Source organism: Mycobacterium sp. NPDC049093 (assembly GCF_040704635.1).
Taxonomy (GTDB): Bacteria; Actinomycetota; Actinomycetes; order Mycobacteriales; family Mycobacteriaceae; genus Mycobacterium.
Window position 1 is genome coordinate 1,077,933 of record NZ_JBEZJS010000001.1, and the last position, 49,085, is coordinate 1,127,017.

Sequence of the window (49,085 nt, forward strand, 5' to 3'; positions counted from 1 at the left end):
GTGCACGAGATACCGTGCGCCGTCGACGAGATCGAAGCCGTAGGCGCCGAAGACCGCTCCGTCGTTCACCAGGATCTGAGTCACATAAACCGTCGGGAGGGTCGGGATCCCGAGCCGGACCGCGTGTTCGCGCAGGACGCGTTGCACCTCGCCGGCGTCGGCCTTGCGCCGGTACGGGTGGGTCCCGGCGGCCCGGCCTGCGTCGGGTCGCTCGACGCGCATGCCGAAGCGCTCCAGGTCATGGATGCCTTGGGTGGCGCCCTGGGCGACCCGCTGCACGGTGCGAGGATCGGCCAGTAGGCGGCTTTCCAGCAGAGTGTCGGCCGCGTGTTGTTCCCAGCCGTCGGCGGTGTCCAGCGCCGCGTTGATCCCACTGAGGGTCAGACCGGTGTGATCGTCATCCGGTGTGTGCTTGCCCACTGCCGTGACCGCCACCCCGGCCTCGGCGAGTTCGATGGCCACTCGCAGCCCGGCGGCCCCGACCCCCACCACCAGGACAGATGTGGCGAGCTGATGTTCGCGGGGTGACATGGAATCTCCTGGGGCAGACGGCCGGTTATAAGTACCGACCGGGCGGCGTCACGGTTTGTGACAATCCCGGTAGATTTCTCGCCAGCCGTGCACACCCGTGCCGCCCAGCCCTGCCAGGAGCCGTACGCATGAGTGCCAGCCCGTTGCCCAACCTGGTTGGCAGGCAACGCGAGTGCACCCAGCTGACCGAGCTGCTCAGCGGTCTGCGCCGCGGTGAGTCCGGGGTAGCGGTGATCCGGGGCGAGGCCGGTATCGGGAAATCGGTGCTTTTGGAGTACGTGGCGGCCCAGGCCGCGGGGATGACCGTGACCACCGCCCGCGGGATCGAGGCGGACATGGAGCTGGCCTATGCCGGCCTGCACCAACTCTGCGCACCGTTTCTCAGCACGATCGATGCGCTGCCCGAGCCGCAGCGGGATGCGCTGCGGGTCGCCTTCGGATTGGCGGCGGGGGACCCGCCGGATCGATTCCTGGTCGGCTTGGCGGTGTTGACCCTGCTCACCCGGGCCTCGGAGGCCAAGCCCGTACTGGTCATCGTCGACGACGCCCAGTGGCTGGATCAGGTGTCGGTGCTGACGTTGGAGTTCGTGGCACGCCGGCTGCTGGCCGAGGCGGTCGCGATGGTGTACTCCGTGCGCGATCCGGAGGGCCACGCGGTGCTCAGGAATCTACCCGAGCTGCGGCTCGGCGGGCTGGATCCAGCGGCGGCGAGCGAGCTGTTGGAGGGCGCGGTGGAGGGGCGGCTGGAGGAGCGGGTACGGGATCGGCTGGTAGCCGAGACCTCCGGCAATCCGCTGGCACTGCTCGAGCTCTACCGCGGCCGCAGTGCCGCCGAGCTCGCCTACGGCGTCGAGACGGGGACCGCGACAATTCGTGAATCGGTGTCGAGCCGCGTCGAACAGGACTTCGCCGACCGCATCCAGATGCTGCCTGCGCGGACCCGAACGCTGCTGTTGATCGCGGCAGCAGAGCCGATCGGGGAGGCGCGGCTACTGGTGCGCGCGGCGGACGCGATGAACATCGCGCCCGATGCCGCGCCCGCGAAGGCGGCCGGTCTGATCGAATTCGGTGAGTCCGTCCGGTTCCGCCACCCGCTGGTGCGCTCGGCGGTGTACCGGCAGGCCGATCCCGAGCAGCGCCGGGCCGTGCACCGGGCGCTGGCGGCCGTCACCGACCCGGTACTCGATCCGGACCGGTGTGCCTGGCACGCGGCAGAGGCGGCCGACGGGCCCGACGAGGAGGTTGCGGCGGGTTTGGACCACGCGGCAGGCCGGGCGCGGCAGCGCGGTGGCATGGCGGCCGAGGCGGTTCTGCTGGAACGCGCCACCGAGTTGACCCCGGACCTCTGGCGGCGCGGGCGACGGGCGCTCGCCGCCGCCGAGGCCCATTTCTCGGCCGCCTCCCCGGATCGTGCCACCGAGTTGGCGACCATGGCTAGCTTGTGCCCACTCGACCCGCTGGACCAGGCCCGGCTGGCGTGTCTGCGGGCCCGAATCCTGTTCGGCCGCAGTCGTAGTGACGAAGCTGCGCCGTTGCTGCTCGACGCCGCCGCGCAATTCGCGGCCGCTGGCTCACCGCTGGCCCGCGAGACGTACCTGGAGGCGATCAGCGCAACGGTCTTCGCCGGCCGGGTCCACGGCGCGGCCGGTGCCAAGGCCGCGGCAGTCGCCGCCCGGGCTTCCGGCGCTCCGCCGTCGAACTCCGCGGCCGCGGACCTGTTGCTCGACGGTGTTGCCACCCTGTTGGCCGACGGTTATGAGACCGGCGTGCCTGCGTTGCGCCGGGCCTTCGAGCCCTTCGCGCAGGAGGAGCTGCACAGCCGCGAGGCGACGATGCGATGGCTGCTGCTGGTGCCGGTCGCGCTGGAATCGTTCATCCACTACGGGTGGGATCTGCCCGCGTGGGACTCCTTCGCCACCCGTGCCGTGCGGCTCGCGCGTGACATCGGTGCGCTCGGGGTGTTGCCGCCGGCTCTGATCTACCTGGGCGGCGTCTATATCCACCATGGCGACTTCGCCACGGCGGCCCGCATGATCGACGAGGCCGACGCGATCTCCGCGGCGACCGGACAAACCCCTCACGCCTATGCCTCGCTGGTGCTGGCCGCATGGCGCGGTGAGGAAGAGGGCGCCGCGGGCCCGATCGCCGAGGCCAAAGCCCGTGCTGCCCAACACGGCGAAGTCTCCCTGCTAGGGGTCGCCGGCTACATCCAGGGATTGCTCTACAACGGCCTGGCCCGATACGACGAGGCACTCGCGGTCGCCCAGGCGGGCATCGAGCACGACGGCTACAACTTCACCGGCTTGTCGTTGGTCGAGCATGTCGAAGCTGCGGTGCGGTGCGGTGAGCTCGAGGCGGCTCGGTCATCGCTGGACCGTCTGGTCGAACTGACCCGCGCGGCCGGTTCCGGCTGGGCCCGCGGCATCAGCGCGCGCAGCCGCGCCCTGCTCACCGACGGTGACGAGGCGGACGCGCTGTACAGCACGGCCATCGAGGAACTTGCCCGCGACCGCGTGGTGGTCGAGGTGGCACGCACCCACCTGCTGTACGGCGAATGGTTGCGCCGGAACCGTCGGCGGGCACTGGCGCGGGAGCACCTCCGCACCGCACACCAGATGTTCGATGGCATGGGAGCCACGGCGTTCGCCGAACGGGCGCGGCGCGAACTGCTGGCCACCGGTGAGCACGTGCGAAGCCGGGAAACCGGGCCGACGACCAGTCTGACCCCGCAGGAGGCACAGATCGCCGCGTTGGCCGCCGCTGGAATGACCAACCCGAAGATCGGCGCGGAACTCTTCCTCAGCCCACACACCGTGGAATGGCACCTGCGCAAGGTGTACGCGAAGCTCGGCATCAGCTCCCGCCGCGAGCTGCCGGGTGCCCTGGCGCCGTCGGCCTAGCCCCGGTACGTAGCGGGCCCGCGTAGTCCGTGGTGCACACCCCACGGACTCGACCACGCAGTTCCGTGGCGCGACGGAGGCCCCGTGGCATCCAGGGTGGAGGTATGTCGACACCGGATGAACTGGACCTGGCTCTCGACATCTTTCTCACACATCGCACGCGGCTGTTCGGTATCGCCTACCGAGTCACCGGCGAGGTGTGTGGTGCCGAAGACCTGGTCCAGGAGGCCTGGCTGCGGTGGCAGCGCACCGATCGCACGATTGTGGAAAACCCGGCCGCATTTCTGACCACCACCACGACCAACCTCGCGATCAACGTCATCCAGTCGGCCCGGTACCGCCACGAGGCACCGACCGCGTCGCCGTTGGACTACCTGATCGACACCGTCGACGACGAGCCCGTGTCGCGGACCGAACAAACCGCTCTGGTCGAGGAGCTGCTGGCCCTGCTGATGGTGAGGTTGACGTCGGCGGAGCTGGCCGCCTACGTGCTGCGCAAAGGCTTTGAATACGCCTACGTCGACATCGCAGCGCTCCTGCGGACGAGTGTGGCGAACACGCGGCAACTGGTCCGCCGGGCCCAGACCCGGCTCGTTACCGGTGAGCGTGCCTCAGCGGTCCTGATCGCCACGCACCGCCGGCTTGCCAACGCGTTCTTGCGGGCCGCGCGCACCGGCGACCGCCGGGATCTGGAGCGGCTCCTCACCGGCGAGTACGCCGGCTCACGGGCCGCATGAGGGCCGAAACCTCAGGCCGGTTGGCCTGGACCGTCGAGACACCTCGCGTCGAGGAGATGGAGCGGCTCGACGGAACCCGGGGACGGCTTGTCGGACGGCGATGGGAGCGCACCACTCTCGACGACATGGTCACGGCGGTAGCGTGCGGTCGCAGTGCAGCACTGGTGCTGCGGGGCGAGGCAGGTATCGGCAAAACCGCGTTGCTCGACTACGTGGGCGACCATGCGCCCGGTTGCCAGGTGGTGCGCATCGCGGGGATCGAGGCGGAGGCGGAGCTGGCTTTCGGCGGGCTGCACCGGCTGTGCGAGCCGTTTCGGGAACATTTCGACCGGCTGCCTGTCCCACAGCGGTCGGCGCTCGAAACGGCGTTCGGGCTCAGCGCGGGCACTCCCGCGGACCGGTTCCTCGTCGGCCTGGCAGTCCTGAGCCTGTTGGCGGAGGCGGCGGCGCGGCAACCCGTGGTGTGTCTGATCGACGATGCGCAATGGTTGGATCGGATTTCCGCTCAGATCTTGTCGTTCGTCGGTCGCCGGCTGCTGGCCGAGCGGGTGGTCCTGCTCTTCGCGGTACGTGAGCCCGTCGTGGGGGATGCCCTGACGGATCTACCCGCGCTGCGGATCGAGGGCCTGGGCGATCACGACGCCCGGACTCTGCTGGCACGGGGCTGCCCGGGCCGCGTCGACGACCGGGTGCTCGATCGTATTCTGGCCGAGTCCCAGGGGAATCCGCTTGCACTCCTGGAACTTCCACGTGAGGTGACTGCTGCGCAGCTGGCCGTGGCTGCCGACGGGCTCGACGACCATTCGCTGGCCGGCCAGATCGAGCAGGGCTTCCGGCGCCGCCTTGGTTCGTTGTCATCCGAGGCCCAGCTTCTGGTGTTGCTCGCCGCGGCTGATCCGGTGGGAGATGTGGCGCTGCTGCGGCGCGCGGCCACACAGTTGGATATCGACATCGTCGCCGCGGGCGCCGAAGCACAGGCCGGGGACCTGCTCACGGTCGGCACCATGGTCCGATTCCGGCATCCACTGGTCCGTTCGGCGGCCTACCGTTGGGCGACGACATCGCAGCGGCGGCATGTGCACCGGGCGTTGGCGGAGGCGACCGACCCCGAACACGATCCCGATCGACGCACGTGGCACTTGGCAAGTGCCGCAGGGCACCCGGATGAGGAGGTGGCCTCCGCACTCGAGCTGGCCGCCGCCCGCGCCCGCGCCCGCGGGGGTGCTGCCGCGGCGGCGGCATTCCTCGACCGGGCCGCAGAGCTGACCCCTGATCCGCATCGACGTGGCTCCCGCGCGTTGGCCGCTGCGCAGGCCAAGAGCGAAGCAGGTGAGTTCGGTGAGGCTCTCGAACTGCTCGACGACCTCGCGACGCTGCCGTTGAACAAGCGTGAGCATGCCCTGGCCGAACTGGTGCGCGGACGAAGTCTCTTCGCCTTCCGCAGTGCCAGCGCGGGCCTGCCCTCACTGCTCGCTGCTGCCAAACAACTTGAGCCAGTTGACCGCGGTCTCGCGACCGAGACCTACCGCGACGCGTTCTACGCCGCCCTCACCGCCGGCAGATTGCCTGACGAGGTCGGCGTGGAGCAGGTGGCGGCTGCGATCCTGGCGATGCGGCGGCCCACGGACCCGGCTTGCTCAGATCTGCTCCTGGAAGGCGTTTCCCGGATCACGGTTGCGGGTTACGCACAGGGGGCGCCGCTGGTTCATCGTGCCCTCGCGGCCTATCGAACGGGCGAGTTCTCCCCAGCGGACGGGCTGGGCTGGCTGCCCTTGGCGTGCCGATTGGCGCACAACACTTGGGAATTCGACGCCTGGTCCACGCTGTCGGCCAGGCTGGTCGAGCTTGCTGTGGACGCCGGCGCACTTGCCGTCCTGCCGTCGGCGCTGCTGCTGCGGCTGTCGAACCGCGTCTATGCAGGTGACCTGGCGGCCTCCGACGCGCTGGTCGCTCAGGCGGCAACGTTGGGCGAGGTCACCGGAAGCAGCTTTTTCGCGCACTACGGCGCCGTGGTCGTCGAACCCTGGCGCGGTGACGAGACACGCACGCGGCAGGCCATCGACCTGATCACCTCCGACCCGTTGCTGCGCGGCGAGGGAAAGGCGCTGACGGCGACGGAATGGGCGGCCGCGGTGCTGTACAACGGGCTCGGCCGGTATGACGAGGCCCTCGCTGCGGCCCGCCGCGGGTCCGCCTACCCGCAGGAGCTTGGACTCTCAACCTGGTCGATGGTCGAGTTGGTCGAGGCGGCAGCAAGATTGGGCGTTCCGGCCGAGGCGGCCGAAGCGGTGCGACACATCGAAGACATGGCTGCGGTGAGTGGTACCGATTGGGTGCGCGGCACAGCGGCCTATGTCAGCGCGCTGGTGGCAGACGGCCCGGTCGCCGAGCAACGTTATCGTGATGCGATCGAGCTTCTCGAGCGTACGGGCGTCCGAATGCTCACTGCACGGGCCTATTTGGTGTATGGCGAGTGGCTGCGGAGCGAACAGCGACGGGGCGAAGCGCGGGAACGCCTCCGCCAGGCATACACCCTGCTGAGCGACTTGGGCGCCGACGGGTTCGCCGAGCGGGCCCGCCGGGAACTCGCCGCCGCGGGGGCAGCGACTTCGGCCAGGGCAACGGGCCGGCGTGTGGTCGACGCCGCATCGCTCACCGCGCAGGAGATGCAGATCGCCCGGCTCGCCGCCGACGGACTGACCAATTCGGAGATCGGCGCGCAACTGTTCATCAGCGCTCACACCGTCGAGTGGCACCTGCGAAAAGTGTTCGGCAAGTTGGGTATCCGTTCCCGTCGGCACATCGCGGCGAAGCTGGGGAAGTAGAGGCTGTCACAAAATCGGCTGCTGTTCGGTCGATATGTGTATGTGGCGGAAACCTTTTCACGATGCGGGCGCGCGTGTCCTGATCGGACGCGATGCCGAATGCCGGGTTCTGGAGGATCTGGTCACGGGAATGCGGAGCGGAGGCAGGGTGCTGGTGCTGCGCGGACAGCGCGGCGTCGGGAAGACCGAACTGCTGAACCACCTTCTCGAGCGGGTCGGGCACTACCGATCGGTACGGGTGACCGGAGTGTCGTTGGATATGGACCTCGACTTCGCCGGTCTACAGCAGTTGTGCCGACCGCTGCTCGGCCACCTCGCCGGCCTGCCGGAAGACCAACGCGATGCACTGGTGGTGGTTCTGGGACTCGGATCCGGTGCGCCGCCGACCGAAAAATTGGTGCAGTCAGCGGTTTTGAATTTGCTGACCGCCGCCTGCCGCGATGAACCGCTGGTCTGGGTTCTCGACGACGCACATTGGCTGGACCCTGCGACGCTGGCCGTTCTGGCCGCTGTGGCGAGGCGGTTGACCACCGAACGGGCCGGGCTGGTGTTCGCGACCCGTGACCTCGGGGTAGACGTGCTGAGCGGATTGCCCGAGCACATGATCGGCCCGTTGTCGGATGAGCATGCGCGAGACCTGCTGGGCACGGTGATGATGACCCGACTCGACCCGCGCGTCAGCGATCGGATCATCGCCGAGACCCGGGGTAATCCGCTTGCGTTGGTTTCACTTCCGCATGATCGTGCCGCCGCAGAACTTGCCGGGGCGCTGCGCCGCGGTGACACCCCTTCGGGGGTCAAAAGAATCGAGCTCGACTATGTCGAGTTGATTCGCGCGCTGCCCGAAACGACTCGGCAGCTGCTCCTCGCCGCTGCGGCCGAGCCCGTCGGTGATGCCGCTGTGTTGGGTCGCGTCGCGGACCGGCTTGGGATCACTGCCGACATGCTGGCGCCCGCGGTGGTCGCCCGAGTGATCGAAATCGACTCCGATGTGCGGTTTCTGCACCCCCTGGCCCGGTCGGCCGCTTACCACGCTGCCGACCCGTCCGCACGCCGCGAGATGCACCGTGTACTGGCCGAAGTCACCGATGTCGAGATCGATCCGGACCGCCGGATCTGGCATATCGCCAACGCCGTGACGTGGCCCGACGATGAGGTGGCAGCGCAACTGGAAGTCGCTGCCGGTCATGCGCACGGGCAGATCGGTATGGCCGTTGCCGCAACATTTCTCGAGCGGGCCGCGGTCCTGACATCGGTTCCGGACCTTCGCTGTGACCGCGCGCTGACCGCAGCGCGGGCCAAGCTCGATGCCGGCGCCTTTTCCGATGCCGACACGTTGCTCGGCATGGCAGGCCTCGCACCGATGACCGGCCTGCAGCGGGCACGAGCCGCGCGGTTGTCCGCGCAGATGGAGTTCGCCAAGCGGCGCAGCGGCGACGGCGCGGCGGCTTCGTTGAGTGAGATCGCATCCCGGATGAGTGATGCTGCAGTCGAATTCGAGCACTTCGACGCTGAAGTGAGCCTTGAGACGCATCTCGAAGCTCTCGCTGCGGCGATGTACGCAGGCCGGCTCGGAGATATCCCGGCCGTGGCGCGGACGGCCGAGACCGCGCGGTGCGGTATCGAACGCCTATCCACCGGTTCTGGGCCGGTGGGCACCGTGTTGCGGGGCATGACGGCTCAGATCACCGGTGTTCCGTATGCCGGGGAGGGATTGCCGGCGGCGGTGGAGAGGCTGGGCGCGCATCGTCTCGATGCCGATTCCCCGGCGTCGCGGTGGATGGTGCCCGCGCTGCCTCCCATCCAGCAGTCCACGGCCTATGAACTATGGGATGACGGGTTGGTGCACCGGCTCTCCACGGCGGCGGTGCGACGAGTCCGGGCGTCCGACGCGTTGGCGCTGCTTCCGGAGACCCTGGCCTACCGGGCCGTCGTGCACATGTTGGCCGGCGAGCTCGTTGCCGCCGAAGCCCTTCTGACGGAGGCTGATTCGACCTTTCTGGCGACCCGCTACTACTCACTGCTGCGCTATCACTCCCTTGCGCTGGATGCGTGGAAGGGTGATCCGGAAGATCTCGATGCGCTCAAGGCTGGTGCCGAGGCGGCATCGGCCTCTGGGGAAGGCCGGGTGCTGGGCCTGGCCCGATATGCGACCGCCGTGCTCTGCAATGGTCTGGGCCGCTATGAGGAGGCGTTCGTCGCGGCCCAGCAGGCTGCCGAGTATGAGGACCTCGGACTGTACGGCTGGTATCTGGTCGAACTGATCGAGGCGGCGACCCGCATCGGCAACATCGACGCTGCGCAGGAGGCCTGCGGGCGCCTTACCGAGCGTTTATCGGTTCGCGACACGGATTGGGCTCTGGGGACTTTGGCGAGTGCACGGGCTCTGGTGGCCGACGATGGAGATGCCGAGGCTCACTACCGTGAAGCGATCGACCGGTTGGGGCGTACCCGCATCAGGGTCCACCTGGCCCGGGCCCATCTGCGCTACGGAGAATGGCTGCGCCGCCGGAAGCGCCGGTCGGCGGCCAAGGAACAGCTCACCATCGCGCATGACATGTTCCGCACCTTCGGTGCCCGGGCTTTCGCTGATCGTGCCGGGCGCGAGTTGATCGCGAAGGGCGAGCGCGCGGGCCGGCGGCCGGTCGCCGGCGGCGACGTCCTGACGGCTCAGGAGGCACAGATCGCGCGGCTCGCAGCAGCCGGACTGACCAACGCTGCGATCGGAGAGCAGCTGTTCATCAGCACCCACACGGTCGAGTGGCACCTGCGGAAAGTGTTCGCCAAGCTCTCGGTTACCTCTCGTCGGCAACTTCGGGGCTTGTCGGACAGCCTCGCTCACCAGCCTTCGGCGAGCACCCGGTCCAAGGCGTCGACGTAGAAATCGGCTGCCTCGGCATCGATGCACAACGGCGGCTTGGTTTTCAGGATGTTCTGGTGGTCGCCCGTCGGCTGGATGATCACCCCGAGTTCGAGCATCCGGTCACAGATCAGGGCCGTTTCTTCGGTGGCCGGCTCGAGAGTGTCGGGATCGCGGATCATCTCGACGCCCAGGTACAGGCCGACGCCATGGACGGTGCCGATGATCGGATGCCGCTCGGCCAGTTCCTCCAGTCGCGACTTCAGATGCGCGCCCACACGGGACGCGTTGCCTTGCAGGTCTTCGTCGTTCAGCACGTCGAGCACCGTCATTCCGATCGCGCATGACAGTGGACTGCCGCCGGTGGAGGAGAAGAAGTAGCCCTGGCTGCGGAAGGACTCGGCGATCGCACGGCTGGTGACCACCGCCCCCAGCGGATAACCGTTGCCGACCGATTTCGCCATCGACACGATGTCTGGGACCACACCCTGCTGGTGAAAACCCCAAAACCATTCGCCCAGACGGCCGTAGCCAACCTGCACTTCGTCCGCGACCGCGTAGCCGCCCGCTCCGCGCACGGCCGCGTAGACCTGCGGCAGGTATCCGTCGGGTAGGGCCATCCCGCCGGCGTTGCCGTAGACCGTCTCGCAGATGAACGCGGCCGGGGCGCGCCCCTCGGCGATCAACTGGTCGACCTGGGCCACCGCATCCACCGCGTATCGCCCGACCTCGCTGCCGCGGTACTTGCCGCGGAAGCTGTTGGGCGATTCGACGGTGTGCACCCAATCCGGCCGGGTGGTAAGCGCATTCGGGTTGTCCGCGGTGGAGGTCGAGACGGCGTCGGTGCCGTACGTCCAGCCGTGGTACGCCTCGCGCATGGCCACCACATCGGGGCGCCCGGCCGCCGCGGTCGCCAACCGTAGCGCCAGGTCGCTGGCCTCAGATCCGGAGTTGACCAGGAATACCGTGTCGAGCGGATCGGGCAAGAGCCCGGCAAGGCGTTCGCTGAATTCGACGACGGAGGCATAGTTGAACCGCGAGTTGGTGTTCAGCTTGCGCAGCTGCCGGGCGGCTGCCGCCGCGACCCGAGGGTGCGCGTGGCCTAGGACCGTGACGTTGTTGACCATGTCCAGATAGCAGCGTCCGCTGGTGGACATCAGGAAGTGTCGCCAGCCGCGTTCGATCCGCGGCGGCCGGCGGTAGTAGTGCTCCTGTACGGGTGCGAACGCCCGGTCGCGCCGGGTCATCAGATCGGGCTCGGCATCTTCGACGGGTAGGACCGGTAATCCGAGCAGCGGGCGCGGATCTCGGCACAGTGCCAGCCAGCCGGGAGCAAGTGCGGGTGTGGTCAGGCGCGGCGCCACCGGCGCGCCGACCGGCCGCAGGGCGAGTTCGACACGTCGGCCCGGTTCGGCCACGCCCAACCCGTCTCCCGAACCGGCGCTCACTCCGGTCAAAGTCAGCTCGAAGCCGGTGCCGCGCAACGTCACTGCAGAGGCTGAGCGATCGACGATCTCACCGCTGAAAGGCATTACCAGCGGGGTGGATTCAGCGGCCCATACGCTTATTCCGGTCGGCACCACGGCCGGTTCGTCCTGGCTCAACGCGGGGGCCTGCGAGATCCGCGGTTGTCCGTACCGGCTCACCACCAGGGCGGCGCCGTTGGCCAGTGCGGCCCTGGCCAATTCGTCTTCGGCGTCGGGTTTCACCCAGCCGCCGGCCCTGAAGGCGTCGTCCAGATCATCGGAGGTCGCGGACAGGTCCAGCGTCACCACCGGCCCCGGCACGGTGAGCATCGGCCGGTCAACGGGCACCGGCGCGGGCGGTGCGGCCAGGCCGAGATCGGCTTTGATCAGTGCCGTCATCACATCCATCGGCACCGAGGTGGCGGACTCGAACATCTGCCACTCGCCGTCGGATTGCTCGGTGAGGTAGTCGTTGTCCGGGTCGAAACCGGCCTGATGTGCTCCGCTGACGATCAGCACCGCGGTGCGCAGAACCAGCAACGGCCACAACGCTTCTGCCTCGGCAACACTCAAGGGCCGGATGGCATGGAAGGCCCGGATGCCGGGCAGCACGGCCATCGGGTCGGCGCCCGGATGTTGCAATACCGAGGACAGCGTGATGGCCAGTTCGCTCACGGCCCAACTGTCGGCCAGGTCGCCGAGATCGATGATGCCGTCGGGTTGCACGGCACCGCCCACACCGCGGGAGACCACGACATTGGCATCGGTCAGGTCCATGTGCACGGCCTGCCGGGGCAGCGCGTCGGCCAGCGGTGCGATGCGTGCCCAGGCCTCATCGGCCACGGTCTCCAGTCGGGAACGTGCGGCAGCGTCGTCGACGTGGGCCGCCAGGTGGGCCACCACGTCGGCGCCGTAACGCAGGTCCCACTGCAGGATCCGGTCGAGGCCGGGATGGCTGAAACCGGCCAATGCTCGGCTGACCCGCCCGGCCAGTGCACCCAGTTCGGCGACCGTGGCCGGCGGCAGGTAGCCGGACTCGATGAGGGTTCCGCCGGGCAGGTGTCGCAGCAGCCGCACGTAGGTCGTGTCGCCGGTCCGGTTCAGGCCCAGACCGGTTACCGCAGTGAGCTTTTCGCCACGTTGGTTGGGCAATGACTGCGCCACCCGCACGCCAGGTTCGGCTGCTGCGATCAGATCCGCGGCCAACTCCTGAGCGGTCAGCTCGATCTCGTTGAATGCGGGGTTCGCGATCTTCAGCACCGCGGTGACCGCGTCGCCGTCACCCACCAGGAAGTTCTTGTCCTGTTGGCTGCCCAGCGATTTCACGCTTGCCCGTAGGCCGAAGTGGGTGGCCAGGATGTCGCGCGCGGACGATTCACCGACGTGGGGTGCGGGCAGCTCAGGCTGGCGCAGAAAGTTGAAGCCGACGGTGTCGCGGTCGGCGCTCACCGCCCGACGAACTCCACGACGACCTCGGTGAATGCGTCGTTGTCGTCCCCGGCGGCGGTGTGCCCCGCATCGGACAACTCGACGAACTCTGCGGCAGGCACCTTCTCCAGAAAGTCCTGCACGCCTTCGGGGCTGACCACATCGGAGAGCTTGCCGCGGATCAGCAGGATCGGGATGGTCAGGTTCATCGCGGCTGATTCCAGCTTGTCCACCCGGGCGAACGGATCGTCTTCGGGTTTGGTGAGGAAGGCCGGATCCCAGTGCCAATACCAGCGCCCGTCGCGCTGCCGCAGGTTCTTCTTCAGCCCCTCCGGGCTGCGCGGCTTCGTGCGGTGGGGCAGGTAGGCGGAGACCGCTTCGGCAGCCTGTTCGAGGGAGTCGAAACCGTCCACGTTGGTGAACATGAAGTCGCGGATACGTGCGCTACCGCTCTTCTCGAACCGGGGCACCACATCGACCAGCACGAGTTTGGTCACGAGCTCCGGACCGGCCTCGTGGGACGCCAGGATGCTGGTGAGCCCGCCCATGCTGGCGCCGATCAGTACCACTGGGCGGCCGACTTGATACAGCACGTGCTGCACGTCTGAGCTCAGCGCTTCCACCGAATAGTTCGCGCTGGGGGAGCGGTCGCTGTCGCCGTGGCCACGCGCGTCGAGCGCGATCACGTGCAAGCCGTCGTCGGCCAGGATCTGCCCGGTGTTCTTCCAGGAGTACCGGTTCTGCCCGCCGCCGTGAAGTAGCAGAACCGTAGGTCGGCCAGCAGCGGACGCGGCGTCGCGGTTCCATTCGTCGCCGACCAGATTCAGGTCGTCGACGCCCCGGAACGTGACGATGCGTGACTCACTGTGCGCGGTTTTCCCGGTGCTCACGGACATTCCTCTCGGCAGGCCCCGGAAGTCACGTTACCCAGGGGCGTTTTCGTCGCATCTGCGACCCGTGCAAGCGGGCCGTTTCTAGAATCGTCAATCGTGCGGATTGATCCAGGTATCGGGCCGGATGACGCGGCGCGCGACGCCGCCGAGCGCCGCGCGATCATCAGGGCCGCCTTCACCTGCCTGGCCGAGCCCCACACCGGTGCTGTGCCGATCGCGGCGGTGCTGGCTCGCGCCGGGCTGTCCACCCGGGCTTTCTATCGCCACTTCGAATCCAAGGACGCGTTGTTCCTGGCGATGCAGCAGAGCGCGGGCAGGGCGTTGGGCCGCAGGCTCGACGAGATCGCCGACGACGCCGATGGTGCGCCCGCGGATCAGCTCGAGCAGTGGATCAGGGTGTCGTTCGACGTGATACACGAGGCGCGAACGCGCGGGCAGGCGTTGGTGCTGGATCTGGAGGAGGTTCGCTCGGCCAAGGGCTACCTCTCCGGGCAGGAACAGTGGCGGATCGACCGCGAACGGTCGCTGGCGGCTCTCCTGCGCCGCGGCCTGGACGACGCGTCGTTTCCGCTGACCAGGCCGGAGCGGGATGCCGCGGCCATCCGCGCAGTGGTCAGCCATGAGTTGTCCCGGCTGGGAGCCGACGGAGATTGGGACGGTGCGTGCGCCGCCGCGGTGGACTTTGCGCTGCGCGCAGTAGGGGCGCGCATCACGTGCAGAGAGCCCGGTAGCACGTAGGGGCGGCCGCCCGCGAGGCGTATCCCGGACTGCCGGTACCGCTGATGACGGTGTGACCGGTGCCACGTACGTTGGACCGCACGCGTGCTGTCGCACGCGCGATACCGCAGTGCCACCGAGGAGCAGATGTATGGCAGACGACAGCGCCGACGCCGAGTCGGTCGAGCCGACCGAGGCTGAGGAGCCGAGCCAATCCGCCCCACAACCCGACGCCGCGGCTGCCGAAGAAACTGAAGAAACCGAAGAGGCCGACGAGGACGCCGACGGCGAGGCCGCGGAGGAAGAGTCGGACGAGGTCGAGCACGCGGCCCCCGAACGACGCCGGTTCCTGCGCTCGCAGACTGCGGCGGTTCTCGGTGGGGTGCTCGTCGTCGCGCTCGTGGCGCTGACCGGTTGGCTCGGCTATGACTACTACCAGGTCCATCAGGAACAGCAGCGACGTGACATGTTCATGGAAACTGCCCGGCAAGGCGCGACGAACCTGACAAGCATCGACTGGGAGCACGCCGACGACGATGTCCAGCGAGTGCTCGACTCATCGACCGGCCGGTTCTACGACGACTTCGAGAAACGTTCGAAGTCCTTCCTGGACGTGGTCAAGCAGATCAAGTCGAAGTCGGTGGGCACTGTTACCGCATCGGCGCTGGACTCCTACTCGGAAGACAAGGCGGACGTGCTCATGTCCGTGACCATTCGGTCCACGAATGCGGGCGTGCCCGAGCAGGATCCCCAGGTGTGGCGAATGGTGTTGACAGTGCAGGATGTTGAGGGCAAGGCAAAGGTTTCCAACGTGGAGTTCATCCAGTGAGCGGCCGACACAAGATGCCGCCGGCGGGGCGTCGTAAGGCCGCAGCCGAATCCGCAGAGAGCGCCGAGCCCGTAGCTGCCGAGACCGTAGCCGCCGAGCCGGTCAGCCTTGAGAAGACGAGCCCCGGGTCGGACAGCGCCGAGGAGGCGGCAGTCGCGGAGACTCCAGTGGAAGCGGCAGTCGAGGAATCGGTCGAGCCTGCCGACGAAGTGGACAAAGCCGAAGAAGCCGACGAGGCGGTGGAGTCCGCCGAAGAGGCCGGATCATCCCGCGCCCGCGCCCGCGCTCAGGTCAGCCTGCCTGTCGTGCTGGCGGTCATCGCGTTGGTGTTGGCGACGGCCTCCGGGGTGCTGCGCTGGCTCACGGTGTCGCAGAACGAAAGTGACACGGCCCGGGTCGAATCGGTTCAGGCCGCCAAGGACATCACCGCCCAGATGCTGTCGTATGAGACCGAAACCGTCGACCAGCAGCTCACTGCGGCGCGCGACCGGATGACCGGTGAATTTCGCGGTACCTACACAGCGATGATCAACGAGGTGATCCCGGCCGCGCACGCGCAGCGGATCGCGGCGGTCGCCGACGTACTGGAGGCGGGGACGGTGACCGCGAAACCCGACCGCGTCGAGTTGGTGCTGTTCGTCAATCAGAGCGTCCAGGTCGGTGACGATATGCCGAAGAAGCACCCGTCGGTGGCACGGGTGACAATGGTCAAAGACGGTGGCCAATGGCTGATGTCCGAGTACGAGCCGGTGCCGCTGTGACCGAGCCGCGCTGGATTGATGTCGCCACCCCGGCAGTACAACTGCGGGCGTTGGTGTGGGGGCCCGATGACGGCCCGGTGGCGTTGTGCCTACACGGGTTTCCCGACACCGCCTATGGTTGGCGCAAAGTCGCCCCGATCTTGGCGGAGGCCGGCTGGAAAGTGGTGGCGCCGTTCATGCGCGGCTACGTGCCCTCGTCGATTCCCGCCGACGGCAGCTATCACGTCGCCGCGCTGATGGACGACGCGCTGAACCTCTTGCAGGCCGCCGGACCGACGGGGCGCGATGTGATCATCGGCCACGACTGGGGCGCCATGGCGGCAGCGGGAGTGGCCGCGCTGCCGGACAACCCGTTCACCCGAGCGGTGATCATGTCGGTACCGCCGATGGCCTCGTTCCAGCCACTGGGCCGGGTGCCCGACGCGGGCAAGCTGATGGCCCAGCTGCCGCGTCAGGCACTGCGCAGCTGGTACATGATGTACTTCCAATTGCCTTGGCTGCCTGAGCGGTCCGCGTCCTGGGTGGTGCCGCGGTTGTGGAAGGCGTGGTCGCCCGGATACGACGCGGCCGAGGACCTGCGCCACGTCGACGCCGCGATCGGGGCCCCGGACCGCTGGCGCGCCGCGCTGGGCTACTACCGGGCCACGATCCGGATGAGCAAACCGCCGGCGCGGTACGCCGAGCTGCACAAGCACTTGGCGTTGCCGCCGGTGCTGCCGTCGCTGTACCTGCACGGTACCGATGACGGCTGTGCCGCACCGGATTACATCCGGTGGGTGCGCGAGGTGCTGCCCGTCGGCAGCGACACCCATGTCGTCGAATCCGGTGGCCACTTCCTGCAACTCGATCAGCCCGACGCCACAGCCGCTCGCATCCTGGACTTCGTCGGACGTGCCGGTTAACCGACTCACTGCGGTCGATGCACAGATGTTCTGGATGTCGTCCAGGATGCCCAACGACACGTTCCTGCTGTACGGATTCGACGGTGTACCCGTCGATCTGTCCGGGGCACTCGCCGAATTGGCTGCCAATGCCCGTACCAGCCCGGACCTCTCACAGCGGATCGATGACAGCGCACGGCTGCACTACCCGGCCTGGGTACCAGCCCCGGTCGACGAATTCCGGTTCGTGGTACACGATCTCGATCAGCCGACCTGGCTGGGTTGTCTGGCCGCCGTGAGCGAACTGGTGGATGCTCAACTCGATGCGCTGCTGGCGCCGTGGCGGCTGCATGTCTTCCCGGGAGTCGAGGGGATACCCGGTGTCGTCGGTACCGGCACCGTTGCGGTCCTGCAGATCACGCATGCCCTCGGGGGTGGTGGACGAACCTGCGGTCCGGCGGCGCTGATGTTCGGTCGCCAGGGAGCGGTGGCACCGGTGGTGCCGGTGTACGGCCACCCGGCGATGCTCCCGTGGCGGAGCATCGAAGCGGCCCGGGCGCACCGGCAATTGGTGGCCGACACCGAGGCCGGGCGGGTGCCGCCGGCCGCGACACCGCGCCTTCCCCTCCGGACCAACGACCGCCCGACGGGTGTACGCAGTATGCGGACAGTGGTCCGCGGTCGCGCGCAGCTCTCGGGCGCCACCGTGACGGTCTGTGCTCTGGCCGGAATCTCCGAAGCCCTGGCCGGGCAGCTCCGTGAGCTCGGGACGGATCCGGCCACTCTCGGTGCCGAGGTGACCATGGCGAAATCCGGTCCACGCCAGGCCTACAACCATTTCGGCACGGTCGGCGTGGGCCTGCATCCGTCGTTGCCGCTGTCGCAGCGCCGCGCCGAGATCGCTGCTGAACTGGCGGCACGGCGCGAACGCGCCGCACACCCTGCGATGCGTGCCTCGGAACGTGCCTTCGCCGCCACCCCGGCCCCGCTTCTGCGGTGGGGGATCGGCCAGTTCAATCCCGACGCACGTTCGGCGACGGTCACCGGGAACACCGTGGTGTCCAGCGTGAACTGCGGCGCCGCGGATTTCGGTTTCGGCGGTAAGCCGGTACGGCTGGCTGCGGCGTTTCCCGGACTGTCGCCGATGGTGGGGCTCACTCACTGCGTCACGGGCGTGGGCGACACCATCTCGATCAGTGTGTTCGGGGCAGCGTCGGCGATCGGGGACGTCGACGGGTATATCGAGCGGCTCGAAGCGGCGTTGTGATCGGCCTAGCGACGCAGCATCGCGATGCCGACATCCAGCGCGGACTCGAGGTAGCTCAGGTCGCCGGAGGCCAGCATCACGCTGACCCCACCCTGGATCCCGGCCAGTAGTGCGGCGCCCACCTTTTCGGCATCCAGGTCGGCGGCCATCTTGCCCTGCGACTGCATGTGCCGGATGCCTGCTGAGATCTCGTCATGCCATTGCCGCAGCAAGGCTTTGGTGACCGCCTGGGCGCCGGGAGTGGTGCGGCCGATCTCCGACATCAGCAGACTCAGCGGGCAGCTCTGCCCTTGACGCCGGTACCGATCCACGACGGCGTCGCGCCAGCGTTGCCAGGCGGCCCATGAAGTGAGCTCGCCGAGGTAGGGTTGCTGATCCTCCAGCACCATCTGGGCTTCGCGTTCGGCCACCGCGAGCAGCAGTTGGTCCTTGCCGTCGGGAAAGTAGTGGAACAACTGGCTCTTGGACGTCTGGGTGTGGGCGCGGATATCGTCCAGCGTGGTGGCGGCCACCCCGTGGCTGCGGATCACCGACGCGGCGCCCTCGATGATGCGGCGTCGGGTGGCCTCGCCCTTGGCGGTCAGTTTCTGGACTTGCAGGTCCATTTTTAGCGGCCTATACCTGGACTCATGAGTCCAAACACTACGCGCCTGCAAGGCCGCATAGCACTTGTCACAGGATCCACCGGCGGCCTGGGTGTCGCCATCGCCAAGGCCCTCGCCGGGCAAGGCGCGTTCGTCATCGTCAGCGGCCGCAACAAGGAACGCGGCGACTCCGTCGTCGCCGAGATCCGTGCCTCCGGAGGGCGAGCCGAGTTCGTCGCCGCCGACCTCGGGGCCGGGGCGGGTGAGGTGCAGCGCCTCGCACAGCAGGCCGGCGAGGTCGCTGCGGCTGCCGGCGGGCAGCTCGACATCCTCGTCAACAACGCGGGGGTCTGGGGGATGCCGGAACCTACCGGTGAGGTCTCCGAGCAGGCCCTGCTGGAGTCGTATCAGACGAATGTCATCGCCCCCTTCCTGCTGACCGGGGCGCTGGCGCCGGCCATGGCCGAGCGTGGCCACGGCACGGTGGTGAACGTCGGCTCGATCACCGGGCTGATCGGTGGCGACCGCTCGGCGCTGTACTCGTCGACCAAGGCGGCGGTGCACTCGCTGACCAAGTCGTGGGCGGTCGAGTACGGCCCGCGCGGGGTCCGGGTGAACGCGGTGGCACCCGGACCGATCGCGACCGAACGGGCCGCTGACGTGGCCGATGAGATCGGTCCGGTGCTGGCCCGCATCCCGTCGCGTCGGATGAGCACCCCCGAAGAGGTCGCGGCGGCTGTCGCTTTTCTGGCCGGTGACGACGCCGGCAACATCCACGGGGTGATCCTCAGTGTGGATGGGGGCTGGGCGGCGGCTTAACAGATGTCCTAGATTCTGTTACATGGCTTCCTCTGCTTACGACACTGCGATCCTGCTCCTGCGCGTGGTGCTCGGCCTGACCATGGCCGCACACGGCTACAACAAGTTCTTCGGTGGCGGGCGCATCCCCGGCACCGCGGGATGGTTCGACAGCATCGGCATGAAGCCGGGCATGTTCCACGCCCGGGTCGCCGCCAGTACCGAACTGGCGGCCGGGCTGGGGTTGGCTTTGGGCCTGCTGACGCCGGTGCCTGCTGCCGGGTTCGTGGCGCTGATGCTGGTGGCGGCCTGGACCGTGCACCGGCACAACGGCTTCTTCATCGTCAAGGAGGGTTGGGAGTACAACCTGATCCTCGCGGTGGCCGCGGTGGCGATCGCCGGCACCGGTGCGGGTCGCTACAGCCTCGATCACCTGCTGTTCTCCAACTGCAGCTTCTACCACCTGCTGCACGGCTGGTGCGGGTTGACGATCGCGATCGTTCTCGGCCTGGTCGGTGGCATCGGCCAGCTGGTGATCTTCTTCCGCCCGCCGGTGAAGTCTTAGCTCGTCATCAGGCGCGTTGACACTACGGTTTCTGACGCAATTCCGGCACTTCTCGTCACAAACCGTAGTTTCGGCGGTTCCGCTGACTGGCCAGAACGACTACCCCGGGACTAGAACACGTTCTAATCTGTCGGGCATGGGTTTTCTCAAACAGGAATCTCCCGAGATCGACTTCGAGCAGTGGAGCAAGGGCACTCGCGCGGAGAAGATCCGGCCGATGGCGCGGCACTGGGCCGAGGTGGGCTTCGGGACTCCGGTTGCGCTGCACCTGTTCTACGTCGTCAAGATCGCGGCCTACATCCTCGGTGCCTGGCTGATCGCGCTGACGACCACCGGCGTCGACGGGTTCACCAACGTCGCGTCCTGGTACGCCGAGCCGATCGTCTACCAGAAGGTCGTGTTCTACACGATGCTGTTCGAGGTCATCGGCCTCGGCTGCGGCTTCGGCCCGCTCAACAACCGGTTCTTCCCGCCGATGGGGTCGATCCTGTACTGGTTGCGGCCCAAGACGATTCGGCTCCCACCGTGGCCTGACCGGGTCCCGCTGACCAAGGGCGACAGCCGCGGCTTCGTCGACATCGCCCTGTACGGCGCCCTACTCGTGATGCTGGTGGTGGCGTTGGCGTCGCAGGGCACCGGCCCCATCCCGGCACTCGGCAGTGAGATCGGCGTGCTGCCGGTCTGGCAGACCGCCGCGATCGTCGGTCTGCTCGCCGTGGCCGGTCTGCGCGACAAGGTGATCTTCCTGGCGGCCCGCGGCGAGGTGTACGGGTCCCTGGCGGTCTGCTTCCTGTTCAGCGGGGCCGACATCGTCATCGCCGCCAAGTTGGTGTGCATGGTGATCTGGCTCGGGGCGGCCACCTCCAAGCTCAACAAGCACTTCCCGTTCGTCATCTCCACGATGATGAGCAACAACCCGGTGTTCCGGCCGCGTTGGATCAAACGAAAGTTTTTCGAACACTTCCCGGATGACCTCCGGCCCGGCCGGCCGTCACGCTTCATGGCGCATTTCTCCACCGCCGTCGAAGGTCTGGTTCCGTTGGTGCTGTTCTTCTCCCACGGGGGCTGGCCGACGGCGATCGCCGCCTTCGTCATGCTGGTGTTCCACTTCGGCATCCTGAGCTCCATCCCGATGGGGGTGCCCCTGGAGTGGAACGTCTTCATGATGTTCTCGGTGCTGGCGCTGTTCGTCGGGCACGCCGGAGTGGGTCTGGGGGATCTGGACAGCCCGTGGCCGATCGTGCTGTTCGTGGTGGTCGCAGGAACCGTGGTGCTGGGAAACCTGTTCCCGCGCAAGGTCTCGTTCCTGCCGGGTATGCGCTATTACGCCGGCAACTGGGACACCTCGCTGTGGTGCGTCAAACCGTCGGCTGCGGAGAAGATCGAGAAGAAGATCGTCGCGATCGCCAGCATGCCGGCCGCCCAGATGGAGCGGTACTACGGCAGCCCCGAGGTCGCCCAGATGTACCTGTACATGGGATATGCGTTCCGCGGCTTCAACTCTCACGGCCGGGCACTGTTCACCCTGGCGCACCGGGCGATGGCCGGGTGCAACGAGGACGACTATGTGTTGACCGATGGCGAGCGCATTGTCTCCACGGCCATCGGCTGGAACTTCGGTGACGGGCACATGAGCAATGAGCAGCTCGTGGCCGCCCTGCAGAAGCGGTGCCACTTCGAGCCGGGGGAGGTGCGGATCGTGATGCTCGACGCTCAGCCGATCCAGCACCAGACCCAGCAGTACCGGCTCGTCGACGCGGCCACCGGAGAATTCGAGCGGGGCTATGTGAAGGTGGCCGACATGGTGACGCGGCAGCCCTGGGACGACGAACTACCGGTCTACGACGTCGAATCGGCATCGACGGTGCGTTCAGATCGCGATTCGGGCTGATTGTCCGATCTGAGCGCACGCTCGGCGGAAATCGGCTCAGCGCATGACGTCGCGCACCTTGACGCTCTCGATGTCCTGCAGCATCAGGATGCGTGCGGTGTCGAGGTGCTTGCGCCAATGTGCCTCGGCGGCATCGCCGTCGCCGGAGCGGATGATCTGGATCAGCTTGCGGTAGGACCGCATGAGCTTGTCGTAGTCGGTCTTGGACACCGGCCGGCGCTCTTTGAACAGGAAGGCGTGGTGGCGCACGGTGATTTCGTGCAGCATGCCGGCGATGATGCCCAGTGTGGCGTTGCCGGACAGCTCCACCACGCGGCGGTGAAAGTCGCCCGTGGTCGCGGCCAGCTGGTCCGACTGATGATCCTTGGGGATGTGCTCGTCGAGCATCTGCTCCAGTTCGGCGATCGCCGCCTCGTCGCCCTTCTCGGCGAGCAGGCGGGCGGCCATCGGCTCGATCGCGGCGCGTCCAACCAGGAGGTCGGCGATGTCGGCGCCGGAGAGTTCGAGCAGCAGACCCGCCGGGCGGGCGACGATCTCAGGGCCCGGAACCCGGACGCGGGCTCCGGTACGCGAGCCACGGCGGACCTCGACCAGGCGCTCGGATTCCAGCACCCGCACGGCCTCACGCAGTGTCGGCCTGCTGACCCCGAAATGCTCCATGAGCTCGGCTTCGTTGGGCAGGAAGTCGCCCTCTTTGAGCTGACCGTCGACGACCATGCGCCGTAGGGTGCCCGCGACGAGCTCGGCGGTCTTCGGGGAACGGACCGGTGCCTGCGGTGCGATCGCGTCGGGGCCGATCATCGGCGCCAGCGGTGTGGTTCGAGCCACCAGACACTCCCAGGTGAGACAACTTTTATGCTGGCCGGATGGTCAGCTGTACAACTCAGTAAACCATCTGTTCACCGTGGGAACGGTACATCGACGTCTACCAACCAGTAGGTTGACCTAGTAAACCTACTGGTCTATTTTCACCTCGAGTGCCCCAATCGCGTCCAACCGGGGTAGCGCCCCACCCTTCAAAGGAGAAGTCATGGCTGAAGCCGTCATCGTCGAGGCCGTCCGGTCACCAGTCGGGAAGCGCAACGGCGCCCTGTCCGGTGTGCATCCGTCGGAGCTGTCGGCCCAGGTGCTCAACGGTCTGGTGCAGCGCGCCGGCATCGACCCCGCCCTCGTCGACGACGTCATCTGGGGCTGCGTCATGCAGGCCGGTGAGCAGGCCCTCGACATCGCCCGCACCGCCCTGCTGACTGCCGGGTGGCCCGAGACCGTTCCCGGCGTGACCGTCGACCGCCAGTGCGGTTCCAGCCAGCAGTCGCTGCACTTCGCCGTCGCCGGTGTGATCGCCGGGCACTACGACGTCGTCGTCGCCGGTGGCGTCGAGTCGATGTCCCGCACCCCGATGGGCTCCTCGCTGGCCAGCGGCGGCCACCCCTACCCGGAGGCCTTCCGGGAGCGCTACAACGGGCAGACCCCCAACCAGGGTGTCGGCGCCGAGATGATCGCCGAGCAGTGGGGCCTGTCGCGTACCCAGCTCGACGAATTCTCCCTGCGGTCGCACGAGAAGGCCGCGGCCGCACAGGATGCCGGCGCGTTCAAGGACCAGATCGTCGGCATCAAGGACCAGGATGGCAACGTCGTGCTGGAAGACGGTGGCATCCGCCGCGGCGGCACCGTCGAATCCATGGCCGCCATCAAGCCGGCCTTCAAAGAGGACGGCGTGATCCATGCCGGTAACTCCAGCCAGATATCCGACGGCTCGGCCGCGCTGCTGGTCATGTCGGCCGAGAAGGCAAAAGACCTGGGGCTCAAGCCACTTGCCAAGGTGCACACCGCGGTGCTCGCCGGTGCCGACCCGGTCATCATGCTGACCGCGCCGATCCCGGCCACCCAGAAGGCACTGGCCAAGTCCGGCCTGAGCGTCGACCAGATCGGTGCGTTCGAGGTCAACGAGGCCTTCGCTCCGGTTCCGATGGCCTGGCTCAAGGACATCGGCGCCGACGAGGAGCGCCTCAACCCCAACGGCGGCGCCATCGCGCTCGGCCACCCTCTCGGCGGCTCCGGTGCGCGCATCCTGACCACGCTGCTGTACCACATGCGGGACAACAACATTCAGTACGGCCTGCAGACCATGTGCGAGGGTGGCGGCCAGGCCAACGCGACCATCCTGGAGCTCCTGTGACCGACACCGACACCCAGCCCGGCGCGCTTGTCGAGAAGCGCGGCAACGTACTGCTCATCACGATCAACCGGCCCGAGGCGCGCAACGCGATCAACGGCTCGGTCAGCATCGCCGTAGGCGACGGGTTGGAGCAGGCGCAGAACGATCCCGAGATCCGCGCCGTCGTCATCACCGGATCCGGGGACAAGTCGTTCTGTGCCGGCGCCGATCTGAAGGCGATCTCCCGGGGCGAGAACCTCTTCCACCCCGAGCATCCCGAATACGGATTCGCCGGCTACGTCAGCCATTTCATCGACAAGCCGACCATCGCCGCGGTCAACGGCACCGCCCTGGGCGGCGGCACCGAACTGGCGTTGGCCAGTGATCTGATCGTCGCCGAAGAGAGCGCCAAATTCGGTCTGCCCGAGGTGAAGCGGGGCCTGATCGCCGGTGCCGGCGGTGTGTTCCGCATCGCCGAGCAGCTGCCCCGCAAGGTGGCCAACGAACTGCTGTTCACGGGTGAGCCGATGTCGTCGGCCGACGCGTTGCGGTGGGGCCTGATCAACCAGGTCGTGCCGGACGGCACCGTCGTCGACGCCGCACTCAAGCTGGCCGAACGGATCACGGGCAACGCGCCACTGGCCGTGCAGGCGAGCAAGCGTGTCGCCTACGGCGTCGACGAGGGCGTCATCACCGGCGACAAGGACGGCTGGAAGCGCACCAACCGCGAATTCAGCACCCTGTTGCAGACCGAAGACGCCAAGGAAGGGCCGATGGCCTTCGCGCAGAAGCGCGAACCTGTTTGGAAGGCAAAGTAAGCCATGAAGCGACAGATCTATACCTCGGAGCACGAGGCATTCCGGGAGACGGTCAAGGAATACATCGAGCGTGAGCTCGTCCCCAATTCCGAGAAGTGGGAGACCGAGCGCATCGTCGACCGGTCGGCGTACACCGCCGCGGGCAAGTACGGCGTCATCGGGTTCAACATGCCCGAGGAGTTCGGCGGCGGCGGTTCGGATGACTTCCGGTTCAACGCGATCATCGACGAGGAGATCGCCAGGGCCGGTGTGCACGGCCCGGCGCTGAGCCTGCACAACGACGTCGTCGGCCCGTACTTCAAGGACCTCACCAACGACGAGCAGAAGCAGCGCTGGCTGCCCGGCATCGCCAGCGGCGAGACCATCATCGCGGTTGCGATGACCGAACCGGGCGCAGGCAGCGACCTGGCCGGCATTCGCACCTCGGCGGTACGTGACGGTGACGACTGGATCATCAACGGCTCCAAGACGTTCATCTCCTCGGGCATCAACTGCGACCTGTGTGTCGTGGTGGCGCGCACCGACCCCGAGGCCGGCCACAAGGGCTTCACGCTGTTCGTGGTGGAGCGCGGCATGGAGGGCTTCACGCGCGGCCGCAAGCTCGACAAGATGGGCCTGCACAGCCAGGACACGTCCGAGCTGCACTTCGAGAACGTGCGGGTGCCGAACGCCAACCTGCTCGGCAAGGAAGGTCGCGGGTTCTACCACCTGATGACCAACCTGCCCTCGGAGCGGCTCTCGATCGCCATCTCGGCGATCTACGGCGCGCGTGCGGTCTTCCAGGAGACGCTGCAGTATGCCAAGGACCGCAAGGCTTTTGGCCAGCCGATCGGCAGCTTCCAGCACAACCGGTTCCTGCTCGCCGAGATGGACACCGAGCTGGAGGTCACCGAGAACTACCTCGACCGCTGCCTCCAGGGCGTGGTCGACGGTGAGCTGACCGCGGTCGAGGCAGCCAAGGCCAAGTGGTGGGCTACCGAGGTCGCCAAGAAGGTCATCGACAACTGCGTGCAGCTGCACGGCGGCTACGGCTACATGATGGAGTACCGCGTCGCGCGGGCCTACGTCGACGGACGGATCCAGACGATCTTCGGTGGCACCACCGAGATCATGAAGGAGATCATCGGACGCGAGCTCGGCGTCTAGTTTTTTCGGCGACCAGACACAAAACTGCCCATTTCCACGCGGAAATGGGCAGTTTTGCTGGGGGCTCCACCCGCTTGCGCGGGACTGCTCGCGCTGAGAAAAGAAATCAGCCGATCGGGGCGTCAGCGGCCGGGGTCTCCGGGGCCTTCGTCGTGGTCGTGGTGCTGGAGCCCGTCGGCACGATGGCCTCCGGCGGGCTGTTGGGATCGAGCACGGTGTCGATCAGGTAGATCCGGGCGTTGGCCGACTGGATAGGACCGCAGACCAACTTGGCGGTGTCGTTGACCTTGATGTCACCGCCCTTGCCGGTCACCTTGACCTCAGCGCCCTGCTGGGTGGGCCGCTGGCCCTTGACGTCATCGGGGCCGAGCAGGCCCAGGAACGCGTGGTAGTAGTCCAGGCTGGTCAGCGCGGCCGGATCGGCCTTGAGGGCATCGAGCTTGCCGGGCTCCATGGCGGCGAATGCGTCATTGGTCGGCGCGAAGATCACGTACGGACCGTTGTCGAGCACCGGCACGATGTTGACGTCAGGGTTCAGGCCGCCGGAGATCGCGGCGTTGAACGTGCTGATGTCCGGGATGCTGGCCAGCACCTTGCCGGTCGGCAGATCCGCGAAGCTCTTCCAGTCCGGCATCGCCTTCTTGAAGTTGTCGCAGCCAGAGCCCTGCGGGTCGGGGATTTCGACGACCGGGGCAGTGGTGGTCGTCGGCGCCGGGTCGGCGTAGGCGGTGGCTGCCAGCGGCAGCGACGCCGTGATCGCGGCGACGGCCGCAGCAACGCCCAGTGTCTTGGTGCGAGTCTTCATTTGGTGGGTTTTCCTCCCGCTCATGCCTAGCCTGGTATTCGTCGGCTGTCGGTGACGCGTTACGCGGTTCTCCGCGCGACTATGGCGAGCGACCACGAGCATGACAGCCTCAGCGTTCCCCGCGGCGCCGCATCGGATGGTAAGGGTTACGAAGCGGTTACGGCAAAGCCGAAGTGCCAATTGTGACCAGGTCGGGGTTGGTGACCTGCGCTTTTCGGATGCTGAGACAAAGTGCCGCGGCGACGAAACAGAGTCCGGCGGCCAGCTGGAAGGCCAGGTCGTAATTGCCGTTCAGATCCCGCAGCCATCCCGCACCCGCGGCGGCGATGGCCGCGCCGACCTGGTGCGAGGCGAACACCCAACCGAACACCACCGGCGAACGATCTCCGAAGTAGTCCCGGCACAGCACGATGGTCGGCGGCACGGTGGCCACCCAGTCCAGTCCGTAGAAGATGACGAACACCCACGTGCTCGGTTCGGCGTGGGGGGACAGCAGGGACGGCAGCAGCATCAGTGACAGGCCACGTCCCGCGTAGTAGACGAGCAGCAGCAGTCGGGGGTCGACCCGGTCGGTGAGCCAGCCGGAGAACACGGTGCCCGCGACGTCGAGGATGCCGATGGTGGCGAGCAGGCCTGCGGCGACCGTGGTGGGCATGCCGTGGTCGTTGGCGGCCGGAATGAAGTGGGTGCCGATCAGACCGTTGGTGGTCATGCCGCAGATCGCGAAGCTCGCGGCCAGCAGCCAGAACACGCGGGTCCGTGCGCCGAGGCGCAGGCCGTCGAAAGCGGCCGCAAATCCTCCGGTCGGAGCCGACCCGCCCGGGACTGGCTCAGTGGCTCCGTAGGGAGCCAAACCGACGTCGGCGGGGCGGTTGCGCATGAATACCGCGACGAGCGGGACGACGGCCAGCGAGGCCGCCGCGACGATCAAAGAAGCCCAGCGCCAACCGTATTGGGTGGTGACGGCTGCGACGATCGGCAGGAAGACCAGTTGTCCCGTCGCGCTGGCCGCGGTGAGCACACCGGTGACCAGCCCGCGGCGCTGTTCGAACCAACGGGTCGCGATGGTCGCCACGAACCCCATCGAGATCGACCCGGTGCCGATGCCGACGAGCACGCCCCACAGCAGCACCAGCTGCCAGCTCGCGGTCATCAACGTGCTGACTGCCGAACCCGTCGCGATCAGCAGCAGCGACACCGTCAGCACCGGGCGGACCCCGAAGCGGTCCATGAGTGCCGCGGCGAACGGCGCGGTGAGCCCGTACAACATCATGTTGACCGACATCGCCAGGCCGACGGTGCCGTGCGACCAACCGAATTCGTGGTGCAGCGGGTTCATCATCACGCCCGGGATGGATCGGAACCCGGCTGCGCCGAGGATGGCCACGAAGCTCACGGCGGCGACCACCCAGGCCCAGTGGAGGTTTCGAGTCACCCGATCACTGTTGCCGAGGACGGCCGCCGCGACCAGTGGCATAAACGACAGCAATCATCAAAAACGTGCCACAATTGGCGTTGTGCACCGTGTTGCCGTCCTCCTGCTGGCGCCGGTGGTCGGGTTCGACGCGGCCATCGCGCCGACGTTGTTCTCCAACGCCGTCGACAGCGATGGCAATCCGGTCTACGAGGTGGTGACGTGCGGGCTCACCACTGACCCGGTGCCGTCGACGACCGGGTTTGCCATGGTGCCCGGCGCGGCAGCCGAGGCGCTGGAATCGGCCGACACCGTCGTGATCCCCGGCACCAGGTACGCGCCGGCACGCGTCGACGGTGCGTTGGGCGCCGAGGTGAGGGAAGCCCTCTCGCGGATCCGCCCCGGCACCCGGCTGGTTTCGATCTGCACCGGAGCTTTCGTACTGGCCGCCGCCGGCCTGCTGGACGGCAGACCCGCTACCACCCACTGGCGCTTCGCCGCGGACATGCGCCGGCTGTACCCCGAGGTCCGCCTCGACGAGGACGTACTGTTCGTCGACGACGGCGACGTGCTCACCTCCGCCGGTCTGGCCGCGGGAATCGATTTGTGCCTGCACATCATTCGCTCCGATCACGGCGCGCAGGTGGCCAACATGGTGGCCCGCTACTGCGTGGTGCCGCCGTGGCGGGAGGGCGGGCAGGCGCAGTTCATCGATCACGGGCTCACGGTCGACGACCATGCCTCGACCGCCGCCACCCGCGAGTGGGCGCTGCAGCACCTCGACGAGGAACTCACCGTGACGCGACTGGCTGGGCATGCCCACATGAGTGCCCGCACGTTCAATCGGAGGTTCCGCGAGGAGACCGGGCAGGCTCCCGCCACCTGGGTTCGCAGTCGCAGGCTGGACCTGGCGCGCGAACTGCTGGAATCGGGGGACCTGTCGGTGGACGAGGTGGCCAGGCGGTCAGGTCTGGGTACGTCGGGCAATCTGCGTCACCACCTGCGCCGCGGGCTCGGAATATCCCCGTCGAGCTACCGCAAGGTGTACCAGGGCGCGTGAGCCGGCCGGTCGGCTGTCTACCATGACCGGCATGCCTGAGCCGCTGATCGTCTCCGTCGCTGGTCATACCCCGCAGATCGACCCGGAAGCCTGGGTTGCCCCCAATGCCAGTGTGATCGGCCAGGTTTCGCTGGCCGCCGGTGCCAGCGTCTGGTACGGCGCCACACTGCGCGCCGAGGTCGAGCCCATCGAGATCGGCGAGGGCAGCAACATCCAGGACGGGGTGACCGTCCACGTTGACCCCGGGTTCCCGTGCCTGGTCGCCACCGGCGTCACCGTCGGGCACAACGTGGTGTTGCATGGCTGCACTGTCGAGCAGGACAGCCTGGTCGGGATGGGTGCGGTGGTGCTCAATGGTGCAGTGATCGGCGCCGGTTCGCTGGTCGCGGCCGGTGCGGTGGTGCCACAGGGCATGGTGGTGCCGCCGCGCTCACTGGTGGCCGGTGTGCCCGCCAAGGTGCGCCGCGAGCTCAGCGATGACGAGGTCGGCCACAACCAGCTCAACGCGGCGGCCTACACGCACCTGACCGGACTGCACAAAGACGCGGAGTAGCCACCTAGCGCAGCGGGTGCGCCAGCTCGTCGCGTGGCATCCGCGCCGCGGTCACGGCCACCACGGCCAGCACGGCGGGCAGCAGCCCGGCCACCAGGAAGATGGACTCCATCGAGACCACCTTCGACAGCGGGCCGACGATCGCGAACGACAGCGGCATGAACGCCAGTGACACGAAGAAGTCCAGGCTCGACACCCGGCCCAACATCTCCGTCGGCACCCGTCGCTGTAGCAGCGTTCCCCAGATCACCATGCCCGCCCCGTCGGTGACGCCGATACAGAACGTGGCCAACGCCATCAACGGGAATGACGAAGTGACGCCGACGACCACCAGCGGCACCGAGCCCAGGCCCCACATCAGCATCATCGTGGTCAGGTAGCGCCGCGGCATCCGGCGTGAGGACACCGTCAACGCCCCCAGTGCGCTGCCGAATCCGAAGAACGCCAGGATGAATCCGTACGCCCTGGCGCCGTCGGCGAACCGGTCCTGGGCGATGAACGGCAGCAACACCTCGATCGGCCCGAGGACGACGAGCACGAACATGCTCGCGAACAGCAGCGTCGCCAGCAGCCATGGTGTTCGCACCATGAACGCGAAACCGTCACGCAGATCACGTAATACGTGCGGGCGCTCACCACCGTCCTGTGCCGCAACCGAAGTCACGGTGGGACGGGTGGCGACCAGCAGGACCAGGCCCGCGCCGAACAACACCGCCACCACGACCGCGCCCAGGGACGGGAAGGTCGCGGCGATCACCATGCCTGCCACCGCGGGCCCGACGGAACGCTGGAAGACAGGGCGCACCACGCCCTCTACGCCGTTGGCCGCCAACAGTTGTTCGGGCGGCAGGATGCGGGGCAGCAGTGCGCTGTAGGCCGGGAAGAAGAATGCCGCGGCGATACCGAGAATGCCTGCGGCGACGGCCAGATGCCAGATCTTGAGCAGGTCGAGCAGGCCCAGCGCCGCGACGGTCGTCACCGTCACCAGGTTGACGGTCTCCACCGCGATGATGATCGCGCGCTGGTTGATCCGGTCGGCGGTGATCCCGCCGACGAGAACGAAGCCAACCAGGCCGACACCCATGCAGGTGGCCACCAGCGACAGTGAGGTCGGATTGTTGTCGATCGCGATGACCTGCAACGCCATCACCACCGACCACATGCCCTCGGCGAAGATCGACAACGTGACCGCGGCGATCAGCAACCGGTATTCGCGGATGCGGAAGGGTGCGAGCACACGCCAGCCGCCGGTCTGATCAACCGGTGTCTGGATGTCGTGCTGCATGCTCACAACATCCGATGGTGCCTACCCGGAGTGGGTTGCGTCCAACGATTTTTGGGCGCGCGGAGCTTACTGCTGGGTGAACTCCGGGCGCCGGTTCTGCTGGAACGCCTTGGTGCCCTCGCGGAAATCGTCGGACACCAGCAGCTGGAGCTGGCCCTTGCGCTCGCGGGCGAAGGCGCCCTCGAGCTCGGTGAGCGTCGCCGCGTTGACGGCCTGCTTGGTCTCGCGCAGCGCGACCGCCGGGCCGGAGCGCAGCTTGGCGATGATCTTGTCCACCGCGGCGTCGAACTCGTCGGCCGGGTACACGGCACTGATCAGGCCCCAGTCGAAGGCGTCGGCGGCGGTGAGGCGGTCGGCCAGCAGCGCCAGCCGCATGGCCCGGATGCGGCCGATGTTCGCGGCGACCAGAGCAGAGGCACCGCCGTCGGGCATCAACCCGATCTTGGTGAAAGCGAGCAGGAAGAAGGCCGACTCCGAGGCCAGCACGACGTCGCATGCCAGTGCCAGCGATACCCCGACGCCGGCAGCGGGGCCCTGCACCGCGGCAACGACGGGCTTGGGCAGCGCCACGATCGATGCGACGGCGCGGTTGGCGGCGTCCAGCACGCCTTCGGCGTCGTGGCTCTTGGCGTTCTGATCGTCCTCGCTGATGCCGGCGCCGGAGCTGAATCCGCGGCCCGCGCCGCCGAGGCGTACCACGCGCACCTCGGAGTCGGTGGCGGCCAGATCCATGGCGTCGGCGATCGCCACGAGCATGTCCTGCGTCAGCGAATTGAGGCTGTCGGGCCGGTTCAGCGTCACCGACAGCACACCGCCCTCGAGGGATACGGTCACGTCTTTGACGTCGGGGTACTCGCGGGTCACGGTCATCTATGCACCTTAGGTCTGGCGGGCCTGTGGCCCGCTCCGGGCGGGGGCGGCTATGCCATACCGGCTCGAGAAGGTTATACAAGTAAGCTATGTCACCGGTCAACCGAGACCCACACGCGAAGGGGCGAAAGAGCATGGCTGGACCACTGCAAGGTTTGCGCGTTGTTGAGCTGGCGGGCATCGGCCCCGGCCCGCACGCGGCAATGATCCTCGGCGATCTGGGTGCCGACGTGGTGCGCATCGAACGGCCGGGCAAGGGCACCGGTACGCCCAGCGGCGACACCATGCTGCGTAACCGCCGGTCGGTGGCGGCGGACATGAAGAGCGACGAGGGCCGCGCGCTGGTGCTCAAGCTCGTCGAGAAGGCCGACGTACTGATCGAGGGTTTCCGCCCCGGTGTCACCGAGCGTCTGGGGCTGGGGCCCGACGACTGCGCCAAGGTCAACGAACGGCTGATCTACGCCCGGATGACGGGCTGGGGCCAGGAAGGCCCGCGGGCCCTGCAGGCCGGCCACGACATCAACTACATCTCGCTCAACGGCCTGCTGCACGCGGTCGGGCGCAAGGGGGAGCGTCCTGTGCCGCCGCTGAACCTCGCCGGTGATTTCGGTGGCGGGTCGATGTTCCTGCTCGTCGGCATCCTTTCGGCCCTGTTCGAGCGGCAGACCTCGGGCAAGGGCCAGGTGATCGATGCCGCGATGATCGACGGGTCCAGCGTGCTGATGCAGATGATGTGGAGCTTCCGTAGCCAGGGTCTCTGGTCTGACGAGCGCGGCACCAACATGCTCGACACCGGTGCCCCGTACTACGACACCTATGAGACCTCCGACGGCCGCTACATGTCGATCGGGGCGATCGAGCCGCAGTTCTACGCCGAGCTGCTCAAGGGTCTGGGGCTGGATGACGCCGATCTTCCGGATCAGAACGACATGGCGCGCTGGCCCGAGCTGCGCGAGGCGTTCACCAAGGCATTCGCCGCGCACGACCGGGACCACTGGGCCGAGGTGTTCGCCGGTACCGACGCGTGTGCGGCTCCGGTGCTGTCCTTCGCCGAGGTGCTCACCGAACCGCACATCGCCGAGCGCAACACGTTCTTCGACGAAGGCGGCAATCTGCAGCCGATGCCGGCGCCACGGTTCTCCCGCAGCGTCCCTGCGGTGCCGACGCCGCCGGGCCCGCGCGGGGCTGACACGGAAGCCGTTCTGCGGGACTGGGTTTAGTTCCACCACTGTTTGGTTCGACCAGGGGTCGGCGGGGACGCCGGCCGGAAAGGAATGCGGTACATGGAGATCAAGGACGCGGTAGCCGTCGTCACCGGCGGTGCCTCCGGCCTGGGTTTGGCCACCACCAAGCGCCTGCTGGATGCGGGTGCCCAGGTGGTCGTGATCGACCTCAAGGGTGAAGAGGTCGTGGCCGAACTGGGTGATCGGGCCAAGTTCGTCGCCACCGACGTCACCGACGAGGCGGGCGTGACCGAGGCGCTCGACGTCGCGGAATCGCTTGGCCCGGTGCGGATCAACGTCAACTGCGCCGGCATCGGCAACGCGATCAAGACCCTGAGCAAGAACGGTGCGTTCCCGCTCGACGGCTTCCGCAAGGTGGTCGAGGTCAACCTGATCGGCACGTTCAACGTGATCCGGCTCAGTGCTGAGCGCATCGCCAAGACCGAGCCGCTCAAGAACGAGGAGCGCGGCGTCATCATCAACACCGCCTCGGTCGCGGCGTTCGACGGCCAGATCGGGCAGGCCGCCTACTCGGCGTCCAAGGGCGGCGTGGTCGGCATGACCCTGCCCATCGCGCGTGACCTCTCGCGTGAGCTGATCCGGGTGTGCACCATCGCGCCGGGGCTGTTCAAGACCCCGCTGCTGGGCTCGCTGCCGGAAGAGGCGCAGAAGTCGCTGGGCCAGCAGGTGCCGCACCCGGCCCGGCTGGGCGATCCCGACGAGTACGGCGCCCTGGCCGTGCACATCATCGAGAACCCGATGCTCAACGGCGAGGTGATCCGCCTCGACGGCGCTATCCGTATGGCCCCCAGGTAATTAAGGACTGATATGGCATTGAAGACGAAGTTCACCGAGACGTTCGGGGTCGAGCACCCCATCGTGCAGGGTGGCATGCAGTGGGTCGGCCGTGCCGAACTCGTTGCGGCCGTGGCCAATGCGGGTGCGTTGGGTTTCATCACCGCGCTCACGCAGCCGACCCCGGCGGATCTGGCCAAGGAGATCGAGCGGTGTCGTGAGCTCACCGACAAGCCGTTCGGTGTGAACCTGACGATCCTGCCGACGATCAACCCGCCGCCATACGACGAGTACCGCCAGGTGATCGTCGACTCCGGCATCAAGATCGTGGAGACCGCGGGCTCCAACCCGGCGCCGCATCTGCCGATGTTCCACGCCAACGGGATCAAGGTGCTGCACAAGTGCACCTCGGTGCGCCACGCGGTCAAGGCGCAGAGCCTGGGTGTGGACGGCATCAGCATCGACGGGTTCGAGTGCGCCGGTCACCCCGGTGAGGACGACATCCCGGGCTTGGTGCTCATCCCGGCCGCGTCGGCCAAGATCGACATCCCGATGATCGCCTCGGGCGGTTTCGCCGATGCGCGTGGCCTGGTGGCCGCGCTGGCGCTGGGTGCCGACGGCGTCAACATGGGTTCGCGGTTCATGTGCACCGCGGAGTCGGCGATCCATCAGAAGGTCAAGGAAGCGATCGTGGCGGGCACCGAGCTCGACACCGAGCTGATCTTCCGCAGCCTGGGCAACACCGCCCGCGTCGCGAGCAACGCGGTCTCGCGTGAGGTGGTGCAGATCCTCAAGGACGGCGGTCAGTTCGAGGACGTCAAGGATCTGGTGGCCGGCAAACGCGGCGTGAAGGTCTATGAGATCGGTGATCTTGACGCGGGCATCTGGTCGGTCGGAACCTCGATGGGCCTGATCAACGACATCCCCACCTGCGGCGAACTCGTCTCGCGGATGGTGTCGGAGGCCGAGGAGCTGATCAGTGGGCGCCTGGCGAACATGATCGGCGCGGACGAAGCCGAGCCGGAGAAAGAAGCAGTCCTCGCCTGAGCGAGGACTGTGGCCCTTGAAGGGGCAAGTTACGGCAAACTCAAGATGGGAAACGCGCGCCTCGCGGCGCGCGTTTTCTCATACTGCGGTGGGCAGTTCTTGGTAGTCGTCAAACTGCTCGGAGGTTTCCCCCTCGACCAGGACATCGCCGTGGTAGAGAGCCTCGAAGTCAACCTTGATGACATCGGCACTGGTGTCGTCGATCCACATGACACTGAGCGTATGGGTCACCATTAAGGAATCTTTGAGTCACGGTTCGGAAAATGGTGGCAATCCTACTTTTGGGTAGGTTTCTGGCGAGTAGCCCCGATGCGGGGCGTGGTGCGTGGCGGCTGCGCCGATTTCTACCGCCGGGTCGCTTGAGCACGCTGGGCGCGGCCCTTGCGTGGAAATCGACGAGCTGGCTGGGTCTCAGGCGCCCGGCTTGGTGAAGTGGATCGGATTGCTCGGGTTCAGCGCGATCCAGGTCACCACGGCGGCGACGACGCCGATCACCACGAGACCCACGGACGCCCGGGCCGACACCCGGGAGCGGCCGAATACCCGGTGATCGACCGAGAACGCGCCGGCACCGGTGAACAGCAGCGCTACGGCGGCGAATGCGGCCAGGAACGGGACGTTGAACGGCTGGGACCAGAAGGCGTCGGCCGAGACGTTCACGGCCCAGGCGTCGACCATCGCACCGATCACCGCGCAGGCGGCCAACGGGGTGAGGATGCCCAGCAGCAGGCCGATGCCGCCGAGGGTTTCGGCCGCCGTGACCATGAACGCGCCGAATGCGGGTAGCCGCCAACCGGTGGATTCCATGAATTCGACGGCAGTGCCGAAGTCGAATGCCTTGATCAGACCGGCCTGCAGCATGGTCGCGCCGGTGGCGATGCGCAGGATGAGCAATCCGGTGTCGGTCATGTCGGTAGTCGTGGTTCCGGGGTCGCTGGTGATCGTCATGCCCTATTAGACGCACGGAAGCCACCGAATTCATCGCGTACGTGGGAGTTGAACCCTTTCGGGCCGGTCGCCGTGTGTAGAGCGAGACCCACGTTGACGCTGGAAACTTACCGTTGTTAACTTAACGGCGGTATTCATCGGGGGAAGGACACTCAGTGCTGCACCGAATCGCCCATCTGGCCCTCGCCGCGCCGCGGCGGGTTCTCATCGTGGCCGCACTGGCGATGGTCGCCGCGGGCATCTTCGGCATCCCGGTCGCCAAGAGCCTGTCAGCCGGCGGATTCCAGGACCCGACGTCGGAATCGGCACGGGCCACGCAGCTGCTGTCGGACAAGTTCGCCCGCGGCGACATGCAGTTGGTCATCAGCGTCACCGACGACAACGCCGGCGCCCAGAGCCCGGCCGCACGAGCCGCAGGCGCCGACATCGCCGCCCAGCTCAAAGCATCGCCATTCGTGACCGAGGTCAGCTCGGCGTGGACTGTGCCCGCACCCGCGGCGGCCACGCTGATCAGCAGGGACGGCAAGACCGGGCTGATCCTGGCCGGCATCACCGGCGGGGAGAGCGGCGCACAGAAACACGCCAAGGAGCTCACCGATCGACTCGTGCACGACCGCGACGGCGTGACCGTGCGCGCCGGCGGCGAGGCGATGATCTATGTCCAGATCAACGGGCAGAGCGAAAAAGACCTCCTGATGATGGAATCCATCGCGATCCCGTTGAGCTTCCTGGTCCTGGTGTGGGTGTTCGGTGGATTGCTCGCCGCGGCATTGCCGCTGGCAGTCGGCGGCTTCGCCATCCTGGGATCGCTGGCGGTGCTGCGCGGATTCACCATGGTCACCGACGTCTCGATCTTCGCGCTCAACCTCACCGTCGCCATGGGCCTGGCGTTGGCCATCGACTACACCCTGCTGATCGTCAGCCGCTACCGCGACGAACTCGCCGAGGGCGTCGACCCGGACCGGGCGTTGGTGCGCACGATGGTGACGGCCGGGCGCACGGTGCTGTTCTCGGCGATGACGGTGGCGTTGTCGATGGTGGCGATGGTGCTGTTCCCGATGTACTTCCTCAAGTCTTTCGCGTACGCGGGCATCGCGGTGGTGGCGCTCGCGGCATTCGCGGCCATCGTGGTGGCGCCGGCCGCCATCGCGCTGCTGGGCGACCGATTGGACGCCTACGACGTACGCCGGTTCATCCGCCGCGTCCTGGGCCGGCCCGAGCCCGTGCGTAAGTCCGTGGAGCAGACGTTCTGGTACCGCATGACCAAGCGCGTGATGCGCCGGTCGGTCCTCGTCGGATTCGCCGTGATCGCGCTGCTGCTCATGCTGGGCGCCCCGTTCCTCGGCATCAAATGGGGATTCCCCGACGACCGGGTGCTGCCGTCGTCGGCGTCGTCCCGTCAAGTCGGCGACGAACTGCGCAACGACTTCGCCGTCGACTCGTCCACCGCCGTCACCGTGGTGTTGCCCGACGTGACTCGCCTGACGCCCACCGAGCTCGACCGCTATGCCGGCGATCTGTCCCGCGCCGCCGACGGGGTTTCCGTGTCCGCGCCAGGGGGCACCTTCGTCGACGGGCGCCGGGTCGGACCGCCGACGTCAGGAACCGGAATGGCCGACGGCAGTGCGTATCTCACCGTCGGCAGCCATGTCCCGCTGTTCAGCGACGCCTCTGAGGCCCAGCTCGACGCATTGCACGCCGTGCCTGCGCCGGCCGAGGTGCAGTTCACCGGGCTCGCGCAGGTCAACCGAGACAGCTCGCATGCGATCACCTCCCGGTTGCCGCTGGTCCTCGGCATCATCGCCGCGATCACATTCGTGTTGCTGTTCCTGCTCACCGGCAGCGTGGTGCTCCCGCTGAAAGCGTTGGTGCTCAACGTGTTGTCGCTGTCGGCGGCGTTCGGTGCGCTGGTGTGGATCTTCCAGGACGGGCACCTGGGCGCGCTCGGCACCACATCGACGGGCACCTTGGTGGCCAACCTGCCGGTGTTGTTGTTCTGCATCGCATTCGGGTTGTCGATGGACTACGAGGTGTTCCTGGTCTCGCGGATCCGCGAATACTGGCTCGAATCCGGCCAGACCCGCGAGGATAACGACGAGAGCGTCGCGCTCGGCCTGGCCCGTACCGGTCGGGTGGTGACAGCCGCGGCACTGCTGATGTCGATCTCGTTCGCAGCGCTGATCGCCGCTCAGGTCGCCTTCATGCGGATGTTCGGCCTCGGCCTGACCATCGCGGTGCTCGTCGACGCCACGTTGGTGCGCATGTTGTTGGTGCCGGCCTTCATGCACCTGATGGGGCAGTGGAACTGGTGGGCGCCCGCACCGTTGGCCCGACTGCACAAGCGAATCGGGATCAGTGAGTCAGGTCCGGATGAGCGAGACCCCATCGGAGCCGGTGATGCTCCCACGGACCGGGACAAGCGTGAGCCGGCCGATGCCTGCGTGAAGGACGCTGGTTAGCGTGGTCATTCAATCGCGCAAGCGGCGCCGCGCCCCTCGTGGCTCCGGGGAGCTGCTGCGCGATGAGATCCTCGACGCCACAACCGAACTGCTGCTGGAAACCGGTCATGCCAAGGCGGTCTCGATCAGATCGGTGGCTCAGCGGGTCGGGGTCACACCGCCGTCGATCTACCTGCACTTCGAGGACAAGGACACGCTGCTGGATGCGGTGTGCTCGCGGTATTTCGAGAAACTCGACGAGGAGATGCAGCGCGCCGCCTCCGATCACACCTCGACCATCGAGGTGCTGCGTGCGCAGGGACACGCCTACGTGAACTTCGCCCGACGCACACCCGAGTTGTACCGGCTGGCGACCATGGGTGAGGGCAGGCCCGGCAGTGACGTCGACGTCGCGCTCAACAGCTCTGCGTTCCAACACATGCGCGCTGCCATGGAGACGCTGATCGCCGAGGGCGTGTATCCGCCCGGCGACGCCACGATGCTGGCGTTGGAACTGTGGACCGCGGCGCACGGGGTTGCCGCGATCCTGATCTCCAAGCCGTATCTGCCCTGGGGAGATGTCGAGGCGTTCACCGACCGCGTGCTGCGTGCGGTGTCGACCGGTCAGATCGTCTCGGGGATCATCGGAACCGACCTCGCACCTGCCGAGGCAATCGCGCGGTTGCAGGGCTTGGCCAGTGAACACGCCGACGAAGGCGCCGAAGAAGGGTAGAAGCCGTGACTGACAAGACCGTCGACAATCCGTTCTTCGCCCGAGTGTGGAAGACGCTGTCGAGTTCGGAGCCGAAGGCGCTGCGGCGGCTGCGCGCCGAGAACCTCGCCGGGCTCAGCGGCCGCGTCCTGGAGATCGGTGCGGGCACCGGGACAAACTTCGCCTTCTATCCGTCGACGGTGACCGAGGTGGTCGCCATCGAGCCCGAACGTCACCTCGCGGAGGTGGCCCGGACCGCGGCGGCCGACGCGCCGGTACGGGTGACCGTCACCAGCGACACTGCCGAGAAGTTCGGCAGCGCCGAACCGTTCGACGCCGTGGTCTGCTCGTTGGTGCTGTGCTCGATCGATCAGCCCGATACGGTGCTGCGCCAGTTGTTTTCGATTGTCCGGCCGGGCGGCGAACTGCGGTACCTTGAGCATGTCGCCGGTCGCGGCTGGCGGGCCGGGATGCAGCGCGTGGCCGATGCCACCGTGTGGCCGAGGTTGTTCGGCAATTGCCACACCCATCGGGACACCGAGCGGGCGATTGCGGACAGTGGATTCCAGGTTGAGACGGCGCACCGTGAGATGGCGATGCCGGCCTGGGTGCCGCTGCCGGTGACGGAGTTCGCGATCGGGCGGGCGGTCAGGCCGGCCTAGCCGACGTCGCGACTACCGAGGAGCGTGGGTAACCGCTGCAGCAGGTTCGGCAGGGAACCGGCCGCGGTCTCGCGCAGCGAGAGTGTCGCGCTGTCCGACAGCGGGGTGCGTTCCGGATTGACCTCGACCACCACGGTGCCTGCGGCGACGGCGGCTTCGGCGAGGCCCGCCGCCGGATAGACGATCGAACTGGTGCCCACCACGATCACCACATCGGCGTTGCTGACCGCAAGTACCGACCGTTGCCAGGCATCGTCGGGCAGCGGCTCGCCGAACCACACCACGCTCGGCCGGATCAGGCCGCCGCACGGGCAGACCGGAGGTTCGATCGTCTCGACCGGCTCCGGCATCTCGGGCAGGTTGCCCTCGAACTTCGAACCACATGCATCGCAACGGAACTCGAACAAATTGCCGTGCAGATGGTAGACGTTCGTACTGCCGGCGCGCTCGTGCAGGTTGTCGACGTTCTGGGTGATGACGTGGACGTCGGCGAAGTCCTGCCAGGCGGCCACGGCCCGATGTCCGTCGTTGGGCTGCACGTGGGACATCATGTAGTGCCGCCACAGATACCAGGCCCAGACTTTCTCCGGGTGCCGCTGCCAGCCTTCGATGCTGGAGATCTCGTAGGGGTCCACCTTTGCCCACAGGCCCGTCTCGACGTCGCGGAACGTAGGTACACCGCTCTCCGCCGAGATTCCGGCACCACTGAGGACAGTCACTTGCACATCACCAACGTAGTCGGTTTGGGTGATACTTGAGGATGTGGTCGAGTTGGGGGAATGGGTTCTGATTGATTCGAGCGCGGAAAAACCGTTGTTCGATCAACTCCGGATCCAGATTATCGAGGGGATTCGGCAGGGGCGCCTGTCGCCGGGTACCCGGTTGCCGACGGTGCGTGAGCTGGCCGGGAAGGTCGGGCTTGCGGTGAACACCGTGGCCAGGGCCTATCGCGAGTTGGAATCGGCGGGGGTGTTGGAGACCCGGGGTCGGTACGGCACTTTCGTGGCACGGGCCGATCCGGCCGATGCCGCGATGGCCGCTGCCGCGCATTCGTTCGCCGAGACCGCCCATGCGCTGGGGATCGGCAAGGCCGACGCCCTGCGTTATCTGGACAGCGCTTTCGACTGACCGGGCTGGGTCAGCCGGTCCGGTTGCCGTGCCAGCGGCGCATATCCAGGGCGACGGCTACCGCGACACTGTTTTCGGCAAGCGGGCGGGGCAGGAGATCGTCGGCGCGGACCAGTCGTCGCAGCAGCGTGTTGCGGTGGAGGTACAGCCGTGCCGCGGCGCGTGAGGCGTTGCACTGTTCGTTGACGAATACCCTTACCGTTTCCAGTAATTCAGGGTCGGCGGTCTCGAGATCGCCGAGATTGCGGCTGACGAACTCGGCGGCACGGTCGGGGTCGGCGGTGGCCAGTGCGACGAGTTCGACGTCGGCGAACCTTGCGATCTGCTGTGTGGAGTGCAGCCGGGCCATCATCTGTTGCGTGGTGATCGCATCGAAGTGGCTGCGCCGGAACCCATCCAGACCGTCGGCCGGCGGGCCGATGGCGATCCGGATGCCGGCCAACTCTGCGGCGGCGCTCGTCAGTGCCTGGAAGTCGTGCTGGATGTCGGCGCCACCTGCGGCCCACACCCACCGGGTGGCGGTGCTGGCCAGCACGCTCAACGGCCGAGGATCGCCGCAGTCCTGGCCGAATGCCTCGGCGGCCCGGTCCAATCCGGACAGGTCGCTCGCCGGGTCCTCGCTCCAGATCACCGCTGCGGTGTGCGTTCCGGTGAGCGCGTGACCCAGACGGGCCTCGGCGCGCTGCCGGGGGATCGGGGCGCCCTCCAGCAGGAGCGCGACGGTCTCGCGCCGCTCGGCGTGGGTGCCGCGGGTCAGGTCGTCGCGTTCCAGGTCGATCTCGGCGGCGATCCCGGCCAGCGTGGCGTCGACGAACGCACTGATGGACTGGGAGCACACGTCGAGCATCTCGTGTAGCTCGCCAGGGTCGGACGTGAGCTCGAAGGCGATCTCCATGAGCCGGCGCCAGGCCACCCCCTCACCGACCCGGTACGCATCGAGCGGGAACTCGCTGACGCCGCGGCGCACCAGTTCCCGCGCGATGCTGAGCGGCTCCGGACCGGTATTCGGCGGCACCGGAGCACCCGGGTCGCGCACATTCGCCGTGCCCCAGAAGAACAGGTTGGCGTGGTTACTGCGGACGACCGCTCCGGCGAGCTCGGGGTCGGACGCGATTGCCGGGCTGGCGGCCAGGACTGCGGCATCGAATTCTTCGAGCCATTCCTGGCGGGGGTTGAGCACAATCTGTGCGCATTGCCGGATCAGGTCCTGCACCCGCGGTGACGGTGGCTTCCACGCCATCCCTCCAGCCTAGTTCGATGGTGCAAAGTGCACCATCAGATGGCTGAGATTTGGTATTTCCGACCTTGGGTGACAGTCGGCCGACCGCAACCATTGAGACATGAACCACACCGAACACGTCGACGTACTGATCATCGGCGCCGGAATCTCCGGCATCGGTGCCGCCTACTACCTGCAGCGTGAACACCCGGGCCGCAGCTACACGATCCTGGAGGCCCGCGGCGCCACCGGCGGCACGTGGGACCTGTTCCGTTACCCGGGCATTCGGTCGGACTCCGACCTGCACACCTTCGGGTACGAATTCAAACCGTGGCGCGACGAGCACGCCATCGCGACCGCCGACAAGATCCTGGCCTACCTGCGCGAGACGGTGTCGGAGAACGGCATCGACCGCCACATCCGGTTCCACCACAAGGTGCTCGGCGCGGCCTGGGACTCCGCGACGGCGTCCTGGACCGTCGACATCGAGCGGACCGGCAGTGACTGCGCGGATCCCGAACTCGTGCAGATCTCGGCGAACTGGTTGTTCTGCGGCGGCGGGTACTACCGCTACGACCAGGGTTACACCCCGAACTTCGAAGGTCAGGACCGGTTCACCGGACGCATCGTGCATCCGCAGCACTGGCCCGAGGACCTCGACTACGCCGGCAAGAAGGTCGTCGTGATCGGCAGCGGTGCCACCGCGGTGACGCTGGTGCCGTCGATGGCGCCGACCGCCGGGCACGTCACGATGCTGCAGCGCTCACCCACCTACGTGCTTCCCGTCCCGGCCAAGGACGCCTTCGCCAACACCGCCAGGCGGCTGCTGGGCGACCGCCTCGGGTATGCCGCGGCCCGGCGCAAGAACATCATCAAGCAACGCTCCGTCTACGTGCTGTGCCAGAAGTACCCGACCGCGGCCCGGTGGCTGATCCAGAAGGTCAATGCCGCCAAGCTGCCCAAGGGGTACCCCGTCGACGAGCACTTCGCGCCCCACTACAACCCGTGGGACCAGCGGCTGTGCGCCGTGCCAGACGGCGACCTGTTCAAGGCCATCAGCAACGGCAGCGCCTCGGTGGTCACCGACCGCATCGCGACGTTCACCGAGAACGGAATCCTGCTGGAGTCCGGTCGCGAGCTCGACGCCGACATCATCGTCACCGCAACGGGTCTCAACATCCAGCTGTTCGGCGGGATGTCGCTGACCGTAGATGGTCAGGCGGCGAATCTTTCCGACACGGTCGCCTACAAGGGCATCATGCTCTCGGGCGTGCCGAACTTCGCCTTCGCCTTCGGCTACACCAACTCGTCATGGACACTCAAGGTCGGGTTGCTCTGCGAGCACTTCTGCCGGTTGTTGAAGCACATGGACGACAACGGTTTCGACGTCGTCCAACCGGAGTTCGCCGGTGGTCAGACCCGCCCGCTCCTGGACTTCGGGGCCGGATACGTGCAGCGTGCCATCGACGAGATCCCCCGCCAGGGCGTCGACGGACCGTGGCAGATGACCATGAACTACACGGTGGATGCCGAGACGTTGCGCAACGGGCCCGTCGAGGATCCTCACCTGAGGTTCGAAAAGTCCTTGGTGGCCGTCTAGTTCGGCGGGCCTAGCCGAACTCCAGTAGTCCCATCACCGGGCGGACGGGGTCGAACAGCGGCAGGTGATAGGTCTGCAGCAGGAGGTTGAAGATCCTGCCGCGTCCCGGCGGCATCGGCAGATCGCGTACCGTCCGCACCCCGGGGACGGTGTTGACCAGATCGGCGAGCTCGTCCGGCGACAGGCTGAACGGCATGGGTGGCACCCGATAGCGCATCGAGGTCGGCATCCCCTTGCGGGTGAGAAACGCGAAGAACGCCGGAGGCAGGTCGAACATCATCTGCCCGCCCGGAAAGCGTTGCGCGCAGGCACGGATCAGTGACATGGACTGCTCTGGCTGTAGATACATCAGCAGGCCCTCGGCGGTGATGAACACGCCGTGATCGGTGTCGACGTGGTCCATCCAGCTGAAGTCCAGTGCCGACTGGGCGCACTGCGTGACCCGGTCGGGCTTGGGTAGCAGCTTGTTGCGGAGCTCGATCATCGGCTCCAAATCGACTGACAACCAGCGGAAGTCATGCCCCAGGCCGGCGGCGTCCAGGCGGTAGAAGCTGGTCTGCAGCCCCTCGGCCAACGCCACCACGGTGGCCTTCGGATGCTCGCGAAGATAGTCGCCGGTGATCCGGTCGAACAACAGTGAGCGCAGGGCCATGTCCTGGCGGCGGGTATAGCCGAACTTGGCGAAATCGAAATCGATCGAGTCGACCAGTTGCACCGCCACCGGATCGTCGATCAGACCGTCCGGGCGGCGCGCCTCGTGCGCGCGCACCTGCAAGGTCAGCAGTGCCGTCTCGGAGACACCGGTGAGCGCGCTGCCGCTGACCTTCTCTGAGCCACCCGTCATGGCGCGAATGTACCCGCGTTCCGGCGGCCGGTGCCAACCCCGTCGACCGCACGCGCAAAGATGACCTCGACCGGTGATTCGGTTCAGCTGGAAGGAGTCCGCCGTGCCACGCTTCGCGGCCAATCTCTCCATGATGTACCCCGAACACGCCTTCCTCGACCGATTCGCCGCCGCGGCGGCCGACGGGTTCACCGCGGTCGAGTTCCTCTTCCCGTACGAGTACCCGGCCGAGCAGCTGCGCGGCCGTCTCGATGCCTGCGGACTGGAGCAGGCGTTGTTCAACGCTCCTCCCGGCGATTTCGGGGCCGGGGAACGCGGCACCGCCTCCCTGCCCGGCCGCGAGGCCGAGTTCCGGGATGGATTCGTCCGCGCACTGGGCTATGCCGAGGCGCTGAATTGCCCACGGGTGCACGTGATGGCCGGCCTGGTCCCAACCGGTGCCGAGCGCGAGGAGCGGCTGGCGCTGTACCGCGACAACCTCACCTGGGCCGCCGATCAGGCCGCAGGCCGTGGCGTCGACGTAATGATCGAACCGATCAACCAGCGCGACATGCCCGGCTATCTGTTGAGCAGGCAGGACGACGCGCACCGCATCGTGTGCGATATCGGGGCGCCGAACCTCAAGGTGCAACTGGACCTGTACCACTGCCAGATCACCGAGGGCGACGTGACGGTCCGGCTGCGGTCGGACATTCCGACCGGTCGCGTCGGGCACCTGCAGATCGCCGGAGTCCCCGATCGGCACGAACCGGACAGCGGAGAACTGGCGATCGACTACCTGCTCGCCGTCATCGACGAGACCGGTTACGAGGGTTGGGTGGGCTGTGAGTACCGGCCCGCCGCCGGCACGAGCGCAGGATTGGGGTGGATGCGAAGAGCGCGCGGGTGACGCCTCAGCGCAGCACCTTTTCCAGGGTCCGCAGATTTCTGGTGGTGGTGCAGGATTTGTAGCGCTTCTTGCCCATGGTCTTGCCGATCGTGCTGCCGAGTGTCGCGGCTCGTGGCACCTGCCAATAGAGCACCCCGTCGCCCCGCTCCACCTTTTGGTCGTCCCCCGGGGGCAGCGCCGCGAGCTCGTCGAGCAGGGCGTCGTCACTCACGAACGTGACATAGGAGTGGTGGTCGGGGACTTCCCGCTCGAACGGATAACCGGCGGAGATCTCCTGCAGCGTGGGGATGTCGTACACCAACACCCAGGCCTCGTAGCCGAAAGCGTCGCGCAATGCCTTCTCAGCCGTGGTGCGGACCTTCGGGGCCTTGGAAGTGCTGTCCAGCAAGACATTTCCGCTTGCCAGAATCGTCTTGACCTCGGTGAATCCGGCCGCCTCCATGGCTTTCGCCACGTCGGCCATCTTGAGATTCACCCCTCCCACGTTGATGCCGCGCAGGAACGCAATGTAGCGGGTCACCGCTCCAGCCTAATCAGTCACTTCACCGGCAGCTGGTCCAATTCGGCCTTCGAGGTGGCGGTGATGAGGTGGAGCACCCGCCGGAAGCTGGGGGAGTGCGTCGACACGATCGACGTGTGATTCTCACCCGGGAGCAATTCGACGCTGGCCCGACCGCCGCGCTTCTTGAGCGCTGCGACGTAGCGCTGCGAATTGGCCGGTGCCACAACAGTGTCGAGAGTTCCGTGCACCGCGATCACGGGCACGCTCGGGTCGAGGTTCTGGATCGGGTCGACCGAGGCGTACCGCTGCGGCACCTGTGCCGGGCGGCCGCCGAGCACCGCGACGATGCGTTTGTCGCCGTGGTCGGCGGCGTAGACCATGTCGAGCGGACCGGCCAGAGAGATGACCCTGGTCGGCCGGAACCGCGGCCGGGATCCGACCTCGTCACCGCGCAGGTCCTGGCGGGTGCTGGCCCATACCGCCAACTGGGCTCCCGCACTGTGCCCCACGACGAGCGCGTCGTCGATGGCCAGCTGCGGATACTGCAGGGCCACCTCGGCGACATAGTCCATGGCGCCGGCCACGTCGTCGAATGTGGTCGGCCACCCACCGCCCGACCCCATCCTGCGGTACTCGATGTTGTAGACGGCCATGCCGCGGCTGCTGAGCTCTCGGGCCAGTCCCTGGAACACCCCCGCGCCCATCGTGCTCTGCCAGCCGCCGCCGTGGATGAGCACCACCAGCGGGACCGAATTGAACGCATGCCTACCGGCGGGCAGGTAGAGATCGGCCCAGTTCTGGTCGGGGTACCGGTCGGTGGGGCCGGCGTCGGACCGGTAGTGGACGCGGGTGACAGTCACGTCGTGCAAAGTGAGGGCCTCGGGAACCACCGCGACCGCAGCGGACCTCTTTTCCGTTTTCGCCTCGGTCGCGCAGGACGGCGTGACACCGACGACGAGCAAAGCGGTGAGCGCGATCAGCGCCCGCCGATACCGCCGGCGATGCAGTCCTGGAATCAGCACAGTCGTCTCTTTCTCGATCCTTCGGGTCAGAAGTCCAATGCCGTGATGGACGGCCTGATGCGGTGGATCGCGCCGATCCGGTCCAGCCACGGCTCGGCGGCCAGCTTGAACAGGCCGCGCCCGGCCTGCATGGGCACGTCCCGGGCTGATCTCACCCCGGCGATGGCTCCCGGTCCCGTCCCGGCCATGGCCAGGCCCTCTTCGGCGGTCAGCGCGAACGGCATCGGCGGCGCGATGTAGCGGTCGGACAGGTGCAGACCCTTGATGGTGCGCCGGCTCACCCAGTGGGGGATCGAGTCGAAGACCATCCGCCCGCCGGGGAACCGTGCCGCGCAGTCGGCGATCAGGCTGCGCACGTCGTCGGGTTCCAGGTACATCAGGAGGCCCTCGGCGGTGATGAACACACCGTCTCCTGCGTCGACGTGGTCCATCCAACTGCGGTCGAGTGCCGACTGGGCCAGGGCGACGATGCGGTCGTCATGAGGCAATAGTTTGTCCCGGATCGCGATCACCGGCGGTAGATCGACTGAATACCAGGTCAATTCGTCGGCCACCCCGGCCTGGTCGAGTCGCCAGAAGCTGGTCTGCAGACCCTCGGCCAATGCCACCACCGCGGCCTTGGGATGCGTCGAGAGGTAGTCGCGGGTCTCGACGTCGAAGGTGCGGGCCCGCAGCGCATGGGCCTGGGTGGGCCTGCCGAACTTGCGGTAGTCGTAGTCGATCGAGTCACGCAGGGCCACGGCCCACGGGTCACGGATCACGCCGTCGGAACGTCTGGCCTCGAGACCGCGGTTGCCCAGGGTCCACAGCGACGTCGCCGAGACGCCGTCGAGGGTGTTGCCGTCAATCACACTCATCGAACCGATGGTAAAGACGTACGCTCGTCACATGGGGCGCCAGGTTTTCGACGACAAGCTTTTGGCCTTGATCGGCGGCAACTCGATGGGAGTTCTCGCGACGATCAAGCAGGACGGTCGTCCGCAACTGTCGAATGTCTCCTACTACTTCGACCCGCGGGCAGTGCAGATCCAGGTGTCCATCACCGAGCCGCGGGCCAAGACCCGCAACCTGCGGCGGGATCCCCGGGCATCCATTCATGTCAGCTCCGACGATGGTTGGGCGTATGCGGTTGCCGAGGGGGATGCGATTCTCACCCCGCCCGCAGCGTCGCCCGACGACGATACGGTCGAGGGGCTGATTGCCTTGTACCGCAACATTGCCGGAGAGCATCCGGACTGGGACGATTACCGGCGCGCCATGGTCGACGATCGCCGCGTGTTGCTGACCCTGCCGATCACGCACGTGTACGGGATGCCGCCGGGCCGACGCTAATGGCGCCGCCGGAGGCGGCAATCAAACCTGATGACTATGGCGGTGTTCGCAGGCTACGCTGCCGCATATGGCTGACGACACTCCGGAAGACGACAACAAGCGCAAATTCCGGGAGGCCCTGGAGCGCAAGAAGGCGCAGTCGTCTGGCGGCGCTGCGCACAAGGACGGCGGGCGTGACAAATCGCGGGCACATGGCCCGGTCGAGAACCGGCGGGAATTCCGTCGCAAGAGCGGGTAGACCGGCCTGTGATCATCAGCGCGGCGGATCGCAGCCACTATGTGGCTGTTGCAGAATCGCCTGCCCGGGTGCGTGACTAGGCGGTCTGTTCTCGAGACACTCGGGTATGGCTCGTGGATATCGCCCGGTGGCCCGGGATCAGGAGTTTCTGTTGCCGCCGAACATGGTCGACTGGTTGCCCGAAGATCATCTGGTCTGGTTTGTGATCGAGGTCGTCGAGCAGCTGGATACGACCGCGTTTCATACCAACCGCAAGCTGGGTCGGGCAGGTCGGCGGGCCTATGACCCGGACATGCTGCTGGCGTTGCTGATCTATGCCTACGCCAGTGGGCAACGCTCCTCGCGGCGTATCGAACAGCTCTGCAGCGACCACGTGGCTTTCCGGGTGCTGTGCGCCCAGGACGCCCCCGATCACACGTCGATCGCCCGGTTCCGCGCCGCCCA

At 67.2% G+C, this 49,085-nt stretch carries 46 protein-coding genes (1 of these 46 only partly in view); 29 read left to right on the top strand and 17 right to left on the bottom strand.

Going from position 1 to position 49,085, the window contains the following annotated elements; translation table 11 throughout:
* Positions 1 to 531 carry the 5' end (the start) of an FAD-binding protein gene (locus AB0876_RS05375; protein WP_491839451.1) on the bottom strand. 1,134 nt of this gene lie to the left of the window's left edge, so the window shows 531 of its 1,665 coding nt (coding positions 1–531); the start codon lies at positions 529 to 531; its stop codon lies off the left edge, out of view.
* A gap of 128 nt (positions 532 to 659) precedes the next feature.
* Here AB0876_RS05375 and AB0876_RS05380 point away from each other — a divergent pair, with 128 nt between their 5' ends.
* From AB0876_RS05380 to AB0876_RS05395, 4 genes are all read left to right on the top strand, one after another.
* Positions 660 to 3,431, top strand: a complete 2,772-nt coding sequence (locus AB0876_RS05380; protein ID WP_526041419.1) for a helix-turn-helix transcriptional regulator — start codon at positions 660 to 662, stop codon at positions 3,429 to 3,431.
* A 104-nt stretch (positions 3,432 to 3,535) separates the two neighbouring features.
* Positions 3,536 to 4,168 (top strand): sigma-70 family RNA polymerase sigma factor, encoded by a 633-nt coding sequence (locus AB0876_RS05385; RefSeq protein WP_526041420.1) that lies wholly within the window; start codon positions 3,536 to 3,538, stop codon positions 4,166 to 4,168.
* Positions 4,165 to 6,993: a LuxR C-terminal-related transcriptional regulator gene (locus AB0876_RS05390; RefSeq protein ID WP_526041421.1), complete on the top strand. Its 2,829-nt coding sequence runs from the start codon at positions 4,165 to 4,167 to the stop codon at positions 6,991 to 6,993. The genes AB0876_RS05385 and AB0876_RS05390 overlap by 4 nt, the downstream gene beginning before the upstream one ends.
* 40 nt (positions 6,994 to 7,033) lie before the next feature.
* Positions 7,034 to 9,874, top strand: coding sequence for an AAA family ATPase (locus AB0876_RS05395; protein WP_526041422.1), 2,841 nt, complete (start codon positions 7,034 to 7,036; stop codon positions 9,872 to 9,874).
* Here the strand turns inward: AB0876_RS05395 and AB0876_RS05400 are convergent.
* Together AB0876_RS05400 and AB0876_RS05405 are read right to left on the bottom strand one after the other, a co-directional pair.
* The gene (locus AB0876_RS05400) at positions 9,832 to 12,768 is read right to left on the bottom strand and encodes an aminotransferase (protein ID WP_526041423.1); all 2,937 of its coding nucleotides are present in this window, start codon (positions 12,766 to 12,768) and stop codon (positions 9,832 to 9,834) included. The genes AB0876_RS05395 and AB0876_RS05400 overlap by 43 nt on opposite strands.
* The gene (locus AB0876_RS05405) at positions 12,765 to 13,637 is read right to left on the bottom strand and encodes an alpha/beta fold hydrolase (RefSeq protein WP_436971762.1); all 873 of its coding nucleotides are present in this window, start codon (positions 13,635 to 13,637) and stop codon (positions 12,765 to 12,767) included. The genes AB0876_RS05400 and AB0876_RS05405 overlap by 4 nt, the downstream gene beginning before the upstream one ends.
* Before the next feature lie 99 nt (positions 13,638 to 13,736).
* On the opposite strand from AB0876_RS05405, the gene AB0876_RS05410 reads away from it, so the two are divergent.
* The 5 genes from AB0876_RS05410 to AB0876_RS05430 all read left to right on the top strand — a co-directional run bounded on the left by AB0876_RS05410 (position 13,737) and on the right by AB0876_RS05430 (position 18,095).
* On the top strand, positions 13,737 to 14,378 hold the full coding sequence (locus tag AB0876_RS05410) for a TetR/AcrR family transcriptional regulator (protein WP_526041424.1): 642 nt from the start codon (positions 13,737 to 13,739) through the stop codon (positions 14,376 to 14,378).
* 130 nt (positions 14,379 to 14,508) lie between these two features.
* Positions 14,509 to 15,186: an Rv1363c family protein gene (locus AB0876_RS05415; protein ID WP_526041425.1), complete on the top strand. Its 678-nt coding sequence runs from the start codon at positions 14,509 to 14,511 to the stop codon at positions 15,184 to 15,186.
* Positions 15,183 to 15,947 carry an Rv1363c family protein gene (locus AB0876_RS05420; protein ID WP_526041426.1) on the top strand — a complete coding sequence of 255 codons (765 nt, stop codon included), beginning with the start codon at positions 15,183 to 15,185 and terminating at the stop codon, positions 15,945 to 15,947. Before AB0876_RS05415 ends, AB0876_RS05420 begins: the two co-directional genes overlap by 4 nt.
* Positions 15,944 to 16,849, top strand: coding sequence for an alpha/beta fold hydrolase (locus tag AB0876_RS05425; RefSeq protein WP_526041427.1), 906 nt, complete (start codon positions 15,944 to 15,946; stop codon positions 16,847 to 16,849). The genes AB0876_RS05420 and AB0876_RS05425 overlap by 4 nt, the downstream gene beginning before the upstream one ends.
* 25 nt (positions 16,850 to 16,874) lie before the next feature.
* Positions 16,875 to 18,095, top strand: coding sequence for a WS/DGAT domain-containing protein (locus AB0876_RS05430; RefSeq protein WP_526041477.1), 1,221 nt, complete (start codon positions 16,875 to 16,877; stop codon positions 18,093 to 18,095).
* 5 nt (positions 18,096 to 18,100) lie between these two features.
* On the opposite strand, the gene AB0876_RS05435 is transcribed toward AB0876_RS05430, so the two are convergent.
* Positions 18,101 to 18,700 carry a TetR/AcrR family transcriptional regulator gene (locus AB0876_RS05435; RefSeq protein ID WP_491839460.1) on the bottom strand — a complete coding sequence of 200 codons (600 nt, stop codon included), beginning with the start codon at positions 18,698 to 18,700 and terminating at the stop codon, positions 18,101 to 18,103.
* 24 nt (positions 18,701 to 18,724) lie between these two features.
* On the opposite strand from AB0876_RS05435, the gene AB0876_RS05440 reads away from it, so the two are divergent.
* The 3 genes from AB0876_RS05440 to AB0876_RS05450 all read left to right on the top strand — a co-directional run bounded on the left by AB0876_RS05440 (position 18,725) and on the right by AB0876_RS05450 (position 21,933).
* Positions 18,725 to 19,498 carry an SDR family NAD(P)-dependent oxidoreductase gene (locus AB0876_RS05440; protein WP_526041428.1) on the top strand — a complete coding sequence of 258 codons (774 nt, stop codon included), beginning with the start codon at positions 18,725 to 18,727 and terminating at the stop codon, positions 19,496 to 19,498.
* 22 nt (positions 19,499 to 19,520) lie between these two features.
* On the top strand, positions 19,521 to 20,042 hold the full coding sequence (locus AB0876_RS05445; RefSeq protein WP_491839462.1) for a DoxX family protein: 522 nt from the start codon (positions 19,521 to 19,523) through the stop codon (positions 20,040 to 20,042).
* Positions 20,043 to 20,178: 136 nt separating this feature from the next.
* On the top strand, positions 20,179 to 21,933 hold the full coding sequence (locus tag AB0876_RS05450; protein ID WP_526041429.1) for a DUF3556 domain-containing protein: 1,755 nt from the start codon (positions 20,179 to 20,181) through the stop codon (positions 21,931 to 21,933).
* Between the two features lie 36 nt (positions 21,934 to 21,969).
* Here the strand turns inward: AB0876_RS05450 and AB0876_RS05455 are convergent, their stop codons facing one another.
* The gene (locus tag AB0876_RS05455; RefSeq protein ID WP_491839464.1) at positions 21,970 to 22,761 is read right to left on the bottom strand and encodes a FadR/GntR family transcriptional regulator; all 792 of its coding nucleotides are present in this window, start codon (positions 22,759 to 22,761) and stop codon (positions 21,970 to 21,972) included.
* Positions 22,762 to 22,963: 202 nt separating this feature from the next.
* Between AB0876_RS05455 and AB0876_RS05460 the strand changes: the two genes are divergently transcribed.
* The 3 genes from AB0876_RS05460 to AB0876_RS05470 are packed head-to-tail and all read left to right on the top strand — an operon-like array spanning position 22,964 to position 26,055.
* Complete coding sequence (locus AB0876_RS05460) at positions 22,964 to 24,112, top strand: thiolase family protein (protein WP_036448095.1); 1,149 nt, start codon at positions 22,964 to 22,966, stop codon at positions 24,110 to 24,112.
* A complete protein-coding gene (locus tag AB0876_RS05465) occupies positions 24,109 to 24,909 on the top strand; it encodes an enoyl-CoA hydratase-related protein (protein WP_491842487.1) in 801 nt (266 codons plus the stop codon). Before AB0876_RS05460 ends, AB0876_RS05465 begins: the two co-directional genes overlap by 4 nt.
* A 3-nt stretch (positions 24,910 to 24,912) precedes the next feature.
* Positions 24,913 to 26,055, top strand: coding sequence for an acyl-CoA dehydrogenase family protein (locus AB0876_RS05470; protein ID WP_418021697.1), 1,143 nt, complete (start codon positions 24,913 to 24,915; stop codon positions 26,053 to 26,055).
* A 106-nt stretch (positions 26,056 to 26,161) separates the two neighbouring features.
* Here AB0876_RS05470 and AB0876_RS05475 read toward each other — a convergent pair whose 3' ends face one another.
* Both AB0876_RS05475 and AB0876_RS05480 read right to left on the bottom strand, forming a co-directional pair.
* Positions 26,162 to 26,860 carry a fasciclin domain-containing protein gene (locus AB0876_RS05475; RefSeq protein WP_491842488.1) on the bottom strand — a complete coding sequence of 233 codons (699 nt, stop codon included), beginning with the start codon at positions 26,858 to 26,860 and terminating at the stop codon, positions 26,162 to 26,164.
* Between the two features lie 157 nt (positions 26,861 to 27,017).
* On the bottom strand, positions 27,018 to 28,337 hold the full coding sequence (locus AB0876_RS05480) for an MFS transporter (RefSeq protein ID WP_491842489.1): 1,320 nt from the start codon (positions 28,335 to 28,337) through the stop codon (positions 27,018 to 27,020).
* Between the two features lie 40 nt (positions 28,338 to 28,377).
* On the opposite strand from AB0876_RS05480, the gene AB0876_RS05485 reads away from it, so the two are divergent.
* The gene (locus tag AB0876_RS05485) at positions 28,378 to 29,334 is read left to right on the top strand and encodes a GlxA family transcriptional regulator (RefSeq protein WP_526041430.1); all 957 of its coding nucleotides are present in this window, start codon (positions 28,378 to 28,380) and stop codon (positions 29,332 to 29,334) included.
* Positions 29,335 to 29,365: 31 nt separating this feature from the next.
* Positions 29,366 to 29,887, top strand: coding sequence for a gamma carbonic anhydrase family protein (locus tag AB0876_RS05490; RefSeq protein ID WP_491842491.1), 522 nt, complete (start codon positions 29,366 to 29,368; stop codon positions 29,885 to 29,887).
* A gap of 4 nt (positions 29,888 to 29,891) precedes the next feature.
* On the opposite strand, the gene tet(V) is transcribed toward AB0876_RS05490, so the two are convergent.
* Together tet(V) and AB0876_RS05500 are read right to left on the bottom strand one after the other, a co-directional pair.
* Complete coding sequence (gene tet(V), locus AB0876_RS05495; protein ID WP_491842508.1) at positions 29,892 to 31,172, bottom strand: tetracycline efflux MFS transporter Tet(V); 1,281 nt, start codon at positions 31,170 to 31,172, stop codon at positions 29,892 to 29,894.
* A 66-nt stretch (positions 31,173 to 31,238) separates the two neighbouring features.
* Positions 31,239 to 32,042 carry an enoyl-CoA hydratase gene (locus AB0876_RS05500; protein ID WP_491842492.1) on the bottom strand — a complete coding sequence of 268 codons (804 nt, stop codon included), beginning with the start codon at positions 32,040 to 32,042 and terminating at the stop codon, positions 31,239 to 31,241.
* 134 nt (positions 32,043 to 32,176) lie between these two features.
* On the opposite strand from AB0876_RS05500, the gene AB0876_RS05505 reads away from it, so the two are divergent.
* The 3 genes from AB0876_RS05505 to AB0876_RS05515 all read left to right on the top strand — a co-directional run bounded on the left by AB0876_RS05505 (position 32,177) and on the right by AB0876_RS05515 (position 35,107).
* Complete coding sequence (locus tag AB0876_RS05505) at positions 32,177 to 33,262, top strand: CaiB/BaiF CoA transferase family protein (protein WP_491842493.1); 1,086 nt, start codon at positions 32,177 to 32,179, stop codon at positions 33,260 to 33,262.
* A gap of 63 nt (positions 33,263 to 33,325) precedes the next feature.
* Positions 33,326 to 34,081 carry a 3-hydroxyacyl-CoA dehydrogenase gene (locus tag AB0876_RS05510; RefSeq protein ID WP_039323835.1) on the top strand — a complete coding sequence of 252 codons (756 nt, stop codon included), beginning with the start codon at positions 33,326 to 33,328 and terminating at the stop codon, positions 34,079 to 34,081.
* A gap of 12 nt (positions 34,082 to 34,093) precedes the next feature.
* Positions 34,094 to 35,107: an NAD(P)H-dependent flavin oxidoreductase gene (locus tag AB0876_RS05515; RefSeq protein ID WP_526041431.1), complete on the top strand. Its 1,014-nt coding sequence runs from the start codon at positions 34,094 to 34,096 to the stop codon at positions 35,105 to 35,107.
* Positions 35,108 to 35,185: 78 nt separating this feature from the next.
* On the opposite strand, the gene AB0876_RS05520 is transcribed toward AB0876_RS05515, so the two are convergent.
* The gene (locus AB0876_RS05520) at positions 35,186 to 35,317 is read right to left on the bottom strand and encodes a hypothetical protein (protein ID WP_155915856.1); all 132 of its coding nucleotides are present in this window, start codon (positions 35,315 to 35,317) and stop codon (positions 35,186 to 35,188) included.
* A 201-nt stretch (positions 35,318 to 35,518) separates the two neighbouring features.
* Positions 35,519 to 36,055, bottom strand: coding sequence for a DoxX family protein (locus tag AB0876_RS05525; RefSeq protein WP_491842496.1), 537 nt, complete (start codon positions 36,053 to 36,055; stop codon positions 35,519 to 35,521).
* A gap of 155 nt (positions 36,056 to 36,210) precedes the next feature.
* Between AB0876_RS05525 and AB0876_RS05530 the strand changes: the two genes are divergently transcribed.
* The 3 genes from AB0876_RS05530 to AB0876_RS05540 are packed head-to-tail and all read left to right on the top strand — an operon-like array spanning position 36,211 to position 39,867.
* Entirely contained in the window at positions 36,211 to 38,514 is a 2,304-nt protein-coding gene (locus tag AB0876_RS05530; protein WP_526041432.1) for an MMPL family transporter, read from the top strand.
* Complete coding sequence (locus tag AB0876_RS05535; RefSeq protein WP_526041478.1) at positions 38,507 to 39,226, top strand: TetR/AcrR family transcriptional regulator; 720 nt, start codon at positions 38,507 to 38,509, stop codon at positions 39,224 to 39,226. The genes AB0876_RS05530 and AB0876_RS05535 overlap by 8 nt, the downstream gene beginning before the upstream one ends.
* Before the next feature lie 5 nt (positions 39,227 to 39,231).
* Entirely contained in the window at positions 39,232 to 39,867 is a 636-nt protein-coding gene (locus AB0876_RS05540) for a class I SAM-dependent methyltransferase (RefSeq protein WP_526041433.1), read from the top strand.
* Here AB0876_RS05540 and AB0876_RS05545 read toward each other — a convergent pair.
* Positions 39,864 to 40,592: an NAD-dependent deacylase gene (locus tag AB0876_RS05545; RefSeq protein ID WP_491842499.1), complete on the bottom strand. Its 729-nt coding sequence runs from the start codon at positions 40,590 to 40,592 to the stop codon at positions 39,864 to 39,866. The genes AB0876_RS05540 and AB0876_RS05545 overlap by 4 nt on opposite strands.
* Before the next feature lie 37 nt (positions 40,593 to 40,629).
* On the opposite strand from AB0876_RS05545, the gene AB0876_RS05550 reads away from it, so the two are divergent.
* A complete protein-coding gene (locus AB0876_RS05550) occupies positions 40,630 to 40,995 on the top strand; it encodes an Rv1152 family transcriptional regulator (protein WP_526041434.1) in 366 nt (121 codons plus the stop codon).
* Between the two features lie 10 nt (positions 40,996 to 41,005).
* Here the strand turns inward: AB0876_RS05550 and AB0876_RS05555 are convergent, their stop codons facing one another.
* Entirely contained in the window at positions 41,006 to 42,235 is a 1,230-nt protein-coding gene (locus tag AB0876_RS05555) for an Rv1453 family transcriptional regulator (RefSeq protein ID WP_526041435.1), read from the bottom strand.
* 100 nt (positions 42,236 to 42,335) lie between these two features.
* On the opposite strand from AB0876_RS05555, the gene AB0876_RS05560 reads away from it, so the two are divergent.
* Positions 42,336 to 43,814 carry a flavin-containing monooxygenase gene (locus AB0876_RS05560; RefSeq protein WP_491842502.1) on the top strand — a complete coding sequence of 493 codons (1,479 nt, stop codon included), beginning with the start codon at positions 42,336 to 42,338 and terminating at the stop codon, positions 43,812 to 43,814.
* Between the two features lie 10 nt (positions 43,815 to 43,824).
* Here AB0876_RS05560 and AB0876_RS05565 read toward each other — a convergent pair whose 3' ends face one another.
* Positions 43,825 to 44,658 carry a class I SAM-dependent methyltransferase gene (locus tag AB0876_RS05565; RefSeq protein ID WP_491842503.1) on the bottom strand — a complete coding sequence of 278 codons (834 nt, stop codon included), beginning with the start codon at positions 44,656 to 44,658 and terminating at the stop codon, positions 43,825 to 43,827.
* A gap of 103 nt (positions 44,659 to 44,761) precedes the next feature.
* Between AB0876_RS05565 and otnI the strand changes: the two genes are divergently transcribed.
* The gene (otnI, locus tag AB0876_RS05570) at positions 44,762 to 45,547 is read left to right on the top strand and encodes a 2-oxo-tetronate isomerase (RefSeq protein WP_526041436.1); all 786 of its coding nucleotides are present in this window, start codon (positions 44,762 to 44,764) and stop codon (positions 45,545 to 45,547) included.
* A 4-nt stretch (positions 45,548 to 45,551) separates the two neighbouring features.
* Here the strand turns inward: otnI and AB0876_RS05575 are convergent, their stop codons facing one another.
* The 3 genes from AB0876_RS05575 to AB0876_RS05585 are packed head-to-tail and all read right to left on the bottom strand — an operon-like array spanning position 45,552 to position 47,928.
* Positions 45,552 to 46,067: a DUF1697 domain-containing protein gene (locus tag AB0876_RS05575; RefSeq protein ID WP_526041437.1), complete on the bottom strand. Its 516-nt coding sequence runs from the start codon at positions 46,065 to 46,067 to the stop codon at positions 45,552 to 45,554.
* 17 nt (positions 46,068 to 46,084) lie between these two features.
* Positions 46,085 to 47,071, bottom strand: coding sequence for an alpha/beta hydrolase family protein (locus AB0876_RS05580; RefSeq protein WP_526041438.1), 987 nt, complete (start codon positions 47,069 to 47,071; stop codon positions 46,085 to 46,087).
* A gap of 26 nt (positions 47,072 to 47,097) precedes the next feature.
* Positions 47,098 to 47,928, bottom strand: a complete 831-nt coding sequence (locus tag AB0876_RS05585; RefSeq protein ID WP_491842507.1) for a class I SAM-dependent methyltransferase — start codon at positions 47,926 to 47,928, stop codon at positions 47,098 to 47,100.
* Between the two features lie 31 nt (positions 47,929 to 47,959).
* Here AB0876_RS05585 and AB0876_RS05590 point away from each other — a divergent pair, with 31 nt between their 5' ends.
* The 3 genes from AB0876_RS05590 to AB0876_RS05600 all read left to right on the top strand — a co-directional run.
* Complete coding sequence (locus tag AB0876_RS05590) at positions 47,960 to 48,403, top strand: PPOX class F420-dependent oxidoreductase (protein WP_003882224.1); 444 nt, start codon at positions 47,960 to 47,962, stop codon at positions 48,401 to 48,403.
* Positions 48,404 to 48,470: 67 nt separating this feature from the next.
* Positions 48,471 to 48,641 carry a DUF5302 domain-containing protein gene (locus tag AB0876_RS05595; protein WP_110777269.1) on the top strand — a complete coding sequence of 57 codons (171 nt, stop codon included), beginning with the start codon at positions 48,471 to 48,473 and terminating at the stop codon, positions 48,639 to 48,641.
* A gap of 106 nt (positions 48,642 to 48,747) precedes the next feature.
* Positions 48,748 to 49,085 (top strand): transposase (locus AB0876_RS05600; protein ID WP_526041439.1); only part of this gene is annotated, 338 nt, incomplete at its 3' end.

Excerpts from the sequence above, each read along its gene's own strand:
- AB0876_RS05590 (WP_003882224.1), top strand. The coding sequence starts at position 47,960 with ATGGGGCGCCAGGTTTTCGACGACAAGCTTTTGGCCTTGATCGGCGGC.
- AB0876_RS05440 (WP_526041428.1), top strand. The coding sequence starts at position 18,725 with ATGAGTCCAAACACTACGCGCCTGCAAGGCCGCATAGCACTTGTCACA.
- AB0876_RS05395 (WP_526041422.1), top strand. The coding sequence starts at position 7,034 with ATGTGGCGGAAACCTTTTCACGATGCGGGCGCGCGTGTCCTGATCGGA.
- AB0876_RS05450 (WP_526041429.1), top strand. The coding sequence starts at position 20,179 with ATGGGTTTTCTCAAACAGGAATCTCCCGAGATCGACTTCGAGCAGTGG.
- AB0876_RS05490 (WP_491842491.1), top strand. The coding sequence starts at position 29,366 with ATGCCTGAGCCGCTGATCGTCTCCGTCGCTGGTCATACCCCGCAGATC.
- AB0876_RS05435 (WP_491839460.1), bottom strand. The coding sequence starts at position 18,700 with ATGGACCTGCAAGTCCAGAAACTGACCGCCAAGGGCGAGGCCACCCGA.
- AB0876_RS05560 (WP_491842502.1), top strand. The coding sequence starts at position 42,336 with ATGAACCACACCGAACACGTCGACGTACTGATCATCGGCGCCGGAATC.
- AB0876_RS05525 (WP_491842496.1), bottom strand. The coding sequence starts at position 36,055 with ATGACGATCACCAGCGACCCCGGAACCACGACTACCGACATGACCGAC.
- AB0876_RS05445 (WP_491839462.1), top strand. The coding sequence starts at position 19,521 with ATGGCTTCCTCTGCTTACGACACTGCGATCCTGCTCCTGCGCGTGGTG.
- AB0876_RS05380 (WP_526041419.1), top strand. The coding sequence starts at position 660 with ATGAGTGCCAGCCCGTTGCCCAACCTGGTTGGCAGGCAACGCGAGTGC.
- AB0876_RS05505 (WP_491842493.1), top strand. The coding sequence starts at position 32,177 with ATGGCTGGACCACTGCAAGGTTTGCGCGTTGTTGAGCTGGCGGGCATC.
- AB0876_RS05585 (WP_491842507.1), bottom strand. The coding sequence starts at position 47,928 with ATGAGTGTGATTGACGGCAACACCCTCGACGGCGTCTCGGCGACGTCG.
- AB0876_RS05595 (WP_110777269.1), top strand. The coding sequence starts at position 48,471 with ATGGCTGACGACACTCCGGAAGACGACAACAAGCGCAAATTCCGGGAG.
- AB0876_RS05555 (WP_526041435.1), bottom strand. The coding sequence starts at position 42,235 with ATGGCGTGGAAGCCACCGTCACCGCGGGTGCAGGACCTGATCCGGCAA.
- AB0876_RS05470 (WP_418021697.1), top strand. The coding sequence starts at position 24,913 with ATGAAGCGACAGATCTATACCTCGGAGCACGAGGCATTCCGGGAGACG.
- AB0876_RS05520 (WP_155915856.1), bottom strand. The coding sequence starts at position 35,317 with ATGTGGATCGACGACACCAGTGCCGATGTCATCAAGGTTGACTTCGAG.
- AB0876_RS05500 (WP_491842492.1), bottom strand. The coding sequence starts at position 32,042 with ATGACCGTGACCCGCGAGTACCCCGACGTCAAAGACGTGACCGTATCC.
- AB0876_RS05565 (WP_491842503.1), bottom strand. The coding sequence starts at position 44,658 with ATGACGGGTGGCTCAGAGAAGGTCAGCGGCAGCGCGCTCACCGGTGTC.
- AB0876_RS05390 (WP_526041421.1), top strand. The coding sequence starts at position 4,165 with ATGAGGGCCGAAACCTCAGGCCGGTTGGCCTGGACCGTCGAGACACCT.
- AB0876_RS05515 (WP_526041431.1), top strand. The coding sequence starts at position 34,094 with ATGGCATTGAAGACGAAGTTCACCGAGACGTTCGGGGTCGAGCACCCC.
- AB0876_RS05475 (WP_491842488.1), bottom strand. The coding sequence starts at position 26,860 with ATGAAGACTCGCACCAAGACACTGGGCGTTGCTGCGGCCGTCGCCGCG.
- AB0876_RS05430 (WP_526041477.1), top strand. The coding sequence starts at position 16,875 with ATGTTCTGGATGTCGTCCAGGATGCCCAACGACACGTTCCTGCTGTAC.
- AB0876_RS05415 (WP_526041425.1), top strand. The coding sequence starts at position 14,509 with ATGGCAGACGACAGCGCCGACGCCGAGTCGGTCGAGCCGACCGAGGCT.
- AB0876_RS05460 (WP_036448095.1), top strand. The coding sequence starts at position 22,964 with ATGGCTGAAGCCGTCATCGTCGAGGCCGTCCGGTCACCAGTCGGGAAG.
- AB0876_RS05510 (WP_039323835.1), top strand. The coding sequence starts at position 33,326 with ATGGAGATCAAGGACGCGGTAGCCGTCGTCACCGGCGGTGCCTCCGGC.
- AB0876_RS05385 (WP_526041420.1), top strand. The coding sequence starts at position 3,536 with ATGTCGACACCGGATGAACTGGACCTGGCTCTCGACATCTTTCTCACA.
- AB0876_RS05480 (WP_491842489.1), bottom strand. The coding sequence starts at position 28,337 with ATGCCACTGGTCGCGGCGGCCGTCCTCGGCAACAGTGATCGGGTGACT.